This is a genomic window from Micromonospora sp. NPDC047620 (assembly GCF_043205005.1).
GTDB lineage: Bacteria > Actinomycetota > Actinomycetes > Mycobacteriales > Micromonosporaceae > Micromonospora.
The window spans coordinates 1-57,671 of record NZ_JBIDDG010000019.1 but is presented as its reverse complement, the minus strand read 5'-3'; the positions used below and the strand labels follow the sequence as shown (position 1 = coordinate 57,671).

The window sequence follows — 57,671 nt, the reverse complement described above, 5'->3', positions numbered from 1 at the left end:
CCTCAACGGCCACCTCTACCTGGTCAGGGACGGCGTGCCGCACGTCTACCTGGACGTCGCCGACACGTTCGCGCCGCAGTTCTTCTCCGGCCGCGGGCTCGGCCAGGGCTTCGGCTACGTCGCGTTCCACCCCGAGTTCGGCACCAACGGCCGCTTATACACCATCCACACCGAACAGGCGTCGCTGGCCACCAGGGCACCGGACCACGCCCAGGCCAACAGCATCTTCCACGGCGTGATCACCGAGTGGACGGCGACCGACCCGGCCGCCGACACGTTCTCCGGCAGCCGGCGCGAGCTGCTGCGGATCGGCTTCGCCGGCCAGGTCCACGGCATCCAGGAGATCAACTTCAACCCCACGGCGCGGCCCGGCCAGCGCGACTACGGGCTGCTGTACCTGGCCGTCGGCGACGGCGGCACCGGCGTACGCAACACCGAGCCGCAGAACCTGGGCATGGTGCACGGCAAGCTGCTACGCATCGACCCGCAGGGCACCGACTCGGCCAACGGGCAGTACGGCATCCCGGCGGACAACCCGTTCGTCGACCGGGCCGACGCCCTGGGTGAGGTCTACGCGGTCGGGTTCCGCGACCCGCACCGGTTCAGCTGGGACCCGGCCACCGGCCGGATGTTCCTCGGCCACATCGGCGAGCACGCCATCGAGGCGATCTACGAGGTGCGCGCCGGTGACAACTTCGGCTGGAGCGAGCGCGAGGGCGCGTTCGTCTTCAACAAGGCGGGGAGCGCCTGCGACAAGCTCCTGCCGCTGCCGCCGAACGACGCCAACTTCGGCTACACGTACCCGGTCGCGGCGTACGACCACAACCCGGCGGCCGGCTGGAACTGCACCTCCGACGTCGGTGTCGCGGTGGCCGGCGGGTTCGTCTACCGCGGCAACGAGCTGCCCGCGCTGAAGGGCAAGTACGTCTTCGGTGATCTGGTCGACGGGCAGGTCCTCTACACCGAGGCCCACGAGATGCGACGCGGCCACGACCTGGCCACGATCCACCGCCTCGCGCTCTTCAACGCCACCGGCGAGCCGGTGCGCATGCAGGACCTCTCCGGCCCCGGCGCCCCGGGCAACCCGGAGCGGGTCGACCTGCGCTTCGGCGCCGACGCCGCCGGCGGGCTCTACCTTCTCGCCAAGGCCAACGGGAAGATCTGGAAGGTGACCGGAACCCGGGAGTTCGCGGGCGGCGACGTCGGCGGCACCAAGCTGCACAAGCCCTCCGGCCCGGACGGATGGGCGCCGGTGACCCCGTCGAAGTGGCAGTTCGACCGTGACGAGGTGATCCTCGCCGAGGCGGGCGTGAGCCGGCCAGGCCCGCGCCGTCCGTTCGAGTACGCGGTGGTGACCGACGGGCCGGAGTGGTCGTCCGTGGAGATCCAGGCCGACGTCCGGCTCGACACGCCGGTCGAGGTGAACAACCGGGACGTGATCATCGTCTTCGGCTGGCGCTCGGACACCGAGTTCTACTACGCCCACCTGTCGACCGACAACACGATCCTGCCGCACAACGGCATCTTCAAGGTCAACAACGCCGACCGGCAGCGCATCGACCACCAGTGGAACGGCCGGTCGCGCGGCGCGAACCCGGCGATCGTCGACGCCGACTGGCACAAGGTGCGCGTCGTGCACCTGCCGGCCACCGGCGAGATCGCGGTCTACGTGGACGGCAAGACGGACCCGCTGATGACCGCGAAGGACACCACGTTCGGCTCCGGACGGGTCGGCTTCGGCTCGTTCGACAACATCGGCCGGCTACGTCACCTGACGGTGACCGGAACCCCGGCCTGAACCGGTCCGGCGGGGACGACGGCAAAGCCGCCGTCCCCGCCGGGGACGGGCAGTGTGCGGCACCCGGCCGGCCCGGGTGCCGGAGATGACCCCTGAGGAGAGTGGGACGATGACGGCACGTGTCCCGATCGGCATCGTGATGAACGGCGTGACCGGGCGGATGGGCTACCGGCAGCACCTGGTCCGGTCGCTGCTGGCCATCCGCGAGCAGGGCGGCGTACCGCTGCGTGACGGGAGCCGGCTCTGGCCGGAACCCGTCCTGGTCGGGCGGAACGAGGCCAAACTACGCGACGTCGCGGCCCGGCACGGGTTGACCGACTGGACGACCGACCTGGACGCCGCGCTGGCGCGACCGGACGTCTCGATCTACTTCGACGCGCAGGTCACCAGCGAACGGGAGAAGGCGATCGGGCTCGCCGTCGCGGCGGGCAAGCACATCTACACGGAGAAGCCCGTCGCCACCACCCTGCACGGCGCGGTCGAGCTGGCACGCGTCGCCGACGCGGCCGGCGTACGGCACGGCGTCGTGCAGGACAAGCTCTTCCTGCCCGGCCTGCGCAAGCTCGACCGGCTCGTGCGGGGCGGGTTCTTCGGCCGGATCCTGTCGGTGCGCGGCGAGTTCGGCTACTGGGTCTTCGAGGGCGACTGGCAGGAGGCCCAGCGGCCGAGCTGGAACTACCGGGCCGCCGACGGTGGCGGAATCGTCGTCGACATGTTCCCGCACTGGCACTACGTCCTGGAGCAGATCTTCGCGCCGGTGCGGGCGGTCACCGCGCACGTCACCACCCACATCCCGCGCCGGTGGGCCGAGGACGGTCAGCCCTACGACGCGACCGCCGACGACGCCGCGTACGCGATCTTCGAGCTGGACGGCGGCATCGTCGCGCAGGTCAACTCCTCCTGGGCCGTCCGGGTGAACCGGGACGAACTGGTCGAGTTCCAGGTCGACGGCACCGAGGGCAGCGCGGTCGCCGGCCTGCGTCGCTGCCGCGTCCAGCACCGGGCCGCCACCCCGAAGCCGGTCTGGAACCCGGACCTGCCGTCCACCGACGACTTCCGCGCGCAGTGGCAGGAGGTACCGGACAACGAGGTGTTCGACAACGGATTCAAGGCGCAGTGGGAGATGTTCCTGCGGCACGTCGCGGAGGACGCCCCGTACACCTGGGATCTGTGGGCCGGCGCGCGGGGTGTGCAGCTGGCCGAGCTGGGCCTGCAGTCGGCGCGGGAGGGTCGGCGCGTCGAGGTCACGGAGCTGCGGCCGTGACCCGGACCGTCAACCTGCCCGACGGGCCGCTCATTCTCTCCGGTGCCGGGCGCGAGCACGTCACGCCCGGCACCCGCTTCACCAGCCGGGTCGCGTACGCCGCCGCGCACGTCGTCGCCGACCCCCGCGCGGAGAACGTGCCGGGCGCGCCCGCCGCCGTCGACTGGGACGCGACCCTGGCGTTCCGCCGGCACCTGTGGTCGTACGGGTTCGGCGTCGCCGAGGCGATGGACACCGCCCAGCGTGGCATGGGCATGGACTACCCGGCGGCGCGCGAGCTGGTGCGGCGCTCGGCGGCGGCCGCCCGGGCCGAGGGCGGCGCGATCTGCGCGGGCGTCGCCACCGACCAGCTGCCCGCCGGCCCGGCCACGCTCGACGAGATCCGCAAGGCGTACGCCGAGCAGCTCGCCGACGTGCAGGACGCCGGCGCCCGGCCGGTACTCATGTGCAGCCGTCACCTGGCCGCCGCGGCCCGGTCCGCCGACGACTACCTCGACGTCTACGGCCGGCTGCTGGCCGACGCCGACGGCCCGGTGGTGCTGCACTGGCTCGGCCCGGCGTTCGACCCGGCCCTCGCGGGCTACTGGGGCGACGCCGATCCCGCTCGGGCCGCGGACACCGTGGTCGCGCTGATCGGCGCGCACACCGGCAAGGTCGACGGCGTCAAACTGTCGCTGCTCGACGAGGACTTCGAGGTCGCGCTGCGCCGGCGCCTGCCCACGGGGGTACGGCTCTACACCGGCGACGACTTCAACTACCCGGCCCTGATCCGGGGGGACGGCGCGGGCCACTCCGACGCCCTGCTCGGCGTCCTCGCCGCGATCGCGCCCCCGGCCGCCGCCGCGCTGCGCGTGCTGGACACCGGTGACCTGGCGGCGTACGACCGGATCCTGGCGTCCACGCTGCCGTTTGCCCGGCACCTGTTCGGCGCCCCGACCTTCTACTACAAGACCGGCATCGTGTTCCTGGCCTGGCTCGCCGGTCACCAGGACCACTTCACGATGGTCGGTGGTCTCCAGTCGGGGCGGTCGCCGGTGCACCTGGGCGGGCTGCTGCGGCTGGCCGACGCGGCCGGGCTGCTGCCCGACGCCGAGCTGGCCGCGCACCGCGCGCGGGCGTTCATGACCACGGCGGGGGTGACGCAGTGAAGCGGTTCGCGCTCAACTCGGCGACGACGAAGCGGTGGCCGCTGCCGGAACTCGTCGCCGGCTGCGTCGACGCCGGGGTGTCCGGGGTGGGGCTGTGGCGGGAGGATCTGGCCGCGTACGGGGTCGAACCGGCCGCGGCGCTGGTACGGGACGCGGGCCTGACCGTCACGTCGCTGTGCCGCGGCGGGTTCTTCAACACTCCCGGCTGGCTCGACGAGAACCGGCGGGCCATCGACGAGGCGGCGGCGGTGGGCGCGCCGGTGCTGGTGCTGGTCTCCGGCGGCCTGCCCGACGGCAGCCGGGACATCGACGGTGCCCGGGCGCACGTGCGGGACGCGATCGGCGAGTTGGCGCCGTACGCCCGGGCCGCGGGGGTCCGGCTCGCCGTGGAGCCGCTGCACCCGATGTTCTGCTCCGACCGGTGCGTGGTCGCCAGTCTCGGTCAGGCCCTGGACCTCGTCGCGCCGTATCCGGCGGAGACGGTGGGCGTCGTCGTCGACACGTACCACCTCTGGTGGGACGACCAGGTGTGGGCGCAGATCGCGCGGGCCGGCCGGGAGGGACGCATCGCCTGCTTCCAGATCGCCGACTGGGTGACGCCGCTGCCGGCGGGGGTGCTGCTCGGCCGGGGGCTGCCCGGCGCGGGCTGCGTCGAGCTGCGCCGCTTCCGGGAAGCCGTGGACGCGGCCGGCTACGACGGACCGGTGGAGGTGGAGGTCTTCGCCGAGGAGGTGTGGGCACGGCCCGGCCGGAAGGTGCTCGACGAGGCCGTCGCCGGCTACCTCACGCACGTTGCCTGAATCGGTGCCTTCGGCTCTATTCTTGCGCGGTGCCGTACGCCGACCTCAGTTTCGAGCAGTGGAACGACCGGTCTGACGGCGCTGCCCGCCGGATGGCCCAGGACATCGCCGACCGCCACGACCTGACCGTGGTGGGCCTGAGGAACACGGCGTACGCGGGGCGGTCGCACCGGATGGCGCTGTTCGACCGCAACGGGATGCGATTCGCTCTGGTACCCGGCGGCCGGCCGACTCTCGGCTACGACGCGGCCCGATTCCAGCCCTTTCCGGAGCAGGCGGCCAGCTACGCCGACAGCGCCGACGAGTACGCTCTTCCACCGCTGGCCGAGTACGTCGACGCGATGACCTCGCCGGTACGCAGCGCCGAGATGCCGGCGATGCTGATCGCGGTGGAAGCGTTCGACCCGTGCGAGATTCCGCTGGCGCCGGACGACCCTCGGGTACTCGAACTCGTCGCGTCGACTGAGAATCGGCGCGGCCGGGTGAAGATATTCCGATCTGGTGGCGGGCTGACGGTCGAGTTCGACCAGACCGGGCAGGTGGCGCGGGCCCGAGCGACCCGGGAGGTCTCCCACGACGAGGCCATGGCCGGGCTCGCGAGCGTCGGCCTGCGGACGACCACTGCGGATGAGTGGGAGTGGGCGTGTGGAGCCGGTGCGGCGACCCTGTTCCGCTGGGGCGATGACTGCCCCGACGACGGCTACCCGTTCGACTACAAGACTGGCGCGCACCGCGAGGCGAACCTGTGGGGGTTGGCGATCGGGCAGGATCCCTACAAGCACGAGGCGACCACCGAGCGAACCATCGTGTGCGGCGGCGATGGCGGCAGCACCACCTGTGGCGGAAGCGGATTCTTCCTGGGCTGGCTCACCCTCGCGACCGCCTACCGCGACAAGGATTTCGGCCAGTGGCTCGCCTCCGACGACCGGTACGCCGACGGGATCCTGACCCGGCCCGTCATCAACCTGAGCTGAGGAGCATCAAGGGTGAATGACCGGACGCGCGAACTTCTCGACGCCGCCGTACGGGAACAGCTTGATGCTCATGGGCGTGTGGGAGGCCGCGCCCATGGACGAAGCTGAGAGAATCGCCTACTTCCAGGCCGATGAGCCGCCGCGCGAGTGGCTGGACTGGGTCGCGCACCAGCTCTGGCCGGATGTGGACTTCGGCGAAGCGGGCGTACGCCGCCTGGCCGAGCACGGAATCGGCGCAGCGCGGTGACTGATCGTCCGTTGCTGTTCCTCGACGTGGACGGGACGTTTCTGCCCTTCGGCGGCGCCGGAGGCCCGATCGGCGACGACGACAACCCTTGCTGGCAGGTCTGGACGGGGAACACGGACGCCGACTTGCTGCGTTGCCTTGCGACCTCGTCCGGGCTACGACCTGGATGGCCGAGGCGAACGAGGTGCTCGCACCACGGCTCGGCCTACCTCCGCTCCCGGTCGTCGACTGGCCAGACGACGAAGACGACGGCGGTCGGCTGCACTGGAAGACGCGCCGCCTCGCCGAGTGGGCGGCAGGACGCCGGTTCGCCTGGGTGGACGACGAGATCACCGACGCCGACCGGACGTGGGTAGCGGCGAACCACGGCGCTTCCGCGCTCCTGCACCGCGTAGACCCACGCCGTGGCCTCACCGACGCGGACTACCAAGCCGTCGCCCAGTGGCTGGACGAGGAAGCCCAGTAACGCAACCCCCATCCGGCGCCGAGGACATTGCCTCGCAGCCCGCAGTCCATCACGTGCGCCTGATCCGCTATCGGTTCAGCCGATGGCCTTGGCGTCGCTTTCCAGAACGTCGACCAGCCGCTGCTTGACCTCGTGGCGGTGGGTGATCTGCTGCCGGGGGCCGTCTGGTCGGACCCGTATCCCGCAGTCGACGAGTACGTAGAGTGCCCGCAGTGTGCGCAGCGTGTTGGAAACGTACGTGGGTGTGGTCGAGGCGGACACGGCACGGAAGTCGGCGGTGATCGGGTCGAGCCAGCTCGTTGACGCCGCGGCGGTGAGCTCCGGGCGGGTCAGAGTCAAAGCGACGGCGCGGGCGAGGCGGTCGTCCTCACGCTCGGCCCAGAGGTGGTCGGTGCGGGCGAGCAGCCGGGCGCCCGCCAGGTCGAGCATGGCGGCGGGATCGACGTCACGGTGGCGGCCGAAGGTGCCGAGCAGGTCGGCACCGTGCGCCACCGCGTGCAGCCAGCCCAGCCGCGGGTCGTATCCCCGCAGGTCCGTCTCCGCTGGATACCAGCGACTGAAGGCGTCGAGCCAGCGCGGACGGAAGTCTCCCCGACTGACGATCATGTCCAGGACCAGGGGCGCGAAGGTACGGGCCTCGGTGTGCGGGTCGGTGAACCGGTCGGCCATCTCGTCGCCGAGTTGCTCACGGCGATCACCGGCGATGACGTCGCGTTCGATCCAGGTGCGCAGCACGACGTACGGATGACCGTCGCGGATGCCCGGGTCCGGATCGCGTAGGCACTGCGCCAGTTCCGCGGTCAGTTCGTTCAGCTCACGCCCTGATGGAAGGCGACAGTCGTCGTCGAAAATCTTGATCCAGTCGGTCACGGGCGGCAAGCTACCGTGCGCTGATCGAGTCTCGCCAGCCGATAACGGCGCCGGCTGATCGGCTCGGCCGGGATTGCCACCGCCCAGGCCGCGCATGCCCAGTCTGGTCAGGCGTTGATAGGCGGGTGGAGGATGTCGACATGACCACGACCGTGTCTCGTCCTGGCATCGGCCTACTGACTTTCGAACGCGGGCCCGGCGACCTGTCCACATGGAGACTCCAGCAGCCGGTCACGAGCTCGGCCTACCGCCTGCCGATCGCGGTCAACATCCTGCTCAACGGCGTCGAAGACCTCGACCACGTCGATCTGCCAATGATCGCCCACGTGCTCGACGACATCGATCACTACCTGGTGACAGGGCTTCGCTTCGTGCGCGCCACGATGCTGACCGATCCGGCCTGGTTCGGCTTGACCGAGGACGAGCTCGATCCCTACCGGGAAGTCTCTGCCGAGGAGCTTCCGCTGGACAACCCCCAGCTCAACTTCTACGCCGACAGCGAGTGGATGCTGCACTTCCAGGAGGGACGCTTTGCCGTCTGCGACCCCTACGGCCTGGCTGTGATATTTGCCCAGCACCGGCCGGTACGGCTGGAAGACCTGAGCGACGCCGAGGAAATCGACTGATTCGCAGAGCACTACATTCGTATCGTGCCGGCATGAGCGACGAGCCGATTGATCCGGACGATCGCCCCGAGTGGTGACGCGGCGGCGGGCGTCCGGCTGGCCAAGGTGTATGCCCGGGCGGGCCAGCTGGACGAGGCGGTCCGCGCCTATCGGCCAGCGATCGGTGGAAAGGGTGTTTCTCGATGGCCGCTGGGTGCGCTGTTGGAGAAGCTGGGCCGCGCCGACGAGGCGGTAGCCGCCTACCAGGCTGCCGTTGACGCGGGCCAGGGGCGCGTTCGCGTGCGGCTGCTGGCGGCACAGGGCCGCCTGGAGGAGGCGACTCAGCTCGTCCGGGACAAGCTGGCCGAGCTGGGCCACAACCCTTTCTATCGGCAGCTTGGCTGGCTGTTGACCGAGCAGCGGCGCTTCGAGGAAATCGAGGCCGAGGCACTGCTGCTCAAGGACAACCTGGTAGGGCTGTCGTATCTCCTCGCCGGCGCCCAGCAGTCCGCGAACTACCACGAGGACTGTCCAGCCGGCTGCAAGGGCAGCACCCGGGTGGTGCGACACCTCCCAGGGACGCTGGGATGACGTGCCGCGGGCCTGGCCGGGCGGGACGTGGACGAGCGGGGGACCTGCCGTATCACCAGCGGCATACATGTCCTGGCCCCGCGGCAGATGTCGACTCGACCGCTGGTGGGCGATCGTCGGAGCCGACCGTTTCGACGACCCGACGGAGATGCCATGCCCACGTACGCCCGCCCCCGCCTGCCTGACGCTGCTGGCCTTGCCTGCGTCGCCGCCCTGGCGATCGCACTCACTCGGGCCGCCCTGCCGGCAGCTGACGGCTACACGAAGGGTTTCGCCCCCTGGTGGGTTCCCGCGGTCGGCGCCCTGTTCGGCGTCGGTGCCGCGCTGGCCATGCGGCGGCGGCCCGGTTCGGTCCGGATACCACGCCTGGCGGTGCTGGCCACCGCGTGGTCGGCGCTCGTCCTGCTGATCTGGTCGGCCGGCGGCATTGTGTTCGACGCGCTGCGGGCGCTGGCAGTACTCGGTGTGCCAGGGCTGCCACCGGTCGTCGACTGGCCGGGGTTCATGGCTCGCGCCGCGGCGCTCGCGGCCGGGGCGCTGCTGGTCGCAGCCGCCCTCCGCCATGCCAGGGCCACCGGTGCAAACCGCGCCCCGAAGGTCTGGCCCGGCTATGCGGCAGCCGCACTGGTCCTGCCGTACCCGGCCCTGAAGGTCTACTGGGCGATGGGTGGCGAGCTGGCGCGGCGGGCGGTGGGCGGGGTCTCTCTCGAGGGCTTCCCCGTTATGGAGCTGGTCGTCTTCGGGGTAGCCGGCGGGATCGCCCTCGCGTTGGTGCAGCCGTGGGGTCGGTTCCTGCCGCGCTGGATACTGCTTGCCGCCGGCTGGACCGCGACCGGTGTGCTGCTCAGCATGGGGGCGCTGGCCGGGTTAGGCGCCCTGGCGCAGGCGATGGGCGTGGTCAACGGCCCGGTACGGTTCACCGACGGCGGGTGGATCGTGGCCTTCGTGTACGGAACCTGGCTGCTGCTCGGTCTCGCTTTCGGCGCCGCCACGCTCGGATACCAGTGGCGCGCCCAGCCGGCACCCGCGCCGTCCGCCTCCCTGTCGACGGCTGCCTAGGCTGGGGGCATGGCGCGCTGGACGGGGCGAGGGACTTTGCTGCTGTCGGTGCTGGTCAGCTTCCCGGTTGCGGCCTTGTCGCTGGTCATGGCGTTCGTGTCGCTGCCGGTCGGCCGGGCCGTACCGCTCGGGTTGGGGGTTCTGGGCGCGCATACGGCGCTGCTGGCCCGGCGGGCAGCGCCGCGGGCCGTATTCGGTGTGGTGTGTGTCGCGTTGGCGGTGCAGGCCGCCGTCAGCGGACTGTTCCTGATCATGCCTTCGGTGCTGGTCTTCCCGTTCGCCATCTACTCCCTGGGGGTCTACGCGAGTCGACGCTTTGCCGCAGCTGGTCTGGCCGTGGCGGCCGTCGCCGCGGTTCTGGCCGCTCTGCGCCTCGTCAACGATCCCAGCGTGACGGCGGCCGGGCTCCGACCGAACCCGTTCCTGGTATGCGGCTTGTTGGTCGCGGTCGTCGTCGCGGCGTGGATCCTCGGCCTTTACCGTCGCACCCAACTGGCCTACCTCGCGTTGCTCGAGGAGCGGACTCGGCAGGCCGCAGCCGAACAGAAAGAGCGTGCCCGACGGGCGGTCATCGAGGAGCGGAACCGGATCGCCCGGGACATGCACGACGTTGTCGCGCACTCACTCTCCGTCATTATGAGTCAGGCGAAGGGTGGACAGTTCCTGGTCCGCAGCCAGCCAGAGCGGGCGGCGGAGATACTGGCGACCATCGAGAACGCGGGCCGGCTCGCCCTGACGGACATGCGCGGGCTGCTCGGCGTACTGAGGTCCGCCGAGTCGGACAGCGAAAGCCGAGAGCCCCAGCCGGGGCTGCGGGATCTGCCGCAGCTTCTTGACCGCGTACGGGCCGCGGGCCTGCCGGTCAGCCACCACGAACACGGCGCCGCGCGGCCCGTCACCCCCGGCGCCGAACTGGCGGTCTTCCGTACCGTGCAGGAGGCGCTCACCAACACCGTCAAACACGCCGGCCCGGACGGCCGGGCGGTGGTTACCGTGAGTTGGACCCTCGACGGCCTCTCCGTGACGGTCCTCGACCGGGGCAACCGGGACGGCGCTCCGGCCGGGGCCGGCCACGGCCTGATCGGTATGCGGGAACGGATCGCCGCGGCAGGGGGGTCGATCTCGGCGGGTCCGGCTGACGGCGGCTTCCTGGTGACCGCCCGACTGCCGTACGCGGTGCCGGCGGACGAGGCAGCCGCATGACCATCCGGGTGTTCCTCGTCGACGACCAGGACCTGGTGCGCGCCGGCGCAGCGATGATGATCGACGCGCAGGACGACATGACCGTGGTCGGCCAGGCAGCCGACGGGGCGCAGGCGCTCCAGGCGCTCGCCGTCACCGCCGCCGACATCGTGCTGATGGACGTCCGGATGCCCCGCGTCGACGGCGTGGCGGCAACCCGTCAACTCCTCGCCGGTCCCGGGCCGAGGCCTAAGGTCATTGTCCTCACCACGTTCGACCTGGACGAGTACGCCTTCGCGGCGCTGCGCGCCGGCGCCAGCGGTTTCCTGCTCAAGGATGCCCCGGCGGCCGAGATGCTCGCCGGCATCCGGGCAGTCCACAACGGAGACGCGGTCATCGCGCCCTCGACCACCCGGCGGTTGCTCGACCGCGTCAGCGTGCACCTACCCGCCTCGCCGGGCGGGCCGGACCCGGCGGCGACCCTCACCCCGCGGGAGCGCGAAGTGCTGCTCCACGTCGCGCGAGGATCTTCGAACGCCGAGATCGCGTCCAGGCTGTTCCTGAGTGCGGGGACAGTGAAGATCCACGTGAGCCGGATCCTGGCCAAGCTCGGCCTGCGCGACCGGGTACACCTGGTCGTCTGGGCATACGAGCACCGGCTCGTCCACCCCGACGCGTGACCCGACTGCCTTACCACGAAGCCCACCGAACCAGCCGCCCGCGCCTGACTCGGCGGTGGACTTTCTCGATGCCAGCCGCACCCTCAGCCCGAAGAGCACGATTAGCCGACGCCATGTACTGCGACTCACCGCACAGTGGTGCGGCCCGGTTGGCGCGGGTGGGGCTATCCGAAGCGGTCAGCCAGCTTCGTCAGCTTGGTGACGTACGCCGGCCAGTCGTAGTCGTGAGGGACGGTGGTGCTCTCCCGCCGCAGGCCGATCGCCGTGTCGTGCTGCTCGCATGATGTCGGCGTGACCGGCGTGACGAGCGAGGTCGCAGGTCACGTGGACGATGATCCTTTGCAGCGTCACGGCCTGTCCACCTGGCCGCCACCACGACACCCGCCCCGGCCGAGCGGTAGCTGTTCGATCGTCTGATCCGCGAACACCCCGACGCGGCGATACAGGTCGATCAGCCCATCCTTCGTCTCCTCCTCCCGCGCGTACCAGTCTGCCTGCGGGTCCTCCTCGAACGCCTGCTACCCCGCCGGTCGACGCTGAGTCGCCGGCTCGCGCTGTTCAAGGCGGCCCGCAAGCGGGGCCGCGCCGACCCGGCCCCGGCCTCCTCAGAGATCCGCTGCGGCGGCGGGAGTAGCCGGCGTCCGGAGCGGAGACTCGCGGCGAGCGCGCAAGTCCCGTCGGTATCTCGGCTTGCGGTCGGCTCCGCCGGCTTTGCCGCGGGCCGCGATGGACTTTCTAAGCGGTGCAAGGGTGCAGGCTTGCCATAGGAGCACGAATTTTGATTCGTCAGTACCGTTTGGCACGATGACCATCGTGTCGGTTGCGCAGCACAGCTACGTGGGACCGCCGGACGCGCCGGACCGGTATGAGCTGATTGAGCGGCGCGCCGCTGGTGGCGAGGGGGAGGTCTGGCGAGCTCGCGAGCACCACGGAGACGTGGCGTTCTCGTACGCGGTGAAGATCCTCCGGGTGCCGGCGGAGGACCAGACCGACCGCGGCTTGGAGGGCCTTCGGCTACAGGCGGCGCTGGCGACCCAACTCGAACACCCGGCGCTGGTGAAGGTCAAAGAGGTCTTCGTCGGCCCGCCGCCGCATCCGGCCGGAGAGTCCACCACGGACACCTCGCCACGGCTGTACTTCGTGATGAAGTGGATCGAAGGCCGCAGCCTCCAGGAAATGTTGGAGAGCGGCGGGGTGCGCGGGTTGAGCATCCTCAAGCCGCTTGAGCCGATCGCCGAGGCCATCGACTATCTGCACAGCGGCCAGGACACCGACGGCATACCGGTCCTGCATCGGGACATAAAACCGGCCAACATCCTGGTCTCCGGCACCGGGCGGGCCTATCTGGTCGATTTTGGCCTGGTCCGGCTGCGTAGCACCAGCGGCACCGCCCGGGTGTACGGCACGGCGCCGTTCATGGCGCCGGAGTCCCTGGCCCGGGGCGAGTACACCCCGGCCACGGACCGCTACGCCCTCGGCGCGACCGTCTACTACGCAGTGACCAGCGAGATGCCGGTGCCCGGCGACCTCGACGGCATGACCCAGCGGCTCACCGCGGCACTCGGCCCAGGGCACGACCGGGTGATCCGCGGGATCCTGTCGATGGTCGCGGTGACCGCCGAGCGCCGGCCGGCCGCCGCGGCGGCCTGGGTCAACGCGCTGCACGCCGCGCCGCCGGAGACCGCGATCGGCGGGGCACCGCAGCCGTCCCCGCTGCCGCCCACCTCTGGGCCGTCGGGCGCTCCGTTGCCGCCCACCTCCGGGCCGCCGGGCTCTCCGTTGTCGCCCACCACTGGGCCGTCGGGCTCTCCGTTGCCGCCCACCTCCGGGCCGCCCGGCTTCCCGCCGTCGGGCAACCTTGCGTCGCCGGGCTACCCGCTGCCGCCCGGCCCACGGCCGTCTGGGGCTCCGGGGCCGTCGGGCTACCCGTTGCCGCCCGGCCCACGGCCGGCTCCGGGGCCGTCGGGCTACCCGTTGCCGCCCGGCCCACGGCCGGCTCCGGGGCCGTCGGACTACCCGCTGCCGCCTGGCCCGGGGCCGTCCGGCTTTCCCGGGGCGCCCGGCCAGCCTCGGAAGAAGTCCAAAGCCCCGATGATCATCGGAATTGTGGCAACGGTCCTCTTGGCTGCCTGCTGCGTACCGTCGGTGTGGAGCCTCAGCCAAGGCAGCCTGCCCGGCGGCCTCGGTGCGAGTCCGACCCCCAGCATCGACCGTGCCTCCCCGCCGCCGGCGGTGACCGCACTGGAGCCGGTGTTGCTGTCGGTGGCCGACGTCGTTTCCGCGATGAAGCTCAAGGACCGGGACTTGGTCAATACGAGCTCCTCCAGCAACGCGCTGCACAACGGCCTGGCCAAGCTTGCGCTCTGCACAGATGGCAACGTTCGCGGTGATGCGATCGGGGCGCACAGCAGCAACGGCTACTGGGTGTCCAGCGGCCAGTACCCGTACCTCGGCTCAGCGGTCGCCGGCTTCTACGGCAACGCGGCCGACCCGTTCCTCGATGCCACCCGCAAGGCGGCCGAGCGGTGCGGATGGCGGCCGTTCACGGTGCCGAAGTTGGGTGAGGAGTCGGTCGGGATCACCGTCAGCGGCTCCAACGGCGTCTACGCGATGATCTTCGTCCGCTCGGGCCAGGTGCTCTTTCAGGTCGCGATCCAGAACGACTACGAAGGTGGCAGTCACCAGAGCGACCTGATCAAAATGGCGACGTCGATGGCCAAGCGGCTGCCGAAACCCAAAGCGAACCGATGACCGCCCCCGAGGTAGGTGGCGGCGCGAGCGCCACGTTGCTGGTCGGCGTACCCGGTGAGGACGGGGAGCGACGGGTCACCGCGGCCGGCGGGCCGCTGCGGATCGGCCGTGATCCCCTCTGTCCGATCGTCCTGGACGACTCGCGGGCCTCCCGCGAGCACCTGGAAATCACCTACCAGGCCGGACGGTGGCACCTGCGTGACCTCGCCAGCCGGAACGGCACGTTCCTCGACGGCCGTCAGGTGCACGAGCTGGAGATAGGGGTCGCCTGCGCGGTGCGGCTCGGCAACGCCGTCGACGGTCCGGTGCTCACCTTCCGCCCGGAAGGGCTTCCCGCCGCCCCGCCGCCGGTGACCGATTCCGCGCAGCCGGGCCTGTCTACGGAGGTACGGCCGAGCGGGCCCGGATCCGCGGCCGAGCCACCACCTGGTGCACGATTCGCGCTGGGCCGGACTCCCTCGGCCAGCTACCCGACCGCGGATCGGATCCTGATCGGGCGGGCGCCGGAAAACGACATCGTCCTCGACGACCTGCTGGTCTCCCGCTACCACGCCGACCTTGTCCGGGACGGCGCCGGATTCCGCGTGATCGACCTGGGTACGCGCAACGGCACGTACGTCAACGGGCGGCAGGTCGAGCAGGCGGTGCTGAAGGCCGGGGACCTCCTCTCGTTCGGGCACCACCAGATGGTGTTCGACGGCAGCGCACTGCACGACTACGTCGACGCCGGCGGGGTGTCGCTGCGCGCCGAAGGGCTCGGTGTCACGGTCGGCACGCGGAACCTGCTGTCGGGGGTCTCGTTCGAGCTGGACGAGTGCAGTCTGCTCGCGGTGGTCGGCCCGAGCGGTGCCGGCAAGTCGACGTTGTTGGGGGCGCTGACCGGCAACCGCCCGGCACAGGCCGGCACGGTGTGCTACCAGGACCGCGACCTCTATGCCGAGTACGCCGACCTGCGGCACCGCATCGGCCTGGTGCCGCAGGACGACATCCTGCACCGCCAGCTGACCGTACGCCGTGCCCTGCGCTACGCGGCCGGGCTGCGCTTCGGCGCCGACGTGACGCCTGCGGAGCGGGACCAGCGCATCGACGAGGTGCTCGCCCAGCTCGCCCTCACCGCACACGCCGACCAGCGCATCGACACGCTCTCAGGTGGACAGCGCAAGCGCACCTCGGTGGCTCTGGAGCTGCTCACCGAGCCCTCGCTGCTCTTCCTCGACGAACCGACCTCCGGGCTCGACCCGGCGCTGGACCGCGACGTGATGCACGGCCTGCGCGAGCTGGCCGATCGCGGCCGAACCGTCGTGGTGGTGACGCACAGCCCGCTGCACCTGAGCGTGTGCGACCGGGTGCTGGTACTCGCCCGCGGCGGCAGGGTCGCCTACTTCGGCCCGCCGGACGAGTTGCTCGACTTCTTCGGGGCGGCCGAGTACGCCGACGTGTTCACCGCGGTCGCCGCCGAACCGGACGTCTGGGCCGCCAAGTTCGCGGCCACCCGCCCGCCGGCCAAGGCCGCACCGCCGAGCGAGCGGGTGGTGGCCACCGTGCCGCCGCCGCGCCAGGGATGGTGGCGGCAGATGGCGATCCTGGCCCGCCGCACGGTCGCCGTCACCGTCGCCGACCGGCTGTACGCGGCGCTCTCCCTCGGCCTGCCGGTGGGCCTCGCCGCCCTGCTGCACGTGGTCCCCGGCTCCGACGGCCTCGGGCTGCCCGCACAGCCGCCCGGGCGCAGCACGGAGGCCGCCCAACTGCTGGTCATCCTGACCATCGGCGCGGTCTTCATCGGGCTGGCCGGGGGCATCCGGGAGTTCGTCGGGGAGGGCGCCATCTACCGCCGGGAACGAGCGGTGGGCATGGCACCCGGCGCCTACCTGAGCGCGAAGCTGGCCGTGTTCGCCGTGCTGAACGCGTTCCAGGCGGCATTGTTCGTCCTGCTCGGCATGGTGGGCCGGCCGGCGCCACCCGAGGCACTCGTGCTGGGCGTGCCGCTGGTCGAGCTGATCGCGGTGGTCTGGCTGACCACGCTGGCAGCCACCGTGCTCGGGCTGCTGGTCAGCGTCTACGTGTCCACCAGCGAGCAGACGATGCCGGTGCTGGTCGGGCTCGTGATGGCGCAGCTCGTGCTCTGCGGCGGGCTGTTCGCCGTGGTCGAGCGCGCCGGCATCGAACAGCTCTCCTGGCTTGCCCCGGCCCGCTGGGGCTACGCCGCCGCAGCTGCCTCGGTGGACCTGCGCGCGATAATGCTGAAGCCCGCGCCGGACGCACTCTGGGCGCACACCACCGGCGCGTGGAGCTGGGCGATGGCCGTTCTGGCGGGCCAGACCGTACTGCTGACCGCGATGGTGCGGTGGGCGCTACGCCGCCACGAGCCCGTACTGGGAAGCCGGAGGAACCGCACGTGAGCCGCCGTAAGGATTCTGCCGCCGCGCTCGAAGCCGTCCTGCGTGACGGCTGGAGCAGTGCGTGCCGGCTGTACGAGCACCTGGCGCGTGGTGGCCAGTTGGTCGCGCTGCCGCCCAGCGGACTGCGGCTGAGCCAGCACGAAACGATCTTCGGCGACACGGTACTGGGTTACGCACGCTTCTACGGCACGGCCGTGCAGTATCGGGAGAGCAGCCACTTCTGGTTCGGCTCGACGGGCTTCGTGCTCGCCGGCATGGCCGGTGACGCCATCAGCAACGCCAGTGCCCGCAGCCGCGCCCAGGCGATGGCGGCGGTCCAGTGGCGGGACCAGGCGCAGGTGCGGATGATCCTCACCAACCAGCGGCTGCTCGGGGACTACCAGGGCAACATGCTGAGCTTCTGGCACAACGGCGTACTGGACCTCACCGCCGACCTGACCCAGTGGTCGTTCATCCTCCGCTACCAGGAGGGCAATCCGCTGATGCTGCACGGCCCGGCGGCGCCGTGGTACGCGGTCGCGATCGCATGGCTGATCTTCGGCCCGCAGGGCATGCACCTACCGGCACTCGCACCGATAAGCGCAGCCGTCGCGCAGCGTTCCCGCGCCATCACCGGCGAGGTCGTGCCTGACTAGTCACCCGGTGGCACCGTGGTTCAACGTCGCACGGCTAGCGAACTTCATCGCCCCCAGGGAAAAACCGAGTATCAACCGGCGCAGCGTGTTGCAGGAAGGCATCGGCGACGTCGGCACGACGAGGGCTTCGAGGATGTGACAGATGTCGGGAACGAACGTGGCGGCCACACGCCGGCGCGCGATGGTGATGGGTGCGTTGGTCGTCGGGGGTCTGCTGATTGTGGGCGTGTTGGCGCGGCCTGCGGACACGGCGCAGCGGACGGGGAACGCCCAACCCTCTCCCGCACCGGCTGTAGCCATGCGTCTCGACAAGCCCGAGAAGCTCCTGAGTGGCTGGCCGGAGTCGAGGAACCGAAAGTGGCGGGATGCGGCGCAGCAGAGCGTGGGCGCCTTGAAGACGCTGCTTGACGGCGACGCAACCAGCGCGGTCGCAACTGCTTACACCACTGCTGATGACAAGTACACGATTGTTGTGAGCGGAGTATCCGGCACGGTGCCAAACCCGACTGCGGCACTCGACCGCATCTTCGCGACACTGCCAAGGTTGTCGGAGGTCGAACCCACGCGACCCGGACCGATGGGCGGTGAAGCGCGCTGCGGCAGGGGAGAGGATCAGGGCGTCTGGGTCAACACCTGCGCCTGGGCGGACGACCACAGCATCGGCATAGTGGCCTTCATCGGCTTTCCGCAGACAGGCGATCCGGACGACATGTTTGTGCGGGCACGATCCCAGATCGAGCACCCGGTCACCTGAAGTCACGGGATGGTCATCTCGGTTGACGTCAGTCCGCGCGAAGGCGAGGACTGAGTCAGTGAATCCGAACAGCATCTGCGAGGCCGTGGTCGTGGCCCCTTCGAAAATGGGTGGCGTGATAACAGGAAGGCGGGCAGGCTCGCGCCCGTGACGAGCAGCGACCTGTGGGACGAGGACACCGCGGAGCGGTACGACGACCTCTCGGCCGAGATGTTCGCACCCCAAGTGCTCGACCCCGCCGTGGACTTCCTCGCCCGGCTGGCGGGCTCCGGCCCCGCGCTGGAGTTCGCGATCGGCACGGGTCGGGTGGCGATCCCGCTCGCCGCCCGAGGCATCTCTGTGACCGGGATCGAGCTGTCGCAGCCGATGGTCGACCGGCTGCGGCGCAAGGTGCCCGCGGAGGAGTTGCCGGTCGTCGTCGGTGACATGGCCACGACCACCGTCCCCGGCCAGTTCTCGCTCGTGTACGTCGTGTGGAACAGCATCGGCAACCTGCGCACCCAGGACGAGCAGGTGCAGTGCTTCCGCAACGCTGCCCGGCACCTGTCGCCGGGTGGTCGCTTCGTCGTCGAGCTGTGGGTGCCGGGTATCCGGCGGTTCCCGCCGGGGCAGGCGGCGGTGCCGTTCGAGGTGACCGACCGGCACGTCGGCTTCGACACCTACGACATGGTCACGCAGCAGGGGACCTCTCACCACTACCGGCGGCTGGACGACGGGAGCACGCGCTACGGCTACAGCAACTTCCGCTACATCTGGCCTGCCGAGTGCGACCTCATGGCGCGGTTGGCCGGCTTGGCGCGGGAGCAGCGGGTGGCGGACTGGAACGGCACTCCCTTCACGTCCGACAGCGAGAGCCACGTGTCGGTCTGGCGCAAGCCACTCAACTCCGCTGAGGAGGGCTAGTCGAGCCCCATTGGCCGCTTCCGCGCGGCAGGGAACGTATCGAATCCAGTGGTTCAGGCGCGGGCGCGGAGCCAGGTCGCGTCGTCGAGGTCGCGGCGGCACGTGCGCCGGGAGTTCTCAGTCGGCGGCGATCTGGCGGACGGAGTGGATCGCCAGGCTGATCGTCGCGGGGTTGCCGGTGCGGGCGTGCGTGTCGATGGCCGTGTCGGCGAACTTGATCGCGTGGGCGTCGCCGGTACCGGCGGCCAGGGACATCAGCTCGGCAGCCTGCGTCGCCGGCGTTGCATCAGGAGGGCGGCGTGCCACGGCGGGGGAGTACGCGGCGGTGACGGCGGCTGCCGCCGCCCACGCAGCTGCCAGGCTCGGCCTCCACAGCGCCGGTGGCAGGGCGGGCAGGGTCCGCAGGACCGCGTGGGGAGCGGTCGCCGCGTGTACGAGCATGACGGGCTTGGCGTATCCGTGGTGGGCATGGCGGGTGACGGCGGCCTCGACGACGGCTGCCAGCCGTGCGAGAACCTGATCCTCGGCACGCCCGGGTACGGCGCCGGCAGCGGCCGGCCACTCGGGCAGGTCGGCGAGTTGGGCGAGACGGGCGCGGATGCCGAACCGTTGGTCGGGGACCCTCGGGACGGCATCCAGCGCCGAGCGCGGATCGGTCAACGGGTAGGGGCCGACGCCCGGCGGGGCGAGCGGCTGCCATCGGGCGGCCCAGTAGGCGAGGCCGTGGCCCAGCTCGGCGACACGTGTGCCGGTCTGCGCGTCGAGCAGGGCGCGGACGGCATGGCCGACCCGGATCACGCCGTGGGTGGCGCCGGCGGCGATGCCGGGAAGCAGGCGGGGCCACCAGCGAGCCAGCACCTCGCGCCACGGGCCGAGGGTCAGCTCGCGGTCGAAGTAGTCGAGCCAGTCCCCGGTGCGGGTGGGATCGCCGAGGGGGTCACGCCACTCGTCGGCGGCGATGGGGGCGATTCCTCTCGGTCGCGGCTCCAGGAGGTCCAGGTAGGCGTCCAGCCACCGGTGGACGAGATCCCCGTGACCGTGACGGACCAGGGCTTCTGCGGCCATCGGCGCGTGGTTGGACAACCAGCCGTCGCGCTCCGGGCCGGTGCGTTGGAGCCGTGCGAACGCCTCGTCGAGGATTCCGTCTGCCATGTCCACGATGCTGCGACCTGAACCGCGCTTGAGGTCAAGCCCGCCGCTCGCTGCGGAGGCCGGAGGCGAGCGGAAACGGCTCGGTGGGAAGCCGCACGGCTCCCGGAGTCGACGGCGGCGCGCTCTTCCTCACCTACGACCGTGCGGCCGGTTGGCCGGCGCCGCGTCGATGTCCCGGGGCAGGTGGCCCGCCGGTCCACCGGCACGGCGTCGGTGGACCGGCGGGCCGCCGTGACCTGCCTCAGGCGCGGGTGATGCGGACCGCGTCGGCGATGACGTAGCCCGTGCCGCTGGTCCACCGGCTCACGCCGACCTTGTCGCCGTCGCCGGCGGCCAGCGTGAACACGCCGAGCGACACCCACCGGCCGCCGTTGAGGCGCTGGTTGACCCGTACCGACTGGTTGCCGCCGGTGGTGGCCACGATGTACGGGGTCGAGTCGTTGTAGCCGGAGGCGGCGGGGTACCAGACCGAGACCTCGTACGCGCCGGTCTCGGGCAGGTTCGCCTTGTACCAGGCCACGTCGCTGGCGGAGACCGGGTCGGCGAACCGGTAGTCGGGACCGATCCGCTGGCTGGAATAGGTCGAGGTCCCCCAGTTCGCGCTCGCCGTGAACCGACCCGCGGTGGTGTTGTCGACCGTGACGCTGAACTCCTGCGGCGGCGTGGTCCCGGCCGAGACGTCGAGGTAGTCGCGGTCGATGTAGATCCGCACCCCGCCCCAGGTCTCGTAGCTGTCCCCGGTGTACTGGTGGATCCGCTGACGGTTGGCGTAGTGCCCGTCCGGGCAGTAGCTGCCGGCGTCGGTGTCCGCCACGCCGTTCCACCAGGCGAAGAAGAGGTGGTCGACGCGGGTGTACCGGGGGTCGTCGTAGGCGGCGCACAGGTCTCGGACACCGGAGGAGCCGCTGGAGTACATGCCCGAGAGGTAGCCGAGCTGGTGGAGCCGTTCGGTCCAGCCGGACAGGTACGAGAGCACCGCCGCCTTGCACGACTCGCTCGACGGGTAGTGCTCGATGTCGTTGTAGATCACGCTTCCGGCGGGGATGCCCAGCGCGCTTGCCGCGTTCACCGCGCTGGCCGCCCGGGTGGCGCCCTGCGACCGGGCCGTGGCCGGGTCGTACGACATCTTCGGCGTGCGGGTGCCGCAGGGGGCCTGGTAGTCCAGCTCGATGGGGATCAGGTGCCAGCCCTTGTTGGTCTGGTTGGTCACCCAGGTCGCCGTCAGGTTGGCCTGGGTGCAGGACCGGCTGGCGCCGCTGATGTAGATGCCGACCGCACGGTACGGCGAGCTGCTGCGCCACGCGTCCATGGTCGACTGGGCCGGGGCGGTGCACGTGTCGAAGCCCTTGCCGGTGTAGGTGCCCGGTTGCGGACCGGCCGCCGCCAGCGGCGCCACCGAGGCCGGCGCGGCGGCCGTGCGCGCGGGGTCCAGGGGCACCGGCGTGGCGCCGCGACCGATGCTGGCGGAGGCCAGGATGCGGCGGACCGTCGCCTCGGTGTCCGGCGTGTGGGCGGCCGTGACGAGGACGCCGGCGTCGCGCACCGCGACCTGGATGGTGCCGTCGCGCGACAGCGGGGCGTCCACGGTCGCCCGGCCGCTCGTCGTGACGGCGGTGTCCGCCGTGAGGCGGTCGGCGGTGACGGCGTCGATCGGTTCGATGACGAGTCCCGCCGTGCGCCCGACCAGGCCGGAGGGACACCAGGGCTCGTCGCCTGGGTGGCCCAGGTAGACGGTGGGCCGGTCGAACCGGACGCAGGCGTGGGGGTCCTCGGCCAGGTCGACGACCTGCCAGCCGGCGGGTACCGCCACCCGGTAGCCGCGGTAGCTGACGGTCCGGTCCTCGGTGGGGGCCGCCCAGGCCGGGGTCACCGCCCCCACCGAACCGACGATGGCGACCGTGAGGCTCGCCATGATCCTTCTTATCGTCATCGAAGCCTCACTCTGGGGAAGAATTTTGCCAACGGGTGAACCGCGTTGCAAAATTTCTACCAGTCGCGGGCGGGTATAGCCAGAGACCAATCTCGATGGTCGACCCTTATCGTGGCGGGGAGAGGACGCGCCACAGCGCCAGCGTCGCCGCGAGCGACGCGCCACCGGCCAGCGCCATCACCGCGCCCGGAAGGAGCACGTCGCTCAGGGCCCCGCCGGCTGCGGCGGCCAGGCCCTGGGCCGCCATCAGACCGGCGCTCAGGAGCCCGAAGGCCTGACCGCGACGGGCCTCCGGAACGGCGTCGAGGAAGCGCTGGGCCAGACCGAGCTGGTAGGCGAAGCCCGCGGTGGCCACCGCGAAGAGGGCCGCCGCCGGCCACAGGCCCGGCCGGGCCGCGAAGGCCAGCATGGGTACGCCGAGCAGCAGCGCGAGCCAGGGTGTCCACGCCTCCCGGCGGGCGGGGGCGACGAACCGCCCGACCAACAGGTTCCCGAGGAGCATCCCGGACGCGGCGGCCATCAACAGCACGCCCGCGCTGGCGTCCGGACCGAGACCGGCGGCGTACGGCACGGCGACGCCCTCCGCCCCGACCAGCAGCGAGCCGGGCACCCACTGCGCCAGCAGCAGCCCGCGGATCCGCCGGTCGGCGAGCAGCGCCCGGTTGACCCGCCAGGTCTCCCGGACCGCCCCGGAACCGTCCCGCCCCGCGCGGGGCGGTCGCGCCGCGAGCCCGGCGCGGACGAGCAGGGCCGAGACGGCACACGTCGCGGCGGCCACCCACAGCGCGCCGTACGGGCCGATCCAGCCGAGCAGGAGCCCGCCGAGGGCGAACCCGGCCACCTGGGTGCCGCCCGCCGCGACGGTGAGCAGGGACCGCCCGAGCACGTACGCGTCGCCCGGCAGCACCTCCGGCAGCAGCGCCGTGCGCGCGGCGCTGCCGACCGGGGCCAGCAGGCCGACGGCCGCGGCCAGGACCAGCATGCCTGCCGGGGAGAGCGCGCCGAGGGCGAGGACCACCACCAGGGCGAGCCGGAGCAGGTCGTACCCGACGATCACCGCGCGCGGAGGCCACCGGTCGGCGAGCGCGAGCATGAACAGCCCACCCAGCGCGTGGGGCAGGAACCCGGTCACGTACGCCAGGGCGGCGAGCAGCCCCGAGCCGGTGCGCTCGTAGACGAGCACGGACAGGGCGAGCATCTTCACCGTCTCGCCGATCATGAACACGCCGAAGCTGCCGAGGAGCACCCGGAACTCGGCGACGGCGAAGGCGTCCCGGTAGGCGGCGGGCCGCCCGGCGCCGGCTCTGGTGGAGGTGGCGGTCATCCGGGCATCGTGCGGGCCGTTCCGGTGGTCGGCCTATCCTTTCGCTGTCCGACGAAAGGTGCGATGTGCGGATCGAGGTGACCCTGGCCGACGTCGCGGCGAGCCGCTACGCCATTTCCCCGCTGGGTGAGGCGGTGGCCGCGCTGCGGCTCTGCGCCGGGCAGAACCCCGCCTCCGTGCTGGCGCCGTGGGTGGCCCGGGCGCGACCGGGGTACCAGCGGCTGCGGCGGGAACTGCCGGCGGTGGGCGCGCTGCTGGCGTTGCTGCGCCGGGGCGGCTACAACGCGGACTTCATCCAGCCACCACCGGACGGCACCGGGCGGGACTTCGCCGAGGAGTTGGCCGTGGTACGGGCGACCCCGCTCGCGCAGGCCCGCGGCGAACTGGCCCGCAACCTCGCCGGTCCACGCGGCACCCCACCGGCGTACGCTCGCCGGATCTACGACTCGCCCCACGTGGTGGAGCTGCTCGCGGACGCGATCGAGGCCGCCTGGGCGACCCTGGTCGAGCCGGACTGGCCCCGCCTGCGCGCAGTCCTCGAACGGGACCTGCTGCACCGGGCCGGCCGGCTCCTCGCGTACGGCTGGGGGGCGGCTGTCGCCGACCTGGACCCCCGGCTGCGGTGGGCGCCCGGCGGGGCCGTCGGGGCGATCGAGGTCTCCGACGGCGACCCGGACGTCCGCCGACTCGACGGGCGGGGCCTGCTCTTCGTCCCCACGGTCTTCGGCACCATGATCACCTACGTCGACCCGCCGTGGCCGTTCGCCGTCGTCTACCGAGCCTCTGGGGTGGCGGAACTGCTGGGGCCGCCCGACCCGGGCCGGCCGGAGGACGCGCTGGACCGGCTGGTCGGACAGGGGCGGGCGGCGGTGCTGCGGGCGCTTGCCGCGCCCGCCACCACCAGCCAGCTCGCCGCCCAGCTCGGGGCCAGCCTGGGCGGGGTGGGCGGTCATCTGGCGGTGCTGCGCGACGCGGGGCTGGTTGCCCGTGCCCGCACCGGCCGCACGGTGCTCTACCGGCGCACCCCGCTGGGTGAGGCGCTCGCCGGGAGTGGGTGACAGGGCCGGCGCACGCCGGGTGACGCGGCCGGTCAGGCCCGCACCACGGTCACTCCGGCCTGGGCCAGGAGTGCCGCCTGCTCGTCGTCCGCGCCGGTGTCGGTGACCAGCGTGTCGATCTCGCCGACGGTGCAGATGCGCGCGAACGCGCGACGGCCCAGCTTCGAGCCGTCCGCCACCACGATCGCGCGGGTCGCGGTGGCCAGCATGGTGTGGTTGACGGCCGCCTCGCCGTCGTGGTGCGCGCTCGCCCCGTGCCGGTGGTCGATCGCGTCCACCCCGATCACCGCGACGTCCAACGCCACCCCGTCGAGCATCGTCGCGGCGATGGGACCGACCAGCTCGTACGAGTGGGGCCGGGCCGTCCCTCCCGTAAGGACGACCCGGATGTGCGGGCGGACGATGAGCTCGTTGGCGATGTTGAGCGCGTTGGTGACCACCGTCAGCGCCGGTGCGCGGCTGTCGGCGGCCAGGTCGGCGCGCAGCGCCAGGGCGCGGGCGACCTCGGTTGCGGTGGTGCCGCCGTTGATGCCGACGGTGGAGTGCGGGGCGATCATCGCGGCGGCGGCCTCGCCGATGCGCTGCTTCTCCGGTGCGTGCCGGCCCGCCTTGTAGCGCAGCGGCAGGTCGTAGGCCACGTTGCTCGCGGCGGCGCCGCCCCTGGTCCGGGTGACCAGCTGCTGGGCGGCGAGCTCGTCGAAGTCACGGCGCACCGTCGCGCCGCTGACCCGCAGCGCGGCGGCGGTCGTCTCGATGTCCAGCTGGCCCTGCTCGGCCAGCATCTCGAGCAGCTTGTTCCACCGTTCGTAGCGGTTCATCGTCGCGCACTCCGGTCCCTGGACACACCCGGCGGGTAACCCTATCGGCTCGCCCGTGGTGCCCGGCCCACCTTGACCGGTGCGACCCGTCGTCGTAGCGTCCTGCAACAAGTTGCAATTTTACGGCACACTTATTGCATGAGGTGACAGTCGATGGCGTACATCACCGAGGAGATCACGTCGCAGCCCGCGCTGTGGTCGCGAGCCGAGAGCCTGGCCCGGTCGTCGGCCGTGACCGCGGCGCTGCCCGCACCCGGTGAGCGGGTCGCCGTCGTCGGGTGCGGCACGTCGCTGTTCATGGCGCAGTGCTTCGCCGCGCTGCGGGAGTCCGCCGGCGGCGAGACCGACGCCTTCGCGGCCTCGCAGTTCCCGCACCACCGCCGCTACGACCGCGTCGTCGCCCTGACCCGCTCCGGGACCACCACCGAGGTGCTCCGCCTGCTCGCCGACCTCCCCGCCGGCCAGCGGTCCACCGTCGTCACCGCCGTCCCCGACGAGGCTGCCACGCGGCTGGCCGACCGGTCCGTGGTGCTGGACTTCGCCGACGAGCGGTCGGTCGTGCAGACCCGGTTCGCCACGACGGCGCTCGCGCTGTGGCGCTGCGCCGTCGGCGCCGGACTGGGCACCGCGGTCGACGACGCCCGCGCGGTCCTGGCCACCCCCGTCGACCCGGCGCTGCTCGACCGCCGGCAGTTCACCTTCCTCGGCACCGGCTGGTCGGTCGGGCTGGCGCACGAGGCGGCCCTGAAGCTGCGCGAGGCCGCGCAGGCGTGGGCGGAGTCGTACCCCGCGATGGAGTACCGGCACGGTCCCATCAGCGTCGCCGACGCGCAGTCGGCGGTGTGGATCCTCGGGCCGGCGCCGGACGGCCTGCGGGAGGACGTGGCTGCCACCGGCGCCACGGTCGTCCAGTCCCCGGCGGACCCGATGGCGCAGCTGGTCGCCGCGCAGCGGCTCGCCGTCGCGGTCGCCGACCGCAAGGGCCTCGACCCGGACCGGCCGCGCCACCTCACCCGGTCGGTCGTGCTGCCGGCGACCGCGAGCCGACCGTGATCCTCGCGGTGTGTCCCAACCCGGCGATCGACGTCACCTACACGGTGCCCGATCTCGTTCCCGGCACCTCGCACCGGGTCACCACGACGCGGTGCCGGGCCGGGGGCAAGGGGGTGAACGTGGCGCGCGTGCTGTCCCTGCTCGGCGCCCGGACCCGACTGTTGGGCCTGGCCGGCGGCACGACCGGCGAGACCATCCGGGAGGAGCTACGCGACGCCGGCATCCCGGCCGACCTCACCACCGTCGGCGGCGAGTCCCGGCGCACGGTCACCGTGGTGTCCCCGAAAGCGGCGACCGTCCTGAACGAACCGGGCCCCCTCGTCACGGCGGCCGAGTGGGGCGCCTTCACCGAACGCTTCGACGCCGCCGTCGCGTCCGCGGCGGTCGTGGTGCTTTCGGGCAGTTGCCCGCCCGGCGTGCCGGTCACCGCGTACCGCGACCTCACCGTCGCGGCCCACTCGGCGGGGGCGGCCGTGCTGGTCGACGCGGCGGGGGCCGCGCTGCACCACGCGCTCACCGCACGCCCCGACGTGGTCAAGCCCAACGCGGACGAGATCGCCGACATCGTCGGGGCCGCACCCCGCACCCGGGCGGAGGCGGTCTCCGCCGCGTACCGGCTGGGCGACCTGGGAGCCGGGGCCTCGGTGGTCTCCCGCGGCGCCCAGGGCTTCGTCGCCGTGGCCGGCGGGACCGCGTACGAGGTGCGCGCGCCGGAGACCCTGCTCGGCAACCCCACCGGCGCGGGCGACGCCCTGGCCGCCGTCCTCGCCCAGGGACTCGCCACCGGGCAGCCGTGGCCGCGCACCCTCGCCCGGGCCGCCGCGATCTCGGCCGCGGCCGTCGTCTCGCCGTACGCCGGGGACTTCGACGCCCCCACGGCGGACCGGCTGCTCACCCACGTCACCGTCGAGGAGGTCACCGATGCCGCTCGCCGCCACCGCTGAACTGGTCGCCGCCGCCCGCGCCGCCGGCACCGCCGTGCTGGCCTTCAACGTCATCACGCTCGAACACGCCCAGGCGATCGCCGCCGGCGCTGCCGCCGCCGACCGCCCGGCGATCCTGCAGATCAGCCAGAACGCGGTGCGTTACCACGCCGGCGTGCTGCCGATCGCCGCCGCGGCGGCCGAGGTCGCGCGCCTCTGCCCGGTCCCGCTCGGCCTGCACCTCGACCACGTGGAGGACGTCACGCTGCTGCGCCAGGCGGCGGACGCCGGATTCAGCTCGGTGATGTTCGACGCCGGCGCGCTGCCGTACGACCAGAACGTCGCGGCCACCCGCGCCGCGGCGGACTGGGCCCGCGAGCAGGGCCTGTGGCTGGAGGCGGAGCTGGGCCACGTCGGCGGCAAGCCGGGAGCGCCGGCCAGTGCCCACCTCGCCGGCGTCCGCACCGACCCGGAGGAGGCGGCGCGCTACGTGGCGGAGACGGGCGTCGACGCGCTCGCCGTCGCCGTCGGCAGCTCGCACACGATGACCACCCGGACGGCGACCCTGGACCAGGAGCTGATCGTGGCGCTGCGCGAGGCCGTGCCGGTGCCGCTGGTCCTGCACGGGTCGTCCGGCGTGCCCTTCGGGGAGCTGCGGGCCGGGGTCGGCAACGGCATCGTCAAGGTCAACGTCGGGACCGCACTCAACGTGGCGTTCACCGGCGCGGTCCGGGCCGCGCTCGCCACGGACGGCTCGGTCGACCCCCGGCGCTACCTGAGCGCCGGCCGGGAGGCCATGACCGCCGCCGTCGCGGAGCTGCTCGCCGTGCTGCCGGAGCCGTCCGGGGCGCCCGCCCTCGGCTGAACCACCGGGCCGGCCGCCCCGGCGGCCGGCCCCACCGCCGACGGGATCCGGCGCTCCACCGCCCGCCCTGCCCACCGCCGACGCCCCGGCGCTCCACCGGCGGAGCCCTTGCCCGGCAGCGCAACGGGCCGACGGCACGCGCGGCCGTCGCCGGATCTTCCGACATAGCGACGCCTCGATCCATTGTGCTATATATGTTTAAAGCCTTGGCTCCTCGTCGCGCCGTCGTCGCCCTTGTCGGCGGGCGCGGCCAGATCCCAGCGGAGCCACCGCTCCGCGCGCACGCGCCGCGTTGACAACGCCGAGACGACCAGCCGGGAGTGAGCCCATGCGCCAGCGTCACATCCTCTTCGCCAACGTCCAGGGGCACGGTCACGTCTACCCGTCGCTCGGCCTCGTCAGCGAGCTGGCCCGGCGGGGGCACCGGATCACGTACGTGACGACCCCGTTGTTCGCCGACGAGGTCAAGGCCGCCGGCGCCGAGGTCGCGCTGTACAAGTCCGAGTTCGACACCTTCCACGTGCCCGAGGTCGTCAAGCAGGAGGACGCCGAGACGCAGCTGCACCTGGTGTACGTCCGGGAGAACGTGGCCATCCTGCGGGCCGCCGAGGAGGCGCTGGGGGACAACCCGCCCGACCTCGTCGTCTACGACGTGTTCCCGTTCATCGCGGGGCGGCTCCTGGCCACCCGGTGGAACCGGCCGGCCGTACGCCTCACCGGCGGCTTCGCCGCGAACGAGCACTACTCGCTGTTCAAGGAGCTGTGGAAGAGCAACGGCCAACGCCACCCGGCCGACGTGGAGGCCGTGCACTCGGTGCTGGTCGACCTGCTCGGGCAGTACGGCGTCGACACCCCGGTCAAGGAGTACTGGGACGAGATCGAGGGCCTCACCATCGTCTTCCTGCCGAAGCTGTTCCAGCCCTTCGCCGAGACCTTCGACGAGCGGTTCGCGTTCGTCGGGCCCACCCTCACCGGCCGTGACGGCCAGCCCGGCTGGCAGCCCCCGCGGCCGGACGCGCCGGTGCTGCTCGTCTCGCTCGGCAACCAGTTCAACGAGCACCCGGAGTTCTTCCGCGCCTGCGCGCAGGCCTTCGCCGACACCCCCTGGCACGTGGTCATGGCGATCGGCGGCTTCCTCGACCCGGCGGTGCTGGGCCCCCTGCCGCCCAACGTCGAGGCGCACCAGTGGATCCCGTTCCACTCCGTGCTCGCGCACGCGACGGCGTGCCTGACGCACGGCACCACCGGAGCCGTGCTGGAGGCCTTCGCCGCGGGCGTCCCCCTGGTGCTCGTGCCGCACTTCGCGACCGAGGCCGCCCCGTCCGCGGAGCGCGTCATCGAGTTGGGCCTGGGCTCCGTTCTGCGGCCGGACCAGCTCGAGCCGGCCAGCATCCGCGAGGCCGTGGAACGGCTCGCGGCCGACTCCGCCGTCCGGGAGCGCGTCCGCGAGATGCGGCGCGACATCCTTGCCGCCGGTGGGCCGGCCCGGGCGGCGGACGAGGTCGAGGCGTACCTGGAGCGGGTCGCGCCCTGACCTTCCCCGTCCCCGCCGCCCGGCGGGCCGGCGTCGTGACCGGGCGGCGTGGCCGGCTGCCGTCCCGTGTGCGTGGCCGGGCCGTCCCCGGTGTGCGTGGCAGGCGACCGCCCGTGGGTGGGTGCCGCCTGTCCGCCGGCCCGCGAGGGCGCGGACCGTCCACTTGACATATCGATGCCGATGTCGGTCTGCGCCATCGTGGTCCTTGTTTCCACTTCAAAACTAGGTAGTATTTTGCCATGGGTCTTCGTGACGTCAGCGTGCTGCTGCTGTACCCGCCGAACCAGACCGCCCCCGGCACGGTGTGCAAGCCGAACGGATCGCTCGCGTACCCGAACCTGGGCGGAGCCCTGCGGGAGCACGGCGTGCACGTCCGCGTCTTCGACGCCTGCGTCGGCGAGGGCGCCGACCCGCTCGACGAGATCTTCGCCAACCCCACGCCGCTGCCCAGCGGTTTCCTCCGCACCGGCGTCAGCGACGAGCGGATCCTCGAGGTGGTGAGGGACCACGACATCGTCGGCATCACCTCGATCTTCACCGACCAGGAGACGATGGTCCTGCACTGCGCGCGGCTCATCCGGGCGGCCTACCCGGAGAAGCTCCTCGTCACCGGCGGGGTCAACGCGCGGTCGCGGCTGCCGCAGTTCTTCGGGGCGGGCTTCGACGTGGTCTGCCTGTCCGAGGCCGAGCACACGATCATCGACATCGTCGAGGCCGTACGACGGTCGGCGCACCCGAACTTCGCCGACATCCACGGCGTCGCCTTCCTCGACGACGGCCGGATCCGGATGAACCCCGCGCGGGCGCAGGACGTCGTGTGGGACCTGGACACCCTGCCCATGCCGGCCTGGGACCTGCTGCCCAACGAGCGGTACTGGACCATCGCCCGGCCGCACTCCGGCCTCTTCGAGCCCGGCGCCGAGCTGCGGTACGCGACCATGATGACGTCGCTCGGCTGCCCGTTCCACTGCGCGTACTGCCACATCGCCGGCGAGCAGGAGGGGAGCCCCAGCGGCCCGATCGGCAAGTTCCGCGTCAAGTCGGACGACCGGGTGCTGGCGGAGATCGAGACGCTGAAGAACCTGGGCGTCGACAACGTGTTCATCGAGGACGACTCGCTCCTGGGCGACAAGCGGCGCGGCCTCCGGCTGCTCAAGAAGATCCAGGGCGCGGGCGTGACGATCTGCGACCTCAACGGCATCAACCTCATCCACCTGCTCAAGCGCTGGAAGCCCGACCACGAGGTCCTGGAGGCGATGGCCGACGCGGGCTTCACGCAGATCAACATGCCCTTCGAGTCGGGCAACCTGCGGATCATCCGCAAGTACGCGAGCAACAAGCTCAACATCGAGAAGGCCGACCTGCCCGGGCTGATCGTCGCCATGAAGGAGTACGGCTTCCAGATCTACGGCAACTACATGATGGGCTACCCGGACGAGACGCTGGAGGAGATCGAGACGACCATCCAACTCGCCAAGGAGCACGTCTCCTACGGGCTGGACGCCGCGAACTTCTTCCTCGTCGTACCGCTGCCCGGCGCGCCGTTGTTCGACATGGCGATCGCGGGCGGCCACATCAGCCCCGACTTCGACCCGGACACGATGAACATCTACCGGGCCAACATGACGGGCACCCTGGTGCCGGCGGAGGTCCTGGAGGAGTTGCGCCACCGCGCCTGGGACGAGGTCAACTCTCCGACCTGGAAGAACGCCAAGAAGGCGTGGGCGGCGACCGTCAGTTGACCGGCCGCACCGTCCACTCCTCCTGAGCGCCGGCGGCGAAGTCGCTCAGCGCGATCCGGTTCGGCAGCCCGGTCTTGGTGATCAGACTGGAGACGTGCCGCTCGACAGTACGGGGCGACAGGTGCAGCCGCTCGGCGATCTCGCGGTTGCTCAGCCGGCCGGTCAGCAGCCGCAGCACCTCGAACTCGCGTACCGTCACGCCCGTGGTCCGCAACGCGGGTGGGATCTCCGCCGCGCCGCGCCGCCGCTGCGCCACCCGGGCGCCGGCCTGACGCAGCAGCGTACGACAGGCGCCGGCCACCGGAGCGACGTCCGCCTGGTGGAAGTAGTCCTCCGCGGCGCGCAGCCACTCCACCGGGGTGCCCCAACCGTCGGCGAGCGCGGCCTCGGCGACCAGGCGCAGGGCGAGGTGTCGCCCCATCGCGTAGAGATCGCCGACCTGCACCGCCTCGGCCACCGTCGCCGTGGCCGCCTCGTGCTGGCCGGAGCGGCCGAGCAGGACCGCCCGGGCGAAGAGCGCGAACTGGCGGTCCCAGCGCAGCCGGCTCGCCGGTGTGCCGGTGACCGCCTGGTACGCCTCCCAGTCGATCTCGCCGGCCATCGCCCTGAGCAGCAACTGGAGGCCGAGCCGCCCGCCCAGGTGGAACACGGTGGGGCTGGTCTCCTCGGCCTCGACCGCCCGGGACAACTCGGCCAGGGCCCGCGGGCGGTCCTCCTCCAGCAGCGCGCAGAACGTCCCCGCCAGCCCGTGCACCCGCTGCGCGTGCAGGCCTTCGTCGCCGTCCCAGCGCCGGAACTCGACGAGCGCGTGCTCCATCTCAGCCCGCCGGCCCTGATGGGCGCCGAGCACCGCGCGGAGCAACAGGGCGTACTGGGTGGTCTCGATCAGCTTGAGGCGGGTCGTCGCGGTCAGCACCTGGTCGATCAGGTCCCGTGCCGACAGGTAGTCGCCCCGCATGATCAGATGCAGCGCGATGCTCGCCTCGGCCTGCTGGCGGGCGGTCACCGCGCCGGTCTGCCGAGCCCGTTCCCGCGCCTCTTCCAGCCGGTCCAGCGTGCCGTGCCGCAACGCGTCGTCGTTGCCCAGCCGGATCAGCGCGTGCACCTCCCAGATCGGCAGGTCGTGCTCGGCGGCGATCGACCGCGCCTGCTCCAGGCAGCGGGTGGCCTCGGCCGGGTCGCGGTGCCGGACCAACGCGCCGAGCAGTTGCCATGCCTGGCAGGCCACCACCGGCAGGGGAACCGCCGCACCGATCGTGGCGGCCCGGCGGGCCAGGGTCTCGGCGACCGCCATCTGGTCCTGCCCCGGAGTGTCCAGGGCCAGGTGCGCGGCGACGATGTCGACCGGGGCCGTGTCCTCCGCCGGGGCGTCCGCGCCGAGCAGCTCGCGGGCGATCTCCACCTGGGCCGACGCGTCGGTGAGCTGGCCGGCCACCACCGCGGTCCACGCCAACCGGGTGTGCAGCTGGGCCCGCCGTCGCGGGTCGAGCCCGGCCACCTGGTCGGGACTGTTGACGAGGTGGAGCGCCCGCTTCACCAGCCCCGCCTCGCCGAGGGCCTGCAACAGGGTCTCCAGCGTGTCAGCCCGGGCCTCGGCCGTCCCGTCGGCCTGCAACTCCCAGGCCTGGTCGAGCAGGGCGACGGCCGAGGTGGGGGCGCCCTGCGCCAGGGCCCGCCGCCCGGCCTCGGCGAACAGCCGGCCGGCCGTCGCCGTGTCGCCGGCGTCCAGGTGCAGGGTGGCGGAGATCTGACACCACTCACCGGGCAGGTCCGGGTGGACCTTCGCCACGGCGTCGGCGACGGTGCGGGCCAACTCCATTCGGTCGGCCGGCTCGACCAGCGCGAGCAGCGACTCCTGGGTGACCCGGTGCCGGAAGGCATACCAGTCGGTCAGTTGGTCGTCCGGCATCACCAACTGGGCCACCAGGTCGCCGTGCAAGTGGTTGAGCAGGTCGCGGTCGCTCAGGCCGGTGGCCGTCTGCACCACGGCCACCGGGAACCGCTGCCCCATCAGGGCGCCGCAGGACAACAGCTGCCGGGCCTGGGGGCCCAGCTTCTCGATCCGGTGGGCCATGCTGCGGGTGAAGGCGGCCGGCAGTGTGGCGGGCGGCTGCGGCGCGAGCTGCCAGCCCTGGGCCCCAGGCAGCAGCAGCCCGTTCTCCACCATGGCGGCGAGGATCTCCTCGATGAGGAACGGGTTGCCGCCGCTGCTGCCCCAGAGCAGCTCGGTCGCGGCCGCCGGCAGCTCCTCGCCCGCCACGCCGAGGCAGGAGCCGGCCATCGCGGGCAGGTCGTCCGAGCCGAGCCGGTCCAGCGCGATCAGGGTGCACCGCCCGCGCCGGGCCGCCGCCCGGGCCACCTCGAGCGCCGGCGAGTCGTCGGCCCGGATGGTGCCCAGCAGCAGGGTCGGCTGCTGGTCGAGGTTGTCGATGAGGTATTCGACAACCATGAGCGTCTCGGCGTCGGCGTCCTGCAGGTCGTCCAGGACCATCAGGCACCCGCGGTCCCGGCCTGCCAGACCGGTCAACCGGAGCACGGCCTCGGCGAGGATCACCACCGACCCGCCCTCCTGGCCGGTCGGGGGTGTGCCCCAGTCCGGCACGAGCCGCCCGAGCACCGGACCGTACGGGCCGAGCGCGGCGACGTCCACCGGCGTGGAGCGGAGCAGGGAGAGCACCGCCTCGGTGAGCGGCCGCAACGGCACCCCGGCGCCGAGCGTGCTGCCGCGCCCGCGCAGCAGGCTCATCTCGGCGGTGTAGCCCAGCTCGACCGCCGCCGCGGCCAGCCGCGACTTGCCGATGCCGGCCTCCCCGACGAGGAAGACGGCCCCGCCGTTCCCGGCGCGGGCCGCCTCCAGCATGTCCCGTAACGTGCCGAGCTCCGCGTCACGGCCCACGATGATTCGGGATCGGCAGTGCACGACAGGAACGATAGCGAGGCGGTCCGGCGTTAACCAGGCTCGGCCGAAGAGCCCACCGACCACGGTGGACTGTCTCGGCCGACCGGACGGACCGCCGCGCTGACCGTACCGTTCCCGCCCCCCCCGTCCCGTCACATGCGGAAGGTGGGGCAGCAGGTGGTGAGCGGGGCGGCGTTCAGGTCGACGCCCTCTCCGACGTCTCCGGCGACCAGGCGCCCCACCAGCAGACCCACCGGGATGGCCAGGCCGGCCAGGGCCGCCGTACGCAGCCCGAAGGCCACCACCGGGCTGGTCCGCGGCGCCCCGACCGGGCGCGCGTCGGCGGTGTCGTCGGTGGCGAAAACGTCGGCGGCGAGCTTCTCGGACATGATGTTCTTCTCTCCTCAGATGAAAGGGTTGGTGGACGACGGCCAGCCGGTTCCGGTCGGCCGTGGGGTCGGTTCCAGGAGCAGCACGGACGGCACCCGCTCGGCCAGGCCGAAGCGCAGCAGGCCGTACCCGATGCCGGCGAGCCCGGTCAGCAGGCCGGGGGTGAGCACCCCACCGGGCGTACCGCAGTAACGGGTGTGCCACTGCAACGTGTCCAGGATCAACGTGGCCCGCCGGCGCAGCGCGGCGGTCGCCGCCGGCCCGGCAGGCCCGGCGGCCAGGACGGTCAGGGCCTCGGCGATTCCCGACTCGCCGTGGCACAGGCTCAGGTCCTGGGCGGGGGGCCGGTCGGCGAGCTGCCGGACGAGGCGGGCCGGTCCCTCCGGGTCCGCGGTGTCGTCCCCGCCGGGCGACCGCTCGGATCCGGCGAGTGCGAGCGCCAGGCCGGCGGTGCCGCCGCACCACCCTGCCGAACTGGTCGGGGCGCCCTCGGCCTGCCGCAGTGCCCGGCGGCCGGCGTCCGCGTGCCGGGCGGATCCGCCGCTCGTGCCGGCGAACCGGCGCAGGGCGTACGCGATCCCGGCCGAGCCGTCGGCGAAGCCCGGCGGGCCGGCGGACCCGCCCACCGCATCGGCCAGCCGCTCGGCGCAGACCTCGGCCAGCGCCGCCGCCCGGTCGAGGCCCAGCTCGGCGTGGATCGAGGACATCGCGGCCAGGCAGCCGGCCCGGCCGGTCGCCCAGTCGTCGCCGGCCGGGCCCGCGACGGCCACCTCGGCCAGCTCGACCGCCGTGCCCGCCCATCGGCCGATCTCCGGGTCGTCGAGCAGGACGGCCAGCCGGGCCAGCCCGTAGGCCAGCCCGCCGAGACCGTGCAGGCCGCCGCAGCCGACCGCCGTGATCAGCTCCGGCCGGCCCGAGAGCAGGTCGAGCAGCCGGGGCGCCGCGGCGACCGCCCGGCGGGCCACCTCGCCGTAGCGGGCCACGCCGCTGATCCGGGCGAGCTGGCCGAGGAAGAGCGCGACCCCGAGGTACCCGTTGGCCAGCCCGGCTCCCATCGGCAGCAGCAGCCACTGCCGGTCGTCGACCAGTTCCAGGCCGAGCCAGTTCACCCGCTCCCGGCCGGGTACGCCCCGGGCCACGAGCTGGTCGGCGATCGCGCACGCCGCCGCGACCAGCCGTTCGGGCGGGGCCGCCGTGCCGTGCAGCGGCCCCGGCATCGGGGCGCCGTCCCGGTGCCCGGCCACCGGCCGGCGGGTGGCCAGGCTGGCCGCGATGACCCACTCCTGGTCCTGCCGGTCGGCCTCGCCGAGCCCGGCGATCCGGTCCAGCGCCGCCTCGACGCCGCTGCGGCGCAGCGGCACCGCGGTCGGCTCGCCGTCGGCCAGCAGGTGATGGCTGTCGGCCCGGGCATGGAAGTAGGGGACGTCGCCGCGCCACAGCGCGACGATGTCGTGGCGCGCGAACACCGGGTCGCCGGGGGCCTGGGTCCGGCCGTGGAGCAGCCCGAGGAACCGGTCCCGCTCCAGGCCGTCGCGGAGCAGGTCCGGGTGGGTGGCCTCGTCGAGCAGCATCCGGTAGGTCCAGGTGGGGCGGACGACGAGCCGCACCGTCATCGCCGACGACGCCTCGACCAGCCCGCCGAACTCCTCACGGTGCGCCTCGATCGCGTCGTAGCCGAGCCGGAAGCCCTCCAGCATGGCCGCCTCGTGGCCCTCCGGGGCGACCACCCGGTCGCCGAGCCGGGGCTGGTTCAGCGCACCGTCGAAGGCGACCGCGCGGCGGACCAGGCGCATCCGGTCGGTGCCCGGGTCCGCCCAGTCGACCCGGCTGGCCGGACTCGGCCGTCCCGGGTCACCGCCGGAGCCGGAGAGGTCCATGATGCCCTGTTCGCCGACGACGATCAGCGGCAGCAGCGCGGTCCGGTGCACCGAGGCGACGAGCAGGTCGGCCGCCGGGTCTCCGCTGTCGACCGGCGGCCCCCAGAGCGGACGGAACAGGGTCTCGGCGTCGACCAGCACGGGATCCTCCGCACTGGCGATCAGGTTCTCGTAGTGCAGGTCGGTGGTGTTCAGCGCGTGGGCGAGCGCCAGCAGCGCGCCCTGCCGCCGGTAGAACCGGTGCGCGCCGTCCGGGTCGGTGAGCGGGGCCGCGGCCACGAACTCGGTCCAGCCGTGCTCGGCGCGGGCCAGGCAGGCCACCCCGCGGAGACCGACGGTGGGCACCACCCGGTTCAGCCAGTCCACGAAGGCCCGCAGCCGGACGTCCGGGCTCAGGTCGCGGGGCTTGTAGACCAGCCGCCTGCCGTCGGCGAACCGGACGATGGTCGTGGTCCGCCCGCCGCCGTGCGCGTCGCCCTGCTTGTCCTCGACCGCCACCAGCGGACCGGGGTCGGCGCCGTCGAGCAGGGCGTCCACCAGACAGGCCCGGTCGGCGGCGTACCGGGTCACCAGCTCCAGCATGGCATCGGCGGCCTGGGTGGCGGCCTGCCCGAGCAGCCGCGCCAGGACCGGATGGTCGGCGAACAGCGCGGCCAGCCCGGCCGGGGCGCTCAGCCGGCGGACGAAGTCGGCGAACCGGGCGTGGCCGTCGGTGCCGGTCAGCCGACCGGCGGCCCGCTGGCGGTGCAGCTCGGCGACGAGGGTGCGGGCGGCCAGGCCGCCCAGTTGCCGGTCCAGGGTGGCGCCCAGCGCGGAGGCCAGCGCGGGCAGGTCGACCTGGGCGTCGGTCACCACCCGGCCGGCGTCCCGGCGGAAGCGGGCCGTCGCGTGGTCGACCAGCGGGCGCAACGGCAGGGCGAACGCCGCCCGCCAGTCCGTCGGGACCGGCGTCGACGGGGGGAGCGGCGCGGCGGCGCGTACCGCGGACTCGACCGGCGCCACCCAGGACGGCGGGTCGAGCCGCGCGGCGATCTGCGCGTCATCCTCGGCCAGGAGCGCGAGCAGCCGGTTCTCGTCGACGGCCAGTTCGCCCAGCCGGACGTCCAGCGCGGGACCGTGCTCGGCCCGCCACCGGTCCAGCCGCTGCCGGGCGTGGTCGAGCCGGGCGCCGCCGACCGGGTCGGTGCCGCAGCCCGCGGCCACCCGCTCGTGCAGGGCCAGGCCGCGCGCCCACCAGCCCGGACCGAGCAGGTCCGGCTCGGTCGGGGCGAGGCTGTGCGGGCCGTCGGCCGTCGTGGTGTTCACCGGATAGAGGGTGCCAAGGGTCGGCGGCGAACTCATGCGTGGGATCCACCCAAATTCTCGCCGTCCCGGCTGGTCGCCGGCCGGGACGGGGCACCCCCGGCGCGGCCCGCGTAACCGGCTCTGAGAGGCCGATCGCCGCCGTGCCCGGCCGGAGACGGGTGCGGCGGTGCCGGGTGTCGGTGGCGCGGCGACGCGGCGGGCGGCCGGCGGCGGGCCGGGCGGCGGAATTTGGGTGTACCGCACAGATGCGTCGGCGCGCGATGTTGGTTGAGTCTCCGACCTGTCAATCGGCCCGACCCGATCGGAGCGACCGTGGAGTTTCGCGTACTGGGGCCGGTGAGCGCCTGGCGCGGCGGCAGCGAGGTCCCGCTGGACGGCGCCAAGCAGCGCACCGTCCTGGCCGCGCTGTTGCTCGCCAGGGGGCGGACGGTGTCCGACGCCCAGCTCTGCCAGCTGCTCTGGGGCGAGCACCCGCCGGCGACCTTCGCCGCCCAGCTCTACAACTACGTCTCCCGCCTGCGCAGGTACCTCGGCGACGGGGTGGAGATCGTCCGGCAGTGGTCCGGGTACGTCATCCGGATCGGTGGCAGCCGGCTCGACATCGAAGAGTTCGAGCGGCTGGCCGGGCTGGGCCGGGACGCGCTGCGCGGCGGCCGGCACGAGGAGGCCGCGCAGTGGCTGCACGAGGCGCTGGCGTTGTGGCGCGGTACGACGCTCGCCAACGTCACCGACCACCTGGTCGAGGCCGAGGCGCATCGGATGAGCGAGCTGCGGACGGCGGCCCTGGAGCACCGGATCGAGGCCGACCTGATGCTGGGCCGGCAGGCCGAGCTGGTGCTGGAGCTGACCGACCTGGTCGCCGGTCAGCCGCTGCACGAGCGGTTGCGCAGCCAGCTGATGACCGCTCTGTTGCGGTGCGACCGCCAGGCCGACGCGCTGGCCGTCTACCACGAGGGCCGTCGGGTGCTCGCCGACGAGCTGGGGGTCGACCCGGGCCCCGCGCTGGTCGAGGCGTACCGGGCGGTGCTCGCCGGGTCCGCTCCGCCCGCCGCCGAGGTGGCACCGCGGGCCGAGCCGGGCTGGCGGGACGTACGTCCGGCGATGCTGCCACCCGGCGCGCAGGACTTCTGCGGCCGGGGCCAGGAGCTGCGGGAACTGACCGGGCTGCTGGCCGAGCCGTCGTCGGCCGCGCCTCCGCGGGCCCTGCTGACCGGGATGGCCGGCGTCGGCAAGACGGCGCTGGCGCTGCGGGCCGCGCACCTGTGCCGGGGCGATTTCCCGGACGGGCAGCTCTACGCCGACCTGGGCGGCACCCGGGGCAACGCCACCGACCCGAGCGACGTGCTGGGCTGGTTCCTGCGCAGCCTGGGCAACACCGAGCAGGCGATCCCGAGGCGGCTCGACGAACGCGAACGCCTCTACCGCAGCCAGCTGGCCGGCCGCCGGATGCTGGTGGTCCTCGACAACGCCGCCGACTATGCGCAGGTCCGCCCACTGCTGCCCGGCGACCCGTCGTGCCGGGTGATCCTGACCTGCCGCGGGCGCCTCTCCGAGCTGCCCGGCGTCACCCGCGTCGAGGTGGGCATCCTCGACCCGGCGCAGGCGCTGGACCTGTTCGCCACGATCGTCGGCCCGCAACGGGTGGCCGCCGAACCCGCGGCCGCCCACCGGATAGTGCAGTTGTGCGGGCGGCTCTCGATCGGCATCCGGGTGGCCGCGGCCCGGCTCATCGCCCGGCCGCACTGGTCCCTGCGGTACCTCGCGCAGCGGCTGGCCGACGAACGGTTCCGCCTGGACGAGCTGCGGCTGGGGACGCTGGACGTCCGGGCCCGCATCGAGGGCAGCTACCGGGAGCTCGCGGCCGAGAGCCAGGTCGCGCTGCGCCGGCTGGCGCTGCTGGAGACGGCCGACTTCCCGATCTGGATCGCCGCCCGGGTGCTCGGCGTGCCGCGCTGGGTCGGGGAGGAGGTGGCCGAGAACCTGGTCGACGCCCGGCTGCTGGAGATCGCCGGCTCGGACGGCGGGCGGCGGCAGCGGCACCGCTTCCACGACCTGGTGCGGGTCTTCGCCCGGGAGAAGGCCGACCCGGTGGACCGCCGGATGATGGCCGGCGGTCCACCGGCGTCGGCGGGGCCGCGCGTCCGCGTGCCCGCCTGAGCCCTCGGCACCGGCTCCGCGCGCCTGATGGCCGGCACGGCGACGCGCACCAGTCGGCGGTATGGAGAAGATATAGCCGGCACCGGCACGGTCAGCAGGTGACCATCCTGATCCCGCCCGAGTGCGCGACCACCGCGCGGATCGACCTGACCCACGCCACCGCCGACGAGATCGTCGCCCGGGTCCGGCCCGACCGGGACGACCCGGTCTTCGCCGGGCACTACCCCGGATTCCCCCTGCTGCCGGGCGTCCACATCGTCGAGTACGTGCACCGCACGGTGCTCGCGGCGACGCCGGCAGCGGTCCTCGCCGAGCTGGTGTCCTGCCGGTTCCTCCACACCGTCGACCTGGACGACGAGCTGGTCGTCGCCGTCCGGTACGACGGCGGGCTGCGCCGTGGCACGGTCACCGTGTCCGGTGTCCCGGCCGCCGAGGTGGTGCTGCGCTACCAGGACGGAGACGACTGATGCTGGACAGCGACGACATCCGGCGGCTCATCCCGCACCGCCCGCCGATGCTCCTGGTCGACCGGGTCAGCGAGCTGGTGCCCCGGCGCCGGCTGGTGGGCAGCCTCACCGTCACCGGTACCCGGCCGCTGCCCGCCGTGCTGCTGCTGGAGTCGTGGGGGCAGGCCGCGCTGCTGCTGATCCGGCACGACCGGCCGATGCCCGACGTGCTGGCCGACGGGGTGCCGGTCGCGGGCGCCTTCGAGGGGATCCGTTTCGGCCGGCCGGTGCTGCCGGGCGAGACGGTCGAGCACCGGGTGGACCTGATCCGGCTGATCGCCGACACGGGCTTCGTCCGGGGCGAGAGCGTGGTCGGGTCCGAGGTGGTCATGCAGGTCGGTCGCCTGGTCGGCGCGGTGCGCCCGGCGGCCTCGCTCCGCCCCGCCGCCGTGGACGGGGCATCCGACGTCAAGGAGTCGACATGAGTGAAATCCGACGACCGGTCGCCCTGGTCAGCGGCGGGTCCCGGGGGATCGGCCGGGCCGTGGTCCGGCAGCTCGCCGCGGACGGGTACGACGTGGCCTTCTGCTACCAGAGCAGCCAGCAGGCAGCCGAGAAGGTGGTCGCGGAGGTCGGCGAGGCCGGCGCCCGGGTGCTGGCCCGCCAGGTGGACGTCGCCGACCCGCAGCAGGTACGCGACTTCGTCTCCGGTGTGGAACGGGAGCTGGGCGAGGTGGACGCGGTGGTGACCGTCGCCGGGATCATCCGCGACCGGCCGGTGGCGATGATGGCCGACGACGACTGGCGGTCGGTGATCGACGTCAACCTCGGTGGCGTCTACCACGTGTGCCGGGCGGCGATCCGGCGGATGATGCGGCGCCGCAGCGGCTCGATCGTCACGGTCTCCTCGGTGGCCGGCATCACCGGCAGCCCCGGCCAGACCAACTACTCGGCGTCCAAGGCCGGCATCATCGGCTTTACGAAGGCGCTGGCCAAGGAGGTCGGGCCGTACGGGATCAGGGTCAACACCGTGGCGCCCGGGTTCATCGAGACCGACATGCTCAGCAACCTGCCCACCGGGCTGACCGAGGGCATCCAGAAGCGGGCCGCGCTCGGCCGGCTCGGCCAGGTGGAGGAGATCGCCCCGGTGGTGACGTTCCTGCTGTCGGAGCGGGCCTCCTACCTGACCGGCCAGGTCGTCACGGTTGACGGTGGTCTGACCTTCTGACCCGCTGCGCGGCGAGCCGGGTCCGCATGGCCTCCAGGCGGACCCGGCGCGCCTGTGCGTGGGCCCGGCGTGCGGTGAGGCGCGGGTAGACCGTGCCGAGCAGCCGGGAGAACAGGTCGACCCGGCGGGCGTCCGCCCCGACGATGATCTTCACCCGGTTGCGCCGGATTCCGCGCAGGATGATCCGGGCGGCCTGCTCGGCCGACGTCGTCGCCTCCCGGGCGAACCGCTCCTGGATTCCGCCGTAGCCCAGTCCCCGGCCGGTCCGCGCGTTGCTGAAGATGTCGGTACGCACCTTGCCCGGGTAGACGCAGCTGACCGCCACCGGCACCTCGCCCACCCGCATCTCCTGGAGCACCGCCTCGGTGAACCCGCGCACGGCGAACTTGGCCGCGTTGTACGCGGTCTGTGCCGGCGCCGCGGTCAGCCCGTACATGCTGGAGACGTTCACCAGGTGGCCGCGGGAGGCGACGAGCAGCGGCAGGAACGCCCGGGTGCCGTGCACCACGCCCCAGAAGTCGACGTCCAGCACCCACCGCATGTCGTCCCACCTGGCCTCGGTGATCGAGGCCAGCAGGGTCACCCCGGCGTTGTTGACCACCAGGTCGGCGCCGCCGAAGTCGGCGCGGACCGCCTTGGCGTGGGCCTGCACCGCCGCCCGGTCGGCCACGTCCAGCCGGTAGGTGCGTACCTCGGCGCCCCGCTCGGCGCACCTGGCCGCCGTCTCCTCCAGGCCGTCCTCCACCGCGTCGGACAGCGCCAGCCTGGCGCCCTGGGCGGCCAGCTCGACCGCCAGTGCCCGACCGATGCCCGAACCGGCTCCGGTGATGACCGCGACCTTGCCTCGGAAATCCTTCATGCGCGCTCCCTCGCGAGTCGGCGTGCCCGCCTGCGGCGACACACTTCGGCCCGCACGGTCTCGGGCCGGGCTATCTCTTTTCCATACCGGGCGCGATGTAGAGAAGTTATGAGAGCGCCGTCGAACACTCCCTCCGGACGGTGCCACCAGGACGCCGACCGGCATTGTGCGGAGGGAGCGATGGCGCGGATGACTGGCGCGGCAATCACCGGGCTCGGGGCGTACCGGCCGAGCAGGTTGATCACCAACGAGGAGATCGCCGAGGAGACCGGCGTGACGCCGGCGTGGATCGAGGAACGCACCGGCATCCGGTCGCGCTACCGGTCCGGGCCGGAGGAGACCGTGACGATGATGGCCGCCGAGGCCGGCGGGAAGGCGCTGGCCATGGCGAACGTCGACCCGGCCGACGTGGACCTGGTCATCCTCGCCTCGGCGACGAAGAAGGACCGCATCCCGGGCGGGGCGCCGGAGGTGGCCAGCCGCATCGGCATCACCGCCACCGGCGCGTTCGACCTGAACGCCGCCTGCGCCGGCTTCGCCTACTCGATCGGGATCGCGGCGAACGAGATCCGGGTGGGCAGCGCCCGCAACGTGCTGGTCGTCGGTGCCGAGCAGCTCAGCCGGTTCATCGACCGGGAGGACCCGGCCACGTACGTCATCTTCAGCGACGGCGCGGGCGCGGCGGTGGTCTCCGCCGCGGAGACCGACGGCATCGGCCCCACGGTGTGGGGCAGCGACGGCCGACGGGCGGACATCCTCGGCACGAAGTGGGACGCCAACGGCCGGGAGTTCGCCAAGATGGACGGCCCGCTGGTCTACCGCTGGTCCACCAAGAACGTGCCGCGGGTCGCCCGCAAGGTGTGCGCCCTTTCCGGCATCGAGCTGTCGGACATCGACTGGTTCGTGCCGCACCAGGCGAACCTGCGCATCGTCGACCAGCTCGCCGAGATCCTCCAGATCCCGGACGAGAAGGTCGCCAAGGACATCGTCGACACCGGCAACACCTCGGCCGCGTCGGTGCCGCTCGCGCTGAGCCGGCTGCACGAGAGCGGCCGGACCACGCCCGGCGACCGCGTGATGCTGCTCGGCTTCGGGGCGGGACTCGCCTACGCCGGCCAGATCATCCGGATGCCCTGACCACCTCGAACCTGACCACCAACCCCGAAAGGACCACGACCATGACGATGACCGTCGACCAGGTGTCCCTCGACGTCGTGCAGCTCACCCGCAAGCTGATGACCGAGGACGTCGACCGCGAGATCAACCCCGACGACGCGTTCGTCGACCTCGGCCTGGACAGCCTCAAGCTCGTCGACCTGCTCGCCGCCGCGGAAGCCCACTTCGACATCGAGGTCCCCGACGAGGAGGTCGGCAGCTTCACCATGGTCCAGGACCTCACCGCCTTCGTCCTCGCCGCCAGGTCCTCGGTGTGACCGAGGACGTCCGGGAGCTGTCGGTCGGGCAGCGGGCACTGTGGCTGGTCTACCGGCTGTCCCCGGACAGCCCGGCCAGCAACGTGGTGCACGGCCTGTACGTCGCACCGGCACTCGACCCCGACCTGGTGCGCCGGGCGATGGCGGCGGTGCAGCCGCGGCACGACCTGCTCCGGTCCCGGTTCGTGCAGACGGACCAGGGACCGGTGCGGGTCGTGGACCCCGACCTCCGCTGCGAGGTCGAGGTGCACGACGTGCCCGACCTGGACGACGATGCCCTGCTGCGCCGCTGCCAGGAGTTCGGCGACCGGCCGCTGCGGCTGGAGCAGGACGGTCCGCTGCGGGCGGCGCTGCTGCTGCGGCGAACCGACTGCGTGCTGGTGGTGGTCATCCACCACATCGCCACCGACTTCCACTCGCAGCGGATCGTCTGGCAGGAGCTCGCCGAGGCGTACGGGGCACTGCAGGCCGGGCGGCCGGTGGAGCTGTCACCCGTCACGGGCAGCTACGACGACTTCCTGGCCCGGGAGCGGGCGGCGCTGGCCGGCGAGCGCGGCGAACGGCTGCGCGCCTACTGGGACAGCGTCTGCGACGGGGCCACGGCGGCGACCCTGCCGACCGACCGGCCCCGCCCGCCGGTGCGCTCCTTCCGCGGCGGCGCGTTCAGCCGGACGTTCCCGGACGACCTCGCCGGCCGGCTGCGGGAGACCGCGGCGGCGGCCAGGGTGACGCCGTACAGCGTGGTGCTTGCCGCGTTCGAGGCCACCATGTACCGCTACACCGGGCTCGGGGAGTTCACCGTCGGGTGTCCGGCCTCGCTACGCCGGGGCCGGGCGCTGCGGGGGGTGGTCGGGTTGCTGGTCAACACGATCGCGCTGCGCGCATCGTTCCATTCCGGCACCACGTTCGCCGAGGCGATCACCGCCGCGAGCCGGCAGCTGGCCGACGGCGTGGCGCACGCCGGCTACCCGTTCCCGCTGGTCCAGTCGGGCCGGCGTAACCGGGAACCGGCCGTGCGGGTGACCGTCACGCTGCTGGTGCACCAACACGACGACGACTTCACCGTCGAGCGGCACCACTTCGCCGGGCACCGCATCCGGCTGCTGGACATCCCGTACGACGAGGGCCAGTTCGACCTCTCGGTGACCCTCACCCAGTACCAGGACGGCAGCCTCCAGGCGGAGTTCGGGTACGACACCGACCTGTTCGACGAGGCGACCGTGCAGCGGCTGGCCGGGCACTTCCTCCAGATGCTGCGGGTGGCCTGCACGGCACCGGAGACGGTGGTGTCCCGGGCGGCCATGGTCGACGAGGCGGAGCTGGCCGACCTGCTGGCGCTCGGCACACAGTAACCAGCGCGGTGGGCACCCCCCGCCGGCCCGGTACGACCGGTCGGCGACCCGCCGCGCAGGGCCGGATCCGGCCCGGTGCACCCCCCGTCGCCGGGCCGGATCCCGGTCGGCCCGCCGCCTGCGGCCGACCGGTGAGCCCCGGCCGGGGAACGGCCGGCGCGCCCGGCCCCGGACAGTCGGCAGGCCCGGCCGGGAGTGCCGTGCCGGCCGGGCATGACGCCGGTATAGCAGCGATATAGCAGTGACTGAGAACTTCTCGGCGTTGGCAGTCCATTGTGGAGGGAGGAACGGTGCGCGAGGGCATCCTCTCGACGGTCGGGAACACGCCGCTGGTGCAGCTGGTCCGGTTGTTTCCGGAGTTTCCCTCCCGGGTCTTCGTGAAGCTCGAACGCTTCAACCCCGGCGGCAGCATCAAGGACCGCACGGCGCTCAACATGCTGCGCGACAAGATCAGCTCCGGGGAACTGGTGCCCGGCCGGTCGGTGGTCGTCGAGTCCAGCTCGGGCAACCTGGCCATCGGCCTGGCCCAGGTCTGCGCGTACTACGGCATCCGGTTCATCTGCGTGGTCGACCCGAAGACCACCCGGCAGAACCTGGCGATCCTGACCGCGTACCGGGCGGAGATCGAGATGGTCGAGCACCCCGACCCGGTGACCGGCGAGTACCTGCCGGTCCGCCGCCGCCGGGTCCGTGAGCTGTGCGAGCGGATCCCGTACGCCTACCGCCCCGACCAGTACGCCAACCCGCTCAACGCCGCCGCCCAGCGGCGGACCATGGCCGAGATCGTGGCCGCGCTCGACGGGCGGGTCGACTACCTGTTCTGCTCCACCGGCACCTGCGGGACGCTGGTCGGCTGCGCCGGCTACCTGCACGACCACGGGCTGTCCACCCGGGTGGTGGCGGTGGACGCGGTGGGCAGCGCCATCTTCGGCGGCGAGCCCGAATCCCGACTGATCCCTGGGCACGGCGCCTCGATCGTGCCGCCGCTGGCCGCCGACGCGGCACCGGACGAGATCGTGCACGTCTCCGACCTGGACTGCGTGGTCGGCTGCCGGCTGCTGCTCAACCGGGAGGCCATCCTCGCGGGCGGCTCGTCCGGCGCCACCGTCGCCGCGCTGCGCCGGCGCATCGCGCAGATCCCCGCGGGCGCCACGTCCGTGCTGATCCTGCCCGACAACGGCGACCGCTACCTCGACACGATCTATTCGGATCAATGGGTCGTCCGGCACTTCGGCGAGATCACCCACCTGTGGAAGGACGAGTCATGCTGATCATCGGCCAGGCCGTGGTCCGGGACATCCTCGACGGCGACGACGCCCGCGTCGTGGACCTGGTCCGGGACGCCTACCTGCTGCACGACCAGGGCCGCAGCAGCCTGCCGCACTCGGTCTTCCTGCGGTTCCCCGAGCAGCCCCGGGACCGGATCATCGGCCTGCCGGCCTACCTCGGCACCGAACCGCCCGCCGCCGGGATCAAGTGGATCTCCTCCTTCCCCGGCAACCTGGCGCACGGCCTGGAGCGGGCCAGCGCCGCCATCGTGCTGAACTCGATGCGCACCGGGCACCCGGTGGCCCTGGTCGAAGGCTCGGTCATCTCGGCCCGCCGCACCGCGGCCAGCGCGGCGCTCGCGGCCGGCCTGCTCACCGCGCGCCGCCGCCCGGACGGCCTGGCGCTGATCGGCTGCGGCCTGATCAACCAGCAGGTGCTGCGGTTCGTGGCCGGCACCGCCGCACCGCCACCGGCGCTGACGCTGTTCGACACCGACCCGCACCGGGCCGCCGCCTTCGCCGAGGCCGCCCGCGCCCTGCTGCCCGGCGTGCCGGTGACGCCGGCCGCGACCGCCGAGGAGGCGATGGCCGCGCACCGGATGGTCTCGATCGCCACCACCGCCACCGAGCCCCACCTCGACCTGGACGCCTGCCGGCCCGGCGCGGTGCTGCTGCACCTGTCCCTGCGCGACCTGCGCCCCGAGGCGGTGCTGGCGGTGCGCAACGTGGTCGACGACCCCGACCACGTCTGCCGCGAGCGCACCTCGCTGCACCTGGCCGAGCAGCTCGCCGGCGGCCGGGACTTCGTCTCCGCCACCATCGGCCAGCTCGCCGGCGGCCGGGTGCGGCTGCCCGACGACGACGTGCCGGTGGTGGTGTCACCGTTCGGCCTGGGGGTGTTGGACCTCGTCCTGGCCGAACACGTCCGCGCCACCGCCCACCGGCGAGGCCTGGGCGTACGCGTCGACGACTTCCTACCCGTGGCGGACGCCACCGTGGCGTCCACCTGATCCGCGAAGGAGTGGCAATGACCGACGACCGCAGCTACCGGGTGGTGCTCAACGACGAGGAGCAGTACTCGGTCTGGTGGACCGACCGGGAACTGCCCGCCGGCTGGCGGGCCGAGGGCACCGAGGGCAGCCGCGACGAGTGCCTGGCCCGGATCGGCGAGATCTGGACCGACATGCGGCCGCTGAGCCTGCGCCAGCGCATGGAGTCCCAGGCCACGGCCTGACCCACGGCCCGACCCGACGCCCGCGCCCGGTCCCCCGGAGGAGGAGCACCATGAGCATCGTTCCGCCCGCGGCGCCAGCAGCCGCAGCCGCCGCCCTGGGGGCCGGCACCCTGTCCGAGCTGATCGCCCGGCAGGCCGCGCTGACACCCGCCGCGACCGCGGTACGCGGCGACACCGAGTGGCTGGACTACGCCGGGCTGGACCGGCGGGCCAACCAGCTCGGGCGGTACCTGGCCGGGCTGGGCGTGGGGCCGGAGTCGCTGGTCGCGGTCAACCTGGACCGCGGCGTCGACCTGGTGGTCGCGCTGCTGGGGGTGTGGCGCGCCGGCGCCGCGTACCTGCCGCTGGACCCGACCCACCCGGCCGAGCGGCGGCGGTGGATCCTCGCCGACAGCGGCGCCGACGTGCTGCTCACCCGGGCCGCCCTGCGCGACGAGGCGGCGCCCGGCCGGGTGGTCTGCGTGGACACCGACCGGGCCCGGATCGCGGCCGCCCCCGCCACCGCGCCGGTACCGGCACCCGACCCGGATGCCGTCGCGTACGCCATCTACACCTCCGGGTCCACCGGCCGCCCCAAGGGGGTGCTGATCACCCACGGCGGCATCGGCAACCGGGTGACCTGGACGATCCGGGAACACGGCCTCGGCCCCGCCGACCGGGTGCTGCAGAAGACCTCGGTCAGCTTCGACGCGGCGGGCTGGGAGTTCTTCGCCCCGCTGGCCAGTGGCGGCACCGTGGTGCTGGCCCCGGACGGGGCGCACCGCGACCCGGCCGCCCTCGTCGCCGCCGTCGCCCGGCACCGGATCACCGTCCTGCAGGGCGTGCCGTCGGTGTTCGGGCTGCTGGTCGACCAGCCCGGCTGGGCCGAGTGCACCAGCCTGCGGCTGGTCTTCTCGGCCGGCGAACCGTTGCACGCCGAACTGTGCCGGCGGATGGCCGTCACCCCCGAGGTGCGGGTGTGGAACACCTACGGCCCCACCGAGTGCGCCATCGACGTGACCGCCCACCCGGTCGACCCGGGGCAGCCGACCGGGCCGGTGCCGATCGGGCGCCCACTGCCCAACGTCCGCGTCCAGGTGCTCGACGCCGACCGGCGGCCCGTGCCGGTGGGCGTGGTCGGCGAACTCTACGTCGGCGGGGCCAACCTCGGCCGGGGCTACCTCAACCGGCCGGACCTGACCGCCGACCGGTTCGTGCCGGACGAGTACGGGCCGCCGGGCGCCCGCCTCTACCGCACCGGCGACCAGGTCCGCTGGCGCGGCGACCGGACCCTGGAGTTCGTCGGGCGGGTCGACCACCAGCTCAAGGTCAACGGCGTCCGGATCGAACCGGCCGAGGTGGAGGCGGTGCTCGCCGCCCACCCGGACGTCCGGGCGGCGGTGGTGGTGGTGCACACCGACCCGGCCGGCCGCCGGCAGCTCGCCGCGTACGTCGCCGGCCGGCGGCCGCTCACCCCGGCGGAGCTGCGGGCCCACTGCCTCGGCCGGCTGCCCGAGGCGCTGGTGCCCGCCGTGTTCCAGCCCGTGGCGGAGTTCCCGCTCACCGCCAGCGGCAAGATCGACCGATCCGCGCTGCCAGCGATCGACCCCCTCGACCGGCCGGCGGTACGCCCGCCGCGCACCGCCGCCGAACGCACCGTCGCCGCCGTCTGGAGCGAGCTGCTCGGCGTCGACGAGGTGGGCCTCGACGACGACTTCTACCAGCTCGGCGGCTCCTCGCTGGTGACGCTGCGGCTGGAGAGCCGGCTCAGCGAGGCCGCCGGCGGCACGGTGGCGCTGCGCGACCTGCTCGCCGCCACCACCGTGGCCACGCAGGCTCGGCTGGTGGAGACGGCCAGGCCCGCCGCCGCACCCGTGCTCCCGGTGGGACGCGACCGGCCCCTGCCGCTCTCGGCCGCCCAGCACCGGCTCTGGATGCTCGACCAGCTCGACCCGGGCAGCAAGGAGTGGGTCGTCCCCCTCCACGTGCGGCTGCCCGCCACCGTCCACCCCGACCACGTCCGGGCGGCCCTGCGCGCGCTCGAGGCGCGGCACGAACCGCTGCGCACCCGCTACCTGGTCGTCGACGGCGTGGCCCGGCAGCAGGTCGTGCCGCCGGGGGAGGCCGCCCTCCAGGTGCGCGACGTCAGCCACGGAGGGCTCCCCGAGCTGGTCGCCGCGCAGCTCGGCCGGGGCTTCGACCTGGGCACCGGACCGCTGTGGCGGGCCGGGCTGGCCACCGCCGCCGGCCAGGACCACCTGCTGGTGCTGGCCGTGCACCACATCGCCTCCGACGCCGGCACCGCCCTCGTCCTCGAACGGGACCTGCGCGAACTGTGCCGCGCCGCCGCCGAGGGACGCCCGGCGGACCTGCCGGAGCTGCCTGTGCAGTACGCCGACTACGCGGTCTGGCAACACCGGCAGCTCACCGAAGAGGTCGTCGGGCGGGAGCTGGCGTACTGGCGGGAGGCGCTGGCCGGGCTGCCCGAGCTGACGCTGCCGCTGGACCGGCCACGCCCGACCGAGCGGGACGCGCAGGGCGCGATGCTCGGCTTCACCGTACCGGCGGACGTCGCCGGCGCCCTGACCGAGCTGGGCCGGCGCTGCGCGGCCACCCCGTTCGCCACCCTGCTGACCGGCTTCGCCACCCTGCTCGCCCGCTACACCGGGCAGTGGGACGTACCGGTCGGCACGCCCACCTCCGGGCACCGGCCGCCCGAGGTCGCCCAGACCGCCGGCATCTTCCTCAACCCGGTGGTGCTGCGCTGCCCGCTGGACCCGGCGTCCACCTTCGCGCAGGCGGTCCGGGAGGTACGCGCCCGGGCCGCCGCCGCCCTGGCCCACCAGGACCTGCCCTTCGACCGCGTGGTGGACGAGCTGGTCGGCGAGCGGGACCTCGCCCGCACCCCGCTCTACCAGGCGATGCTGAACTACCAGGAGGGTGGGATCACCGGCCGGGTGGCCGACGACCCGTACGCGGTCGACGCGCTGCGGCAGGCGTCCACCGTGGCCAAGACCGACCTGACCGTGCACCTCTGGCCGCAACCGGACGGCTCGCTCGCCGGAGCCGTGGAGTACGCCACCGCCCTGTTCGACGAGTCCACCGCGCGGCGCCTGGCCGACCACTTCGTCCGGCTGCTGCGTGCCGCCGCCGACCGCCCGGACGCCCGCCTCGACGAGCTCGACCCGTTCTCGGCCGAGGAGCGGCACCGGCTGCTGCACGGGTGGAACGGGCCGACCGTGCCCCGCCCGGCCACCACCGTGGCCGACCTGTTCGAGGCACGCCGCACGGCGAACCCGCAGGCCGTGGCGCTGCGGCACGCCGGGGCGAGCACCAGCTACGCCGACCTGGACGGCCGGGCCAACCAGTTCGCCAACCACCTGCACCGCACGGGCGTCGCGCCGGGCGCGGCCGTCGCCGTGCTGCTGGACCGGGGACCGGACCTGGTCGCCGCGATCCTCGGATGCTGGAAGGCGGGCGCCGCCTGCGTCCCGCTCGACCCCTCGTACCCGGCGGAGCGGATCGGCTACATGCTCGACACGGCCGGCGCCGGCCTCGCCGTCACCACCTCGCGGTACGCCGACCGGTTCGTGGTGCCCAGCCTCCAGGTGGACACCCACCGGCTGATGGTCAGCGCCGAACCGACCACCGCGCCGCCCCGCGACCTCGACCCGGCGCAGCCGGCGTACGTGCTGTTCACCTCCGGGTCGACCGGCCGGCCCAAGGGCGTGCTGCTCTCCCACGCCGCGGTGACGAACTTCCTGGCCTGCGCCACGGAGACCGAGGCGCTCGGCGACCGGGGCGGCCGCCCGGCCGGGGGCGGGGCGCCGCTGTTCTCCACGATCGCCTTCGACCTGTCGATCTCCAACCTCTGGGGGCCGCTGGTGGCCGGGCAGCCGGTGACGCTGCTCCCGCCGGAGTTCGACCTCACCGGGCTCGGCGCGCTGCTGCTGGCCGCCGGGCCGTACGACCGGTTCATCATGACGCCTCCGCACCTGGAACTGCTCGCCACGCAGGTCGACGCCGCGCAGGCGCAGCGGCTGGCCGGCCAGCTCTGGGTGGCCGGCGGGGTGCTGCGCCGGGCGGTGGCGAACCGGTGGCGGGACCTGCTCGGCCCGGCCGGCCTGATCAACACGTACGGCCCCACCGAGACCACCGTGATCATGTCGGCGTACCCGGTCGTGGAGCCGCAGACCAGCGAGATCGTGCCGATCGGCAGGCCGATGGCGAACACCGTGGTGCGGATCCTGGACGACGCGATGCGACTGCTGCCGGTCGGCGCGGTCGGCGAGCTGTACATCGGCGGGGCGTGCCTGGCCACCGGCTACGCCGGCCGGCCGGAGCTCACCGCCGACCGCTTCGTCCCGGACCCGTTCGGCCCGCCGGGCTCCCGGCTCTACCGCAGCGGCGACCTGGGCCGCTGGCTGCCCGACGGCACGATGGCCTTCGTCGGCCGGGTGGACGACCAGGTCAAGGTACGCGGCTACCGGATCGAGCCCGGCGAGGTCAGCGCCGTCGTCGCCCAGCACCCGGGAGTACGCGACTGCGTGGTCCTCGCCCACCAGGACCGGCTGGTCGCCTTCTACTGCGGCGAGGCCACCGACCTGCCCGCGCACTGCGCCCGGCAACTGCCCGACTTCATGGTGCCCAGCCTGTTCGTGCCGCTGGAGCGGATCCCGCTCAACGCCAACGGCAAGGTCGACCGGGACGCCCTGCGCGGCCGGCTCGACGCGGCGCTCGCCGACGGCACCGCCGACGCCACCGAATTCGTCGCCCCGCAGACCGTGGCCGAGAAGCGGATCGCCGCGATCTGGGCGGAGCTGCTGGACGCGCGGATCGGCGCCACCCACAACTTCTTCCTCCTCGGCGGGCACTCGGTGCTCGCCGCCCGGCTGATCGCCGCCCTCCAGGAGGAGTTCGATCTCGACCTGCCGATCCGCCTGGTGTTCGAGCACCCCACGGTGCACGCCCAGGCGATCGCCATCGAAGACCTTATCCGGGCCGAGGTCGACGCGCTGGACGACGCCGACCTGACCCACGACCTGTCGCGATCCGAGGAGTACCCGGCATGACCAGCACCGCCAACGAGCCGAACCTGCGTGAAGAACTCGTCCAGCGCCGGCTGGCCGGCCGTCGTACGGGTCGCCGGGACCGGATCCCGACCGCCGACCGGTCGGGGGACCTCCCGCTGTCCCACGGCCAGCAGCAGATGTGGTTCCTCAACCGGATGGACCCCGCCAGCGGGGAGTTCCTGGTCTCCTCGGCGCTGCGGCTGCGCGGCCGGCTCGACGGGGCCGCGCTGGGCCGCGCCCTCGACGCCCTGGTCGCCCGGCACGAGATCCTGCGCACCCGCTACGCCCTCGCCGGCACACAGCCGGTGCAGGTGATCGACCCGCCCGCCCCGCGCGACCTGCCGGTGGTGGACCTGACCGACCGGCCCGCCGCCGACCGCGAGGCCGCCGCCGCCGCGCTGCTGGCCGAGACCGCCGCCACCGGCTTCGACCTGGCGCGGGACTGGCCGGTCCGGGCCGTGCTGGTCCGGCTGGACACCGACGAGCACGTCCTCGCCCTGGTGCTGCACCACATCGCCTGCGACGCCCCCTCCCTGGCGGTGCTCACCGGCGAACTGGCCGAGCTGTACGCCGCCTTCCAGGTCGGCGCCGAGCCCCGGCTGCCGGAGCCCGCCGTGCAGTTCGCCGACTTCGCCGCCTGGCAACGCGGCCGGCTGCGCGACGAGCGGGTGGCCCGGTCGATCGACTACTGGCGGGACCAGCTCGCCGGGCTGACCCCGGTGGAGCTGCCGGCCGACCGGACCCGGCCGAAGAACCGGGACTGGCGCGGCTCCTCGGTGCCGTTCGCGCTGACCGCCGATCTCTCCGCCGCGCTGCGCGACCTCGCCCGCGACACCGGCACCACCGTCTTCGTCACCCTGCTCAGCGCCTTCCAGGCGCTGCTGTCGCGCTACACCGGCCGGACCGACCTGGCCGTGGGCACGGTGTCGTCCGCGCGGACCCGCTCGGAGCTGCGCAACCTGGTCGGCTACGGCATCGACAACCTGGTCCTGCGCGGCCGGTGGAGCGGCGACCTGTCGTTCGCCGGCCTGCTGGAGCTGAACCGGGCCACCGTGCTGGACGCCTTCGACCACGCCGACGCCCCGTTCGCGCTCCTGGTTGACGAGCTGGAACCCGAGCGGGACCTCTCCCGCACCCCGCTCTACCAGGTCGCCTTCACCCTCCAGTCCGAGCCGCCGGCGACCCGCTGGCCCGGCGACCTGGCCGTGGAGCCGGTCGAGCTGCCGCTGCGCTCGTCCAAGGTGGACCTCACCCTGCACGTGCTGGAGGGCGCCGACGGCCGGCTGCGCGGCCGCTTCGAGTACGCCACCGCCCTGTTCGACCGCGCCACCGTCGAGCGGGCCGCCGACCACCTGGTCCGGCTGCTCGACCATGTGGCGACCGACCCGCTGGCCCGTCTCTCCGAACTGGCCATCCTCGGCGACGCCGAGCTGGCGCTGGTGACCCGGGGCCCGGCCACGAACGACCCCGTCACCGGCACCGTGCACGGCCGGTTCGAGGCGGCCGCGGCGGCCCACCCGGACGCGGCGGCGCTCACCGTCGCCGACACCACCCTCAGCTACGCCGAGCTGAACGCCGCCGCCAACCGGCTCGCCCACTGGCTGCGCGCCCACGGCGCCGGCCCGGAGCGGCTGGTCGGGGTCCACCTGGACCACGGGCCCGACCTGGTGCCGGCCCTGCTCGGCGTGCTCAAGTCCGGCGCGGCGTACCTGCCGCTCGACCCGGCCTCGCCGGCCGACCGGCTCGATTTCATGATCGCCGACGCGGGCGCGGAGATCGTGCTGACCAGCACTGCCCAGCGGGACCGGTTCGCCGGCTTCGACGGGACCGTGGTGCTGCTGGACGACCCCGGCTTCGCCGCCGAGCTGGCCGCCCAGCCGGCCACCGACCCTGCCGTGGCCGCGGACGTGGACAACCTCTGCTACGTCATCTACACCTCGGGCTCCACCGGCCGCCCCAAGGGGGTCGCGGTGGCCCACCGGCAGGTGCTGCGCCTGCTCACCGTCACCGCCGACGACTACCGGTTCGGTCCGCACGACGTGTGGGCGCTGCTGCACTCGTACGCCTTCGACGTCTCGGTCTGGGAGATCTGGGGCTGCCTGCTGCACGGCGGCCGGCTACTGGTGGTGCCCCGCGCGGTGATCCGCTCGCCGCAGGAGCTGCTCGACCAGCTGATCGCGCATCGGGTCACGGTGCTCAGCCAGACGCCCTCGGCGTTCCGCGCCCTGGTCCGCCTGGCCGCCGACGGCGACCCCCGGGTGGACCGGCTCGCCCTGCGGGTGGTCACCTTCGGCGGCGAGAAGCTGGAGTTCGCCGAGCTGACGCCCTGGGTGGCCCGCCGCGGCCTGGACGCGCCGCGTCTGATCAACATGTACGGGATCACCGAGACCACCGTGCACACCACGTACCACCGGGTCACCGCCGACGAGGTCGGCGGCTCGGCCAACCCGATCGGCGCGCCGCTGTCGGACCTGACGGTCCACCTGCTCGACGCCGACGGCCGGCCGGTGCCGGTCGGCGTGCCCGGCGAGATCCACGTGGGCGGCCCGGGGGTGGCCCGGGGCTACCTCGGCCGCCCCGAGCTGACCGCGCAGCGGTTCGTGCCGGACCCGTGGGGGCCGCCCGGGTCGCGGCTGTACCGCAGCGGCGACCTGGCCCGGCGGCGCGCCGACGGGCGACTGGAGTTCATCGGCCGCATCGACCACCAGGTCAAGATCCGCGGCTACCGGGTCGAGCTGGGCGAGATCGAGGCCGCGCTGACCGCCCTGCCCGGCGTCCGGGACGCGGTGGTGGTGCTGCGGGAGGACAATCCGGGCGATCGGCGGTTGACGGCGTACCTGGTGGCCGGCGACGACCCGATGCTGCTGCGCCCGTCGCAGCTGCGCGCGGCGCTGGGCCGGACGCTGCCCGAGTACATGATCCCAGCGGCGTTCGTGCCGCTGACCCGGATCCCGCTGACCAACAACGGCAAGCTCGACCGGGCCGCGCTGCCCGCCCCGGACCGGTCGGTGGCCGCCGTCGAGCGGCCGTACGTGGCCCCGCGCACCACCGTGGAGCAGCAGCTCGCCGACATCTGGACCACCACGCTCGGGCTGGACCGGGTCGGCGTGCAGGACGGCTTCTTCGACCTCGGCGGCGACTCCATCCGCGCCGTGGCGCTGGCCGGCGCGCTGCGCGACGCGCACTTCGACGTGGAGGTCCGGGACATCTTCGAGCGGCGTACCGTCGCCGAGTTGGCGGAACTGCTCACCGCGCGGCCCGCCGCCGAGCCGGAGCCGGCGGTCACGCCGTTCGCGCTGGTCGGCGACGCCGACCGCGCCGCGCTGCCCGCCGGCGTGGTGGACGCCTACCCGTGCACCCAGGGACAGCTCGGCATGCTCGTCGAGCTGCTGGCCGACACCGAGCAGAACCACTACCACAACGTGACCAGCTACCGGGTGCGTGACGAGGGGGAGTTCTCCCTGGACGCGCTGCGCGCCGCCGCGGCGCTGCTGGTGCGGCGGCACGAGGTGCTGCGGACCTCGTTCGACCTGACCAGCTACTCCGTGCCGATGCAGCTGGTGCACGCCACCGCCGAGCTGGCCGTCACCCACGACCGCAGCCTCGCCACCGACCGGGCCGAGCTGGAACGGGAACTGCACGACCTCATCGCCGTCGAGCGGACCCGACTGTTCGACCTGGACCAACCGTCGCTGCTGCGGCTGCACGCCCGGACCTGCCCGGACGGCAGCTGGTGGCTGACCCTCACCGAGTGCCACCCGATCCTGGACGGGTGGAGCTACCACTCGCTGATCATGGAGCTGGTCCGCGACTACCGCCGGATCCGCGCCGGTGAGCCGGTGCCGCCGCGACCGACCCCCTCGGTGCGCTTCGCCGACGCGGTCGCCGCCGAGCGGCGGTCGGTGACCGGCGACGCGGACCGCGAGTTCTGGCGCCGCGCGCTGGCCGGCCGGACCCGGCACGAGCTGCCCACCGGCTGGGGCGACCCGGACGCGCCGGAGGGGGCCAAGCACGAGCGCTGGGTGCCGGTGCAGGACCTCGAACCCGCGCTGCGCGGCCTGGCCCGGCGCCTCGGCGTGCCGTTCAAGTCGGTGATGCTGGCCGCACACCTGAAGGTGATGAGCCAGCTCAGCGCCGCCGGGCGGTTCTACACCGGCCTGGTCTGCAACATCCGGCCCGAGGTGGCCGGCGCGGACCGGGTGTACGGCATGCACCTCAACACCGTGCCGGTCGGCTACGACGGATCGGCCGCCACCTGGGCGGAGCTGATCCGGCGCACCTTCGAGGCCGAACTGGAGCTGTGGCCCCACCGGCGCTACCCGCTGTCGACCCTGCAACGGGAGATCGGCGAGGACGCCCGCATGCTCGACGTGCGGTTCAGCTACCACGACTTCCACCAGATCGACGCCGCCGACATCGACTACGCCGAGTCGATCGACGACAGCCCCACCGAGTTCCCGCTCGGCGTGTTCAGCCGGCTCGGCTTCCTCACCCTCCAGGCCAGCCGCCGGCACGTCGGCCAGGACGCCCTGCGCCGCCTCGGCGGCATGTTCCGGGCGGTGTTGGAGGCGATGGTGGCGGATCCGGACGGGGATGCGCGGGTGGTGTGTCTGTCGGCGGATGAGGTGCCGGTGGTGCTGGCCGACG

The 57,671-nt window shown here is 73.2% G+C and carries 44 protein-coding genes and 2 pseudogenes (1 of these 46 running past the window's edge); 35 read left to right on the top strand and 11 right to left on the bottom strand.

Annotated features, from left to right (window positions below; translation table 11 throughout):
• The 7 genes and pseudogenes from ACGF5C_RS22740 to ACGF5C_RS22710 form a co-directional block, all read left to right on the top strand.
• A protein-coding gene (locus ACGF5C_RS22740) for a PQQ-dependent sugar dehydrogenase (protein WP_393304557.1) crosses the window boundary here: on the top strand, positions 1–1,798 show its 3' portion. 290 nt of this gene lie to the left of the window's left edge; the window shows 1,798 of its 2,088 coding nt (coding positions 291–2,088); the start codon falls outside the window, past its left edge; the stop codon is at positions 1,796–1,798.
• 109 nt (positions 1,799–1,907) lie between these two features.
• Positions 1,908–3,062, top strand: a complete 1,155-nt coding sequence (locus tag ACGF5C_RS22735; RefSeq protein WP_393304555.1) for a Gfo/Idh/MocA family protein — start codon at positions 1,908–1,910, stop codon at positions 3,060–3,062.
• The gene (locus ACGF5C_RS22730) at positions 3,059–4,210 is read left to right on the top strand and encodes a DUF993 family protein (protein ID WP_393304553.1); all 1,152 of its coding nucleotides are present in this window, start codon (positions 3,059–3,061) and stop codon (positions 4,208–4,210) included. Before ACGF5C_RS22735 ends, ACGF5C_RS22730 begins: the two co-directional genes overlap by 4 nt.
• Complete coding sequence (locus ACGF5C_RS22725) at positions 4,207–5,010, top strand: sugar phosphate isomerase/epimerase family protein (RefSeq protein ID WP_393304551.1); 804 nt, start codon at positions 4,207–4,209, stop codon at positions 5,008–5,010. The genes ACGF5C_RS22730 and ACGF5C_RS22725 overlap by 4 nt, the downstream gene beginning before the upstream one ends.
• Before the next feature lie 29 nt (positions 5,011–5,039).
• A complete protein-coding gene (locus ACGF5C_RS22720; RefSeq protein WP_393304549.1) occupies positions 5,040–5,984 on the top strand; it encodes a hypothetical protein in 945 nt (314 codons plus the stop codon).
• Between the two features lie 16 nt (positions 5,985–6,000).
• A complete protein-coding gene (locus tag ACGF5C_RS22715) occupies positions 6,001–6,231 on the top strand; it encodes a hypothetical protein (protein WP_393304547.1) in 231 nt (76 codons plus the stop codon).
• A pseudogene (locus ACGF5C_RS22710) lies at positions 6,228–6,697 on the top strand (HAD domain-containing protein). Before ACGF5C_RS22715 ends, ACGF5C_RS22710 begins: the two are co-directional and overlap by 4 nt.
• Before the next feature lie 75 nt (positions 6,698–6,772).
• On the opposite strand, the gene ACGF5C_RS22705 reads toward ACGF5C_RS22710, so the two are convergent.
• The gene (locus ACGF5C_RS22705) at positions 6,773–7,663 is read right to left on the bottom strand and encodes a DUF2785 domain-containing protein (RefSeq protein ID WP_393304545.1); all 891 of its coding nucleotides are present in this window, start codon (positions 7,661–7,663) and stop codon (positions 6,773–6,775) included.
• A 44-nt stretch (positions 7,664–7,707) separates the two neighbouring features.
• On the opposite strand from ACGF5C_RS22705, the gene ACGF5C_RS22700 reads away from it, so the two are divergent.
• From ACGF5C_RS22700 to ACGF5C_RS22680, 5 genes are all read left to right on the top strand, one after another.
• Positions 7,708–8,193, top strand: a complete 486-nt coding sequence (locus tag ACGF5C_RS22700) for a hypothetical protein (protein WP_393304543.1) — start codon at positions 7,708–7,710, stop codon at positions 8,191–8,193.
• Between the two features lie 48 nt (positions 8,194–8,241).
• On the top strand, positions 8,242–8,763 hold the full coding sequence (locus ACGF5C_RS22695) for a hypothetical protein (protein ID WP_393304541.1): 522 nt from the start codon (positions 8,242–8,244) through the stop codon (positions 8,761–8,763).
• 153 nt (positions 8,764–8,916) lie between these two features.
• Positions 8,917–9,822 (top strand): hypothetical protein, encoded by a 906-nt coding sequence (locus tag ACGF5C_RS22690; protein WP_393304539.1) that lies wholly within the window; start codon positions 8,917–8,919, stop codon positions 9,820–9,822.
• Positions 9,823–9,831: 9 nt separating this feature from the next.
• A complete protein-coding gene (locus tag ACGF5C_RS22685) occupies positions 9,832–11,025 on the top strand; it encodes a sensor histidine kinase (RefSeq protein WP_393304537.1) in 1,194 nt (397 codons plus the stop codon).
• Positions 11,022–11,684, top strand: coding sequence for a response regulator (locus ACGF5C_RS22680; protein ID WP_393304535.1), 663 nt, complete (start codon positions 11,022–11,024; stop codon positions 11,682–11,684). The genes ACGF5C_RS22685 and ACGF5C_RS22680 overlap by 4 nt, the downstream gene beginning before the upstream one ends.
• A 164-nt stretch (positions 11,685–11,848) precedes the next feature.
• On the opposite strand, the pseudogene ACGF5C_RS22675 reads toward ACGF5C_RS22680, so the two are convergent.
• A pseudogene (locus ACGF5C_RS22675) lies at positions 11,849–12,202 on the bottom strand (DUF664 domain-containing protein); the annotation flags it as partial.
• Between the two features lie 193 nt (positions 12,203–12,395).
• On the opposite strand from ACGF5C_RS22675, the gene ACGF5C_RS22670 reads away from it, so the two are divergent.
• From ACGF5C_RS22670 to ACGF5C_RS22660, 3 genes are read left to right on the top strand one after another with little or no spacing between them, the layout of a single operon-like run.
• Positions 12,396–14,435, top strand: a complete 2,040-nt coding sequence (locus ACGF5C_RS22670; protein ID WP_393304533.1) for a serine/threonine protein kinase — start codon at positions 12,396–12,398, stop codon at positions 14,433–14,435.
• Complete coding sequence (locus ACGF5C_RS22665; protein ID WP_393304531.1) at positions 14,432–16,834, top strand: FHA domain-containing protein; 2,403 nt, start codon at positions 14,432–14,434, stop codon at positions 16,832–16,834. Before ACGF5C_RS22670 ends, ACGF5C_RS22665 begins: the two co-directional genes overlap by 4 nt.
• A complete protein-coding gene (locus tag ACGF5C_RS22660; RefSeq protein WP_393304530.1) occupies positions 16,831–17,469 on the top strand; it encodes a hypothetical protein in 639 nt (212 codons plus the stop codon). The genes ACGF5C_RS22665 and ACGF5C_RS22660 overlap by 4 nt, the downstream gene beginning before the upstream one ends.
• Here the strand turns inward: ACGF5C_RS22660 and ACGF5C_RS22655 are convergent, their stop codons facing one another.
• Entirely contained in the window at positions 17,470–17,637 is a 168-nt protein-coding gene (locus ACGF5C_RS22655; RefSeq protein ID WP_393304528.1) for a hypothetical protein, read from the bottom strand. It abuts the gene before it with no gap.
• A gap of 130 nt (positions 17,638–17,767) precedes the next feature.
• Between ACGF5C_RS22655 and ACGF5C_RS22650 the strand changes: the two genes are divergently transcribed.
• Both ACGF5C_RS22650 and ACGF5C_RS22645 read left to right on the top strand, forming a co-directional pair.
• A complete protein-coding gene (locus ACGF5C_RS22650; RefSeq protein WP_393304526.1) occupies positions 17,768–18,223 on the top strand; it encodes a hypothetical protein in 456 nt (151 codons plus the stop codon).
• Between the two features lie 147 nt (positions 18,224–18,370).
• On the top strand, positions 18,371–19,126 hold the full coding sequence (locus ACGF5C_RS22645; protein ID WP_393304524.1) for a class I SAM-dependent DNA methyltransferase: 756 nt from the start codon (positions 18,371–18,373) through the stop codon (positions 19,124–19,126).
• A 117-nt stretch (positions 19,127–19,243) separates the two neighbouring features.
• On the opposite strand, the gene ACGF5C_RS22640 is transcribed toward ACGF5C_RS22645, so the two are convergent.
• The 3 genes from ACGF5C_RS22640 to ACGF5C_RS22630 form a co-directional block, all read right to left on the bottom strand.
• Positions 19,244–20,278, bottom strand: coding sequence for a questin oxidase family protein (locus ACGF5C_RS22640; RefSeq protein ID WP_393304522.1), 1,035 nt, complete (start codon positions 20,276–20,278; stop codon positions 19,244–19,246).
• Positions 20,279–20,519: 241 nt separating this feature from the next.
• Positions 20,520–22,190 (bottom strand): glycoside hydrolase domain-containing protein, encoded by a 1,671-nt coding sequence (locus tag ACGF5C_RS22635; RefSeq protein ID WP_393304520.1) that lies wholly within the window; start codon positions 22,188–22,190, stop codon positions 20,520–20,522.
• 124 nt (positions 22,191–22,314) lie between these two features.
• Positions 22,315–23,532, bottom strand: a complete 1,218-nt coding sequence (locus tag ACGF5C_RS22630; protein WP_393304518.1) for an MFS transporter — start codon at positions 23,530–23,532, stop codon at positions 22,315–22,317.
• A 65-nt stretch (positions 23,533–23,597) separates the two neighbouring features.
• Here ACGF5C_RS22630 and ACGF5C_RS22625 point away from each other — a divergent pair, with 65 nt between their 5' ends.
• Positions 23,598–24,590, top strand: a complete 993-nt coding sequence (locus ACGF5C_RS22625) for a helix-turn-helix domain-containing protein (protein ID WP_393304516.1) — start codon at positions 23,598–23,600, stop codon at positions 24,588–24,590.
• A 32-nt stretch (positions 24,591–24,622) separates the two neighbouring features.
• Here ACGF5C_RS22625 and ACGF5C_RS22620 read toward each other — a convergent pair whose 3' ends face one another.
• On the bottom strand, positions 24,623–25,408 hold the full coding sequence (locus tag ACGF5C_RS22620; RefSeq protein ID WP_393304514.1) for a DeoR/GlpR family DNA-binding transcription regulator: 786 nt from the start codon (positions 25,406–25,408) through the stop codon (positions 24,623–24,625).
• 153 nt (positions 25,409–25,561) lie between these two features.
• Between ACGF5C_RS22620 and ACGF5C_RS22615 the strand changes: the two genes are divergently transcribed.
• From ACGF5C_RS22615 to ACGF5C_RS22595, 5 genes are all read left to right on the top strand, one after another.
• Complete coding sequence (locus ACGF5C_RS22615) at positions 25,562–26,461, top strand: SIS domain-containing protein (RefSeq protein ID WP_393304512.1); 900 nt, start codon at positions 25,562–25,564, stop codon at positions 26,459–26,461.
• Positions 26,458–27,405, top strand: a complete 948-nt coding sequence (locus ACGF5C_RS22610; RefSeq protein WP_393304510.1) for a 1-phosphofructokinase family hexose kinase — start codon at positions 26,458–26,460, stop codon at positions 27,403–27,405. The genes ACGF5C_RS22615 and ACGF5C_RS22610 overlap by 4 nt, the downstream gene beginning before the upstream one ends.
• The gene (locus tag ACGF5C_RS22605; protein ID WP_393304508.1) at positions 27,383–28,249 is read left to right on the top strand and encodes a class II fructose-bisphosphate aldolase; all 867 of its coding nucleotides are present in this window, start codon (positions 27,383–27,385) and stop codon (positions 28,247–28,249) included. Before ACGF5C_RS22610 ends, ACGF5C_RS22605 begins: the two co-directional genes overlap by 23 nt.
• A gap of 328 nt (positions 28,250–28,577) precedes the next feature.
• On the top strand, positions 28,578–29,783 hold the full coding sequence (locus tag ACGF5C_RS22600) for a macrolide family glycosyltransferase (RefSeq protein WP_393304506.1): 1,206 nt from the start codon (positions 28,578–28,580) through the stop codon (positions 29,781–29,783).
• A 239-nt stretch (positions 29,784–30,022) separates the two neighbouring features.
• Positions 30,023–31,525 carry a B12-binding domain-containing radical SAM protein gene (locus ACGF5C_RS22595; RefSeq protein WP_393304504.1) on the top strand — a complete coding sequence of 501 codons (1,503 nt, stop codon included), beginning with the start codon at positions 30,023–30,025 and terminating at the stop codon, positions 31,523–31,525.
• On the opposite strand, the gene ACGF5C_RS22590 is transcribed toward ACGF5C_RS22595, so the two are convergent.
• The 3 genes from ACGF5C_RS22590 to ACGF5C_RS22580 all read right to left on the bottom strand — a co-directional run bounded on the left by ACGF5C_RS22590 (position 31,518) and on the right by ACGF5C_RS22580 (position 37,996).
• Positions 31,518–34,421, bottom strand: a complete 2,904-nt coding sequence (locus ACGF5C_RS22590; RefSeq protein WP_393304502.1) for a helix-turn-helix transcriptional regulator — start codon at positions 34,419–34,421, stop codon at positions 31,518–31,520. The genes ACGF5C_RS22595 and ACGF5C_RS22590 overlap by 8 nt on opposite strands.
• 155 nt (positions 34,422–34,576) lie before the next feature.
• Entirely contained in the window at positions 34,577–34,813 is a 237-nt protein-coding gene (locus ACGF5C_RS22585) for a hypothetical protein (RefSeq protein WP_393304500.1), read from the bottom strand.
• 15 nt (positions 34,814–34,828) lie between these two features.
• On the bottom strand, positions 34,829–37,996 hold the full coding sequence (locus ACGF5C_RS22580; protein ID WP_393304498.1) for a type 2 lanthipeptide synthetase LanM family protein: 3,168 nt from the start codon (positions 37,994–37,996) through the stop codon (positions 34,829–34,831).
• Positions 37,997–38,308: 312 nt separating this feature from the next.
• On the opposite strand from ACGF5C_RS22580, the gene ACGF5C_RS22575 reads away from it, so the two are divergent.
• The 4 genes from ACGF5C_RS22575 (at position 38,309) to fabG (ending at position 41,827) form a co-directional block, all read left to right on the top strand.
• Complete coding sequence (locus ACGF5C_RS22575; protein ID WP_393304496.1) at positions 38,309–40,153, top strand: BTAD domain-containing putative transcriptional regulator; 1,845 nt, start codon at positions 38,309–38,311, stop codon at positions 40,151–40,153.
• Positions 40,154–40,251: 98 nt separating this feature from the next.
• A complete protein-coding gene (locus tag ACGF5C_RS22570; RefSeq protein ID WP_393304494.1) occupies positions 40,252–40,620 on the top strand; it encodes a hypothetical protein in 369 nt (122 codons plus the stop codon).
• The gene (locus ACGF5C_RS22565; RefSeq protein ID WP_393304492.1) at positions 40,620–41,084 is read left to right on the top strand and encodes a 3-hydroxyacyl-ACP dehydratase FabZ family protein; all 465 of its coding nucleotides are present in this window, start codon (positions 40,620–40,622) and stop codon (positions 41,082–41,084) included. Before ACGF5C_RS22570 ends, ACGF5C_RS22565 begins: the two co-directional genes overlap by 1 nt.
• Positions 41,081–41,827: a 3-oxoacyl-[acyl-carrier-protein] reductase gene (gene fabG, locus ACGF5C_RS22560; protein ID WP_357694968.1), complete on the top strand. Its 747-nt coding sequence runs from the start codon at positions 41,081–41,083 to the stop codon at positions 41,825–41,827. Before ACGF5C_RS22565 ends, fabG begins: the two co-directional genes overlap by 4 nt.
• Here fabG and ACGF5C_RS22555 read toward each other — a convergent pair.
• Entirely contained in the window at positions 41,799–42,686 is an 888-nt protein-coding gene (locus ACGF5C_RS22555) for an SDR family NAD(P)-dependent oxidoreductase (RefSeq protein ID WP_393304490.1), read from the bottom strand. The genes fabG and ACGF5C_RS22555 overlap by 29 nt on opposite strands.
• A 189-nt stretch (positions 42,687–42,875) precedes the next feature.
• Here ACGF5C_RS22555 and ACGF5C_RS22550 point away from each other — a divergent pair, with 189 nt between their 5' ends.
• The 8 genes from ACGF5C_RS22550 to ACGF5C_RS22515 form a co-directional block, all read left to right on the top strand.
• Positions 42,876–43,823 carry a beta-ketoacyl-ACP synthase III gene (locus ACGF5C_RS22550; RefSeq protein ID WP_393304488.1) on the top strand — a complete coding sequence of 316 codons (948 nt, stop codon included), beginning with the start codon at positions 42,876–42,878 and terminating at the stop codon, positions 43,821–43,823.
• A gap of 41 nt (positions 43,824–43,864) precedes the next feature.
• Positions 43,865–44,119 (top strand): acyl carrier protein, encoded by a 255-nt coding sequence (locus tag ACGF5C_RS22545; protein WP_393304486.1) that lies wholly within the window; start codon positions 43,865–43,867, stop codon positions 44,117–44,119.
• Positions 44,116–45,471, top strand: a complete 1,356-nt coding sequence (locus ACGF5C_RS22540) for a condensation domain-containing protein (protein WP_393304484.1) — start codon at positions 44,116–44,118, stop codon at positions 45,469–45,471. Before ACGF5C_RS22545 ends, ACGF5C_RS22540 begins: the two co-directional genes overlap by 4 nt.
• Positions 45,472–45,773: 302 nt before the next feature.
• Positions 45,774–46,742, top strand: a complete 969-nt coding sequence (gene sbnA / locus ACGF5C_RS22535; RefSeq protein ID WP_393304679.1) for a 2,3-diaminopropionate biosynthesis protein SbnA — start codon at positions 45,774–45,776, stop codon at positions 46,740–46,742.
• Entirely contained in the window at positions 46,736–47,749 is a 1,014-nt protein-coding gene (sbnB, locus tag ACGF5C_RS22530; protein ID WP_393304482.1) for a 2,3-diaminopropionate biosynthesis protein SbnB, read from the top strand. Before sbnA ends, sbnB begins: the two co-directional genes overlap by 7 nt.
• A 17-nt stretch (positions 47,750–47,766) precedes the next feature.
• Positions 47,767–47,973: an MbtH family NRPS accessory protein gene (locus ACGF5C_RS22525; RefSeq protein ID WP_357694956.1), complete on the top strand. Its 207-nt coding sequence runs from the start codon at positions 47,767–47,769 to the stop codon at positions 47,971–47,973.
• Positions 47,974–48,023: 50 nt separating this feature from the next.
• Positions 48,024–53,024, top strand: coding sequence for an amino acid adenylation domain-containing protein (locus ACGF5C_RS22520; protein WP_393304480.1), 5,001 nt, complete (start codon positions 48,024–48,026; stop codon positions 53,022–53,024).
• Positions 53,021–57,671 (top strand): amino acid adenylation domain-containing protein (locus tag ACGF5C_RS22515; protein WP_393304478.1); only part of this gene is annotated, 4,651 nt, incomplete at its 3' end. The genes ACGF5C_RS22520 and ACGF5C_RS22515, both read left to right, overlap by 4 nt.

Coding starts and splice junctions, on each gene's coding strand:
- ACGF5C_RS22735 (WP_393304555.1), top strand. CDS start 1,908: ATGACGGCACGTGTCCCGATCGGCATCGTGATGAACGGCGTGACCGGG.
- ACGF5C_RS22715 (WP_393304547.1), top strand. CDS start 6,001: ATGACCGGACGCGCGAACTTCTCGACGCCGCCGTACGGGAACAGCTTG.
- ACGF5C_RS22705 (WP_393304545.1), bottom strand. CDS start 7,663: ATGCGCGGCCTGGGCGGTGGCAATCCCGGCCGAGCCGATCAGCCGGCG.
- ACGF5C_RS22700 (WP_393304543.1), top strand. CDS start 7,708: ATGACCACGACCGTGTCTCGTCCTGGCATCGGCCTACTGACTTTCGAA.
- ACGF5C_RS22690 (WP_393304539.1), top strand. CDS start 8,917: ATGCCCACGTACGCCCGCCCCCGCCTGCCTGACGCTGCTGGCCTTGCC.
- ACGF5C_RS22685 (WP_393304537.1), top strand. CDS start 9,832: ATGGCGCGCTGGACGGGGCGAGGGACTTTGCTGCTGTCGGTGCTGGTC.
- ACGF5C_RS22680 (WP_393304535.1), top strand. CDS start 11,022: ATGACCATCCGGGTGTTCCTCGTCGACGACCAGGACCTGGTGCGCGCC.
- ACGF5C_RS22665 (WP_393304531.1), top strand. CDS start 14,432: ATGACCGCCCCCGAGGTAGGTGGCGGCGCGAGCGCCACGTTGCTGGTC.
- ACGF5C_RS22650 (WP_393304526.1), top strand. CDS start 17,768: ATGCGTCTCGACAAGCCCGAGAAGCTCCTGAGTGGCTGGCCGGAGTCG.
- ACGF5C_RS22640 (WP_393304522.1), bottom strand. CDS start 20,278: ATGGCAGACGGAATCCTCGACGAGGCGTTCGCACGGCTCCAACGCACC.
- ACGF5C_RS22635 (WP_393304520.1), bottom strand. CDS start 22,190: ATGGCGAGCCTCACGGTCGCCATCGTCGGTTCGGTGGGGGCGGTGACC.
- ACGF5C_RS22630 (WP_393304518.1), bottom strand. CDS start 23,532: ATGACCGCCACCTCCACCAGAGCCGGCGCCGGGCGGCCCGCCGCCTAC.
- ACGF5C_RS22620 (WP_393304514.1), bottom strand. CDS start 25,408: ATGAACCGCTACGAACGGTGGAACAAGCTGCTCGAGATGCTGGCCGAG.
- ACGF5C_RS22615 (WP_393304512.1), top strand. CDS start 25,562: ATGGCGTACATCACCGAGGAGATCACGTCGCAGCCCGCGCTGTGGTCG.
- ACGF5C_RS22605 (WP_393304508.1), top strand. CDS start 27,383: ATGCCGCTCGCCGCCACCGCTGAACTGGTCGCCGCCGCCCGCGCCGCC.
- ACGF5C_RS22600 (WP_393304506.1), top strand. CDS start 28,578: ATGCGCCAGCGTCACATCCTCTTCGCCAACGTCCAGGGGCACGGTCAC.
- ACGF5C_RS22595 (WP_393304504.1), top strand. CDS start 30,023: ATGGGTCTTCGTGACGTCAGCGTGCTGCTGCTGTACCCGCCGAACCAG.
- ACGF5C_RS22585 (WP_393304500.1), bottom strand. CDS start 34,813: ATGTCCGAGAAGCTCGCCGCCGACGTTTTCGCCACCGACGACACCGCC.
- ACGF5C_RS22565 (WP_393304492.1), top strand. CDS start 40,620: ATGCTGGACAGCGACGACATCCGGCGGCTCATCCCGCACCGCCCGCCG.
- fabG (WP_357694968.1), top strand. CDS start 41,081: ATGAGTGAAATCCGACGACCGGTCGCCCTGGTCAGCGGCGGGTCCCGG.
- ACGF5C_RS22555 (WP_393304490.1), bottom strand. CDS start 42,686: ATGAAGGATTTCCGAGGCAAGGTCGCGGTCATCACCGGAGCCGGTTCG.
- ACGF5C_RS22550 (WP_393304488.1), top strand. CDS start 42,876: ATGACTGGCGCGGCAATCACCGGGCTCGGGGCGTACCGGCCGAGCAGG.
- ACGF5C_RS22545 (WP_393304486.1), top strand. CDS start 43,865: ATGACGATGACCGTCGACCAGGTGTCCCTCGACGTCGTGCAGCTCACC.
- sbnB (WP_393304482.1), top strand. CDS start 46,736: ATGCTGATCATCGGCCAGGCCGTGGTCCGGGACATCCTCGACGGCGAC.
- ACGF5C_RS22525 (WP_357694956.1), top strand. CDS start 47,767: ATGACCGACGACCGCAGCTACCGGGTGGTGCTCAACGACGAGGAGCAG.
- ACGF5C_RS22520 (WP_393304480.1), top strand. CDS start 48,024: ATGAGCATCGTTCCGCCCGCGGCGCCAGCAGCCGCAGCCGCCGCCCTG.